Source organism: Kitasatospora sp. NBC_01300 (assembly GCF_041435235.1).
GTDB lineage: Bacteria > Actinomycetota > Actinomycetes > Streptomycetales > Streptomycetaceae > Kitasatospora.
The window spans coordinates 3702622-3758692 of record NZ_CP108408.1 but is presented as its reverse complement, the minus strand read 5'-3'; the positions used below and the strand labels follow the sequence as shown (position 1 = coordinate 3758692).

Here is a 56071-nt window from a genome sequence, read left to right as displayed (position 1 = left end):
ACCGGCGGCGGCCTGGCGGCCAACCTGGCCCGGGTCGTCCCGGAGGGCCTGCACGCCCGCCTGGACCGCGGCACCTGGACCCCGCTGCCGGTCTTCCAGACCGTCGCCCAGGTCGGCAAGGTGGCCACCCTGGAGATCGAGAAGACGCTCAACATGGGCGTCGGCATGGTCGCGGTCGTCCCGCCGTCCTCGCTGGAGGCCGTGCTGGCGATCCTGGAGGACCGCGGCGTCGAGGCCTGGCTGCTCGGCGACATCGTCGAGCGCACCGGCGAGCACGAGGCCGGCGCGGCGCTCTACAACGCCTACGAGGGCTTCACCGCGGGCTGAGCCCGGCTGGACGACGAGAGGGCCCCTCCGGCGCACCGGAGGGGCCCTTCCGCGTCCTGCCGCCGGGGGCGGCGACCAACCCGGTACGTCGTCCGGTACGCGGGAACGCCGAAGACCGGCCTGGCGCGCTGGGCGCCTGGGCCGGTCGGCGAAACTACTGGCTACGAGCGGCGAGAGGCCTGCGACGGCCCGGTGCCCGGCTCGGTGTCGTCCTCGTCGTCGAGGTCGGCATAGCGGGCGGCGTACTCGGCATACGGGTCGTCGTCCTCCTCCTCCTCGATCGGCTCCGGGTCGATCGGAGCGGTGGACGGCGATGCGCCCAGCTCGTTGGACAGACGGTTAGCGTCAAACCCGCCGCTGTTGTACTTCAGCTCGCGGGCGACCTTCGTCTGCTTGGCCTTGGCCCGGCCGCGCCCCATGGGTCGACCCCCTCAACGATGGGGCTCACGGCCCCGAGTCTGACACGTGTTCATGATCAGGACCGGCCTGCCCGAATGGGAGGACCGTCCCTTGGAGCATTAACGGTACCTGTTTCCGCCGCTGGACGGTACGTCGTCGGTGTGACGTGGCGCGCACCGACCGCACCCGAGACCAGGTCTTCCCAGGTCAGGGGAGGTTTTGCGGCGGTTTGCGCGCTGTCCGGAGGTGTCTCAGGTCCGTCGTTCCAGGACCGATTATCCCCCCAAGGGGGACCTTGGATCACCCGATCGGGCGCAGAAGTGAGAATCCGGTTCCACATCGTGATGCGCGGGGGACGGCTGGGCCCCTCCCGCCCGGGGGGGCGGGTCACGGGGGTGCGGCCGCCCCCCGCGCATCCGAGGTTCCGGGGGCGCCGGATCAGGCGCGGCGGGCGCCCGGCAGCAGGACCGTGCGCAGCGCGCTGATCTCGCGCATCCGCTTCTCGGCCAGGCGGTCGGCGGCGACCGCCGGCGGGACGCCGTCGGAGGCGGCCCGGGTGAAGATCTCCAGGGTGGTGTCGAAGATCCTGGTGGCCTTGTTCTTGGCCCGGTCGAAGTTGAAGCCCTCGATCTCGTCGGCGACCTGGATCACGCCGCCGGAGTTCACCAGGTAGTCCGGCGCGTAGAGGATGCCGCGGTCCGCGAGGTCCTTCTCGACGCCCGGGTGGGCCAGCTGGTTGTTGGCCGCGCCGCAGACGATCGTGGTGCCGGACTCGCCGAGCGCGGCCACCGTGTCGTCGGTCAGCGCGCCGCCCAGGGCGCAGGGGGCGTAGACGTCCAGCCGGGCCTGCAGCAGGGCGGCGGTGTCGGCGACGACCTCCACCTCCGGGTGGGCCGCGCGGACGCGGTTCAGGGCGGTCTCGGAGACGTCGGTGATGACGACGGTGGCGCCGTCCGCGACGAGGTGGCCGACCAGGTAGTGGCCGACCTTGCCGACGCCCGCGACGCCGACCCGCTTGCCGCGCAGGGTCGGCTGGCCCCAGCGGGCCTGGGCGGTGGCGCGCATGCCCTGGAAGACGCCGAAGGCGGTCAGGATGGACGAGTCGCCGGCGCCGCCGTGCTCGGGCGAGCGGCCCGTCACGAACTGCGTCTCGCGCGCGATGACGTCCATGTCCTGCACGTAGGTGCCCACGTCGCAGGCGGTGATGTAGCGGCCGCGCAGGGACTCCACGAAGCGGCCGTAGGCGCGGAGCATCGCCTCGTTCTTGTCCTTGTCGGGGTCGCCGATGATGACGGCCTTGCCGCCGCCGAGGTCGAGCCCGGCCAGCGCGTTCTTGTAGGACATGCCGCGGGACAGGTTGAGCGCGTCCTCCAGGGCCGCCTCCTCGGAGGCGTACGGGAAGAAGCGGGTGCCGCCGAGGGCCGGGCCCAGCGCGGTGGAGTGGATGGCGATGATCGCCTTGAGCCCGGAGCTGCGGTCGTGGCAGAGGACGACCTGCTCGTGGCCGTCGCCGGGGGCGCCGTCCTGCTCGGTGCGGAAGATCCTGCTGAGCACTCCGGGTGCGGGGTGCGTGGCGGATGTCTGTACGTCGGTCACTGTGGTGACTCCAGTATCGAAGGCCCGCCTGCTGTGGTGCGGGCGCCTAGGGCGAAGCGTAGTCGTGGGAGCGTCGCCGATCCGCCCTCTTGTCCGAGCTTGTCCCCGCGGTCCGAGGGATGAGACGCCGGGGGTGCGCGGTGCGGGCGCGAACGGGTTCGGGGGCGCGCCCTCCCGGGGCCGGTCGGCGCGTGCGACCATGCAGGACGTGACCGTCGTGCGCACCTCGGTACTGCCGCCCTACGCCGCCCACCTGCGGGTCTACGAGCCGCTGGCCGCCTACCCGGAGTCCGAGCGGGCGCGCTGGCAGGCCTACGCGGCGCAGCGCGGTCCGGACGCCGTCGAGGCGGCGCAGCCGGTGGCCGAGGCCGTCCTGGAGGAGCAGCGGGAGGCGCTGGCGGAGCTGGCCGCCCGGACGCCCAGGGCGCTGCCCGAGCGGGAGAGCGGGCGGGCCTACCTGCGGGTGGTGGACGGCGTGCTGTACGTCTGCCCGTGGGCGACCAGGCTGCGCAGCTGGCAGGCGCTGGAGGAGCTGCGGGCGGCCGCGCCGGTGGCGCTGCTGGACACCGCGGTGCCGCCGGTGGCCCGGGCGGCGGCGGAGGCGGACCGGGAGCGCTGGCGGGCCGGCCATCCGGACGCCCGGCCGTGGATCCTGACCAGCCGGTGGGAGGTGCCGGTGCGCTGGTTCCTGCCGTTCGGGGACGAGGACCGCTGCTTCGTGCCGGCGCAGGAGCGGGGCAAGCCGGGGCGGGCGGCGGCGCTGTTCTACCTGGTGCCGATGGCGCAGGCGCGCCGCCGGGTGGCCCGGGCCTTCCGGGCGCTGCGTGAAGAGGTGCCGGACGGGGAACTGGTCCGGGGGGCGGAGCAGATCGGGCGGTGGCTGGAGGAATTCCATCCGCGCTCGCTGGTGGAGCTGGACTACGGGGGGCTGGTGCATTTGCTGGGGCCGGAGAGGCTGTTGGCGGACCGTTCGGCGGGCGAGCTGGAGGAGGGGCTCCGCGCGCTGCGGGCGGGGGACACCGAGGAGGCGCTGCGCGCGTACGGGGAACTGACGGCGCGCTGGCGGAGGGTGCTGGCGCTGCGGTACGCGAACTGACGTCCGACCAGCCGTGTATGACTGTAAGAGTCCTATGGCCCGAGCTGGATGACCAAGGTCCTGGTTCGGGTCAATAGCTGTCGAACGTGACACTACTCACCGTTGACGCGAACTTACCCCTATGTGCAAAAATGGGACAACCAGCCCAACTTCACGCGGGCATGCCCACTTTTGGGTGGTTCTGGAGTCGATGCGTGCTTTGCGGGGAAACAGGGGGTCTGGTCCCCTCGTAACCAGGCGTCACGGCCGTGTGACTGCCCGTTATGGGGTGGTCCATCGCCATCCGTCGCTCTTGAACCCGTGAGGGGTCAATTTTGGCGGTTTGGTCGATAGGGCTGGACGGATGGTGTAGTTGTAGACACCAGGACAAGCCGTTCGTCCTATAACCGACTCGGCCCGTCTATGCCATTTCGGGCATCGCGGGCCAAGGTGCAGAATTTGAAGGATAGAACCGCCCTGGTTCGGTTCTCCCGAGGAGGCCGCTCATGACCGCTCGTACCCCTGATGCTGAGCCCCTGCTGACGCCGGCAGAGGTCGCCACCATGTTCCGCGTGGACCCGAAGACGGTCACTCGTTGGGCCAAGGCGGGCAAGCTGACGTCCATTCGCACGCTCGGCGGTCACCGCCGTTACCGCGAGGCGGAGGTGCGCGCTCTGCTGGCCGGGATTCCCGCTCAGCGCACTGAGGCCTGATAGGCCAAAGGCTCTTTAAAGGGGCCGCTTACCGGACTCCGCCGGGTCCGGTAAGCGGCCCCTTTGCCATGCCCGCCCGCGGTGCCCGGGTACTCGGCACAACGTACGGAATGCTGAACTCCGGATAACGATTTGATGCGCATGATGCGGGGGGGATTTACAGTTAATGGCTGTACAATTTTACATATTAAATTAGTGAGGTCTTGATGGGGGTGGTACGGGGGTGCTCTCGGGAAAAGATAAGTGACGACCGTCACACCGTCTGTCACTTGTGGTCCGGACCTGGTCCGGGATAAACACCGGACGCCCAAAAGCGAGAGGCCCGGAACCTGACGGTTCCGGGCCTCTCGCACTGCGGCGATCCCGACGGGACTTGAACCCGCGACCTCCACCTTGACAGGGTGGCGAGCTAACCAACTGCTCCACGGGACCAGAGTTTTCTGATCTCGTTCACTCGCTTGCCGCGCTGCGAACAAGACAGACTGTAGCCCATGGTGGGCCCCCAGGTCGAACTGGCACCTGAGGGCCCCCGAGGAGGACGCCGCCCAGCTCAGAGCGTGGCCCTGGCGGCCTCCATCGCCTTGGTGATCCGCTTCTCCGACACCGGGCTCGGCGTGCCCAGCGACTGGGCGAAGAAGCTGACCCGCAACTCCTCGATCATCCAGCGGATCGCCAGCACCTCCGCGGACGGCTGCCGGCCGGCCGGCACCGCCGCCAGCAGCTCCCCGTACTCCCGCTGCACCTGCTGGACCTTCAGCAGCTGCTGGGCGTCCCGCTGCGGGTGGTTGGGCAGCGCCTCCAGCCGGCGGTCCACCGCCAGCAGGTAGCGCTTGAGGTCCGGCAGCCGCTGCCAGCCGGTGGCCGTGACGAAGCCCGGGTGCACCAGGGAGGCCAGGTGCAGCCGGACGTCGTTCACCGCGTTCAGCAGCACCGGGCTGCTCACCGACTTCAGCCGGGTCGAGGCCTTGTGGAAGGCGATCAGCGCGGTGGCCGTCTTCAGCGTGGTGTCCGCGGACAGGTCGTACAGGTCCGCCCGCACCTTGTCGTGCAGCGTGCCGAAGGCCGCCTCGTCCCAGGCCGGTCCGCCGGCCAGGGTCATCAGCCGGTCCGTCGCACAGGCCACCACGTCCTCGAAGAGGGCGTTCACCGAGCCGTGCGGGTTGTGCGAGAGCGCCAGCTTCGCCTGGTTGCCCAGCCGGCCCTGGATCGACTTGGCCGGGGAGGTGGTGGTCAGCATCAGCAGCCGGCGGGTGCCCTCCCACATCGACTGCGTCTGCGCCTGCGGGGTGTCGAACAGCTTCACGCCGACCGACGCCCCCTCGTCCACCAGGGCCGGGTAGGCGCGCAGCGAGTGGCCGCGCGAGCGCTGCTCGAAGGTGCGCTGGAGCACGGGCAGGCCGCCCGGCCAGGCGGTCAGCCCGCCCTGCTCGATGCCCTGGCCGGAGGCCGCCGAGGACAGCGTCTCCTTGAGCTTCGGCTTGAGCCGCAGCCGCAGCTCCTCCAGGTCCTTGGACTCGGCGAGCTTGCGGCGGCCGTCCACCACCCGGAAGGTCACCTTGAGGTGGTCCGGCACCCGCTCGTCGTCCCAGGCCTCCGGCGGCACGGTGATGGCCGTCAGGCGCTTGAGGGCGTGCTCCAGGGACGGCAGCAGCGGCTCCTGGCGGTCCTTCACCGCGCGCAGCGCCGCCTTCGCGAAGTCCGGCGCCGGCACGAAGTTGCGCCGGATCGCCTTCGGCAGCGACTTGATGTACGCGGTGACCAGCTCCGTCCGCAGGCCCGGGATCTGCCAGTCGAAGCCCTCCGCGGTGACCTGGTTGAGCACCGGCAGCGGGATGTGGACGGTCACGCCGTCCGCGTCGCTGCCCGGCTCGAACTGGTAGGTCAGCTGGAAGCGCAGCTTGCCCTGCTGCCAGTGGTCCGGGTAGTCGGCCTCCGTGACGCCGTCCGCGGAGTCGTTGATCAGCATCGACTTCTCGAAGTTGAGCAGGTCCGGCTGCTCGTGCCGGGCCTTCTTCCACCAGGAGTCGAAGTGCCGGGTGGAGACCACGTCCTCCGGCAGCCGGGCGTCGTAGAACTCGAACAGGGTCTGGTCGTCGACCATGATGTCCCGGCGCCGGGCCCGGTTCTCCAGCTCCTCGACCTCGCCGAGCAGCTTGCGGTTCTCGGCGAAGAACCGGTGGTGGGTCTCCCAGTCGCCCTCGACCAGCGCGTTGCGGATGAACAGCTCGCGGCACAGCTCCGGGTCGATCCGGCCGTAGTTGACCTTGCGCTGGGTGACGACCGGCATCCCGTAGAGCGTCACCCGCTCGTACGCCAGGACGGCTCCGGCCTTCTTCTCCCAGTGCGGCTCGCTGTACGTCCGCTTGATCAGGTGGCCGGCCAGCGGCTCCACCCACTCCGGCTCGATCTTGGCGTTGATCCGCGCCCACAGCCGGGACGTCTCCACCAGCTCGGCCGACATCACCCAGCGCGGCGGCTTCTTGAACAGGCCCGAGCCCGGGAACACCGCGAACCGGGCGCCGCGCGCGCCGCCGTACTCGCGCTTCTCCACGTCGAACAGGCCGATGTGGGAGAGCAGGCCGGCCAGCAGCGACTGGTGGATCCGGTCGGCGTCCGGCTCGGCGTCCTCGTGCGGCTCCTCGATGGTGACGCCCAACTGCTTGGCGACCGTGCGCAGCTGGGTGTAGATGTCCTGCCACTCCCGTATCCGCAGGTAGTTGAGGAACTCCGCCTTGCACATCCGGCGGAAGGCCGAGGAGGACAGCTCGCGCTGCTGCTCCCGGACGTAGCGCCACATCGCCAGGTAGGACAGGAAGTCGGAGGTCTCCGAGTTGAACCGGCGGTGCCGCTCGTCGGCGGCCTGGCGCTTCTCGGCGGGGCGCTCGCGCGGGTCCTGGATGGACAGCGCGGCGGCGATCACCATCACGTCGCGCACGCAGCCGTTCTTGTCGGCCTCCAGCACCATCCGGGCCATCCGCGGGTCCACCGGGAGCTGGGCCAGCTGGCGGCCGAGCGCGGTGAGGCGCTTGCGCGGGTCCTTCTCGTCCGGGTCCAGCGCGCCCAGCTCGTGCAGCAGGTGCACGCCGTCCTTGATGTTGCGGGAGTCCGGCGGGTCCAGGAACGGGAAGGCGGCGATGTCGCCGAGGCCCGCCGCCGTCATCTGCAGGATCACCGAGGCCAGGTTGGTGCGCAGGATCTCGGCGTCGGTGAACTCGGGGCGGGAGAGGAAGTCCTCCTCCGAGTACAGCCGGATGCAGATGCCGTCGGAGGTGCGGCCGCAGCGGCCCTTGCGCTGGTTGGCGCTGGCCTGGCTGATCGCCTCGATCGGCAGCCGCTGCACCTTGGTGCGGTGGCTGTAGCGGGAGATCCGGGCGGTGCCCGGGTCGATCACGTACTTGATGCCGGGGACGGTGAGGCTGGTCTCGGCGACGTTGGTGGCGAGGACGATCCGGCGGCTGCCGGAGCGCTGGAACACCCGGTGCTGCTCGGCCGAGCTCAGCCGGGCGTACAGCGGCAGGATCTCGGTGGACTTGAGTTTCAGCTTGTCCAGGGCGTCGGCGGTGTCGCGGATCTCGCGCTCGCCGGAGAGGAAGACCAGGATGTCGCCCGGGCCCTCGGCCTGGAGTTCCTGGGCCGCTTCGCAGATCGCCTGGATCTGGTCCCGGTCGCGGTCGGCGTCCGTCGCGTCGTCGTCCTCGTCCAGGTCGTCGACGACCGGGCGGTACCGGACCTCCACCGGGTAGGTGCGGCCGGAGACCTCGATGATCGGGGCGTCGTCGAAGTGCCGGGCGAAGCGCTGCGGGTCGATGGTCGCGGAGGTGATCACGACCTTGAGGTCCGGGCGGCGCGGGAGCAGCTGCTTGACGTAGCCGAGGATGAAGTCGATGTTGAGGCTGCGTTCGTGCGCCTCGTCGATGATCAGGGTGTCGTACTGGAGCAGTTCGCGGTCGGTCTGGATCTCCGCGAGCAGGATGCCGTCCGTCATCAGCTTGACCAGGGTGTCCTGGCCGACCTGGTCGGTGAACCGGACCTTCCAGCCGACCGCCTCGCCCAGCGGGCTGCGCAACTCCTCCGCGACCCGCTCGGCGACCGTACGGGCGGCGATCCGGCGCGGCTGGGTGTGGCCGACCAGACCGCGCACGCCGCGGCCCAGCTCCAGACAGATCTTCGGGATCTGGGTGGTCTTGCCGGAGCCGGTCTCACCCGCGACGATCACCACCTGGTGGTCCCGGATGGCCGCCAGGATCTCGTCCTTCTTCTGGCTGACCGGCAGCTCGGCGGGATAGCTGATCGGCGGGACGGCACCTCTGCGCTGCTCGACCAGCAGCTCGGCGCGGTCGATGTCGGCGGCGATCTGGGCGGCGACCTTCTGCCGGGCCTCGGGCTTGCGGACCCGACGGGCCCCCTCCAGTCGGCGCCCGATCCGCACCTGGTCGCGCAGGGTCAGCTCGGGCAGGCGGGCGGCCAGCTCACCGATACCGGGACCCTCGGCGGGTGCGGGGGCGGACTGGACTGCGGGAGAACTCACTGCGGGCATCCCTCTAGGTTCGCAAGGAGGCACGGCGGCGCGCACCTCGGTTTTCGAGCCTCTCCAGTGTCACAGCCCCCGGCGGCCGAGCGCGAACGGCGGGCCCGGGTGCCGGTGACGTCGGGCCGGGCGGCTCCGGGCCGGGCCGGGCAACGGTTCGCGGCGGTTTCGGGCTCTGGGGGTTGAGGAGGTGCTCATGGGAGCCCAGAAGACCGCGAGGGACGAGGAGTTCCGCGCGTTCACCGGCAGCGCGTGGACGCGGCTGCTCAGGACGGCGTACCTGCTCGCGGGGGACCGGCACACCGCCGAGGACCTGGTCCAGCAGGCCCTGGAGCGGGCGTACGTCGCCTGGGGCCGGGTCCGGGCGGCCGACGACCCGCACGCCTACGTGCGCCGGATCCTGATCAACGAGCACGCCCGCCGGTTCCGCCGCCGAGCGGCCGAGGAACTGGTCACCGCCGTCCCCGACCGGGCCGCACCCGAGGGCCCCGACGGCTACGCGCGGCTGGACGAACGGGCTGCGCTGCTCACGGCCCTCGGCACGCTGCCGCCCCGGCAGCGGCAGGCCGTCGTGCTGCGGTACTGGGAGGACCTCACCGAGACCCAGACCGCCGCGGCGATGGGCTGCTCGGTCGGGACGGTGAAGAGCCAGGCGGCCAGGGGCCTGGCCAAGCTGCGGGAGGCCTCCTCACTCAACGGGCTGGCGAGCATCGGAGGCGGAAGATGAGCAACGAGGACACCGGCGGCGGCGTGGGCGGCGTGGGCGGCATGGGTGGCGTGGGCGGCGAGGACATGGCCGGGGTGGGGTCTGAGGCCTCGGCGGCGCGCGTCCTGGGCGAGCTGGCCGGAAGCGTCGAGATCGGGGCCGTCCCGTACGACCGGCTGGTCGCCGGGGGACGGCGCCGGCTGCGGCGCCGGCGGCTGCTGACCAGCGCGGCGGTGGCGGCGCTGGTCGCGGCGGCCGTCGTCGGGGGGACGGCACTCGGCGGGCTCGGGCGGGGGCGGGGGCCGGGCGACGCGGCCGACGCGGGGGTGGTGGTGGCGGACGCCCGGACCGTCACCACCGCCGAGGCCGCCGCGGGCACCGCAGGCACCGCGGGCACCGCCGCGACACCGACCGCTCCCGAGCGGGATCCGTTCACCCCGGTCCGGGTCGTGGTCGGCCAGGGCACCACGAACGGCAGGCAGTGGCAGGCGTGGGCCGCGTTCTGGCCGGCGGCCGCCACCAAGGAGGACGCCCTCCGGCAGGCCCGGCTGATCTGGGCGGACCGGCACGCGGCCATCCCGCAACTGCCGGAGACCACCAGGGCGGACATCGACCGGAGCTGGCGCCCGGACGTGGACCTGGTGAACCTCTACGCCACCGTGGACGGGCAGCGCCAGGTCGACGACGCGATGCACGACACCCCCGCCCCGGGGGCGCCGGACGGGGCGATCATCGACCGGGCCACCTCCGGAGGGGGGACGATGCTCGGGCTCAAGGGCGGGGAGCTGGGCGCCTCACCGGTGGTGATCGCCGGGGTCCGGCCCCAGGTCGCGAAGGTCGTGGTCACCTGGGACACCGGCGGCGTCAGCGCGTCGGTGCCGGTCGCCCTCGGGGACTCCCCGACGCACTGGTACGCGATCGCCAAGAAGCCGGGCGCCCAGGCCCGCACCTTCACGTACTACGCGGCGGACGGCTCGGTGCTGGGCACCGACGCCAGCTGGTTCCGCTCCTACTGAACCCGCCCGGCCCTGCGCCGGCCCCGGCGCCGCCCGCGCGGCCGGCCCACCTCCCCCTCGGGCCACCCCGCCCGAGGGGGAGCCGCCCGGGATCAGCAGGGCAGCAGGTCGCCGGTGACCAGCTCGAACCCGAAGGGCTCCGGAACGGCGGAAGCCCCGCAGCGATCACGCTGCGGGGCTTCCGATCTGTGGCCAGGGCCGGGGTCGAACCGGCGACCTTCCGCTTTTCAGGCGGACGCTCGTACCAACTGAGCTACCTGGCCGTACTGCACCGTCTCTTGCGAGACGAGCGATCCCGACGGGACTTGAACCCGCGACCTCCACCTTGACAGGGTGGCGAGCTAACCAACTGCTCCACGGGACCTTGTAGTGGTTTCCCACCAAGGTCTTGCGGCACTGCTTTTTACTACGGTACTGCGTGCCCCCAACGGGATTCGAACCCGTGCTACCGCCTTGAAAGGGCGGCGTCCTGGGCCACTAGACGATGAGGGCTTGCGGCCTGTCCCGCTGTTTCCAGCGTTCGGGGACGTCGAGAAGCATATGGGATGTAGGGCGGATCGCCAAAACGGGTTTCGGCCGGGTGGGTGGGGGCCGCCCGGGGGCCGCTTGGAGCGGGGGTCAGGACCAGCCGAGCTCGTCGAGTTCGTGGTCGTCGAAGCCGAAGTGGTGGGCGACCTCGTGGATGACCGTGGTGCGGACTTCGGCGACGACCTGGTCGTGGGTCTCGCAGTGCCGGAGGGTGGGGCCGCGGTAGATGAGGATCCGGTCGGGCAGGACGCCCGCGTACCACTCGCCGCGCTCGGTGAGCGGGGTGCCCTCGTAGAGGCCGAGGAGTTCCGGGTCGGCGGGGTCGGGCTCGTCCTCGACGAAGACGGCGACGTTGTCCATCATGGCCGCGAGCTGCGGGGGAATCTGGTCGAGGGCGTCGCTGACCAGCGTCTCGAACTCTTCCCGGGTCATCTCCACCGGTTCATTGTCGGGTCTGGAGTGACGCTGTGCCAGACGGCGGGAGCCGGTGTTTGATGGGGTTATGGCGACCTCGGACGGCACGGTGGACGGCCCGGCGCGGACCCGGCCGGTGGGCGAAGGGACGGCCGCCCGGAGAAGGCCGCCGGTGTGGCGCGGACAGGGGCCGGCCGTGGCCGTGATCGCGGTGGGCGGGGCGATCGGGTCGCTGGCCCGGTACGGCGCCGGGCTGGCCTGGACGAACGGGCCGACGGCGTTCCCGTGGACGACGCTGCTGATCAACGTGGTCGGGTGCGCGGTGATCGGGGTGTTCCTGGTGGTGATCACCGAGGGGCGTCCGGCGCACCCGCTGCTGCGGCCGTTCTTCGGCACCGGGGTGCTGGGCGGCTTCACCACCTTCTCGACGTACGCGGTGGACATCCGGCGGCTGGTGGAGGAGGGGCGGCTCGGGCTCGGGCTGGCGTACCTGGGGCTGACGCTGCTGGGCGCGCTCGGCGCGGTGTGGGCGGCGGCCGCACTGACGCGCCGTCTGATCGCCCGTGGGGGCGGGGGCGTGCGGTGAGCAGGTTGAGCGGGCCGGCGCTGCGGCTGACCGTGCTGGTGGGGGAGAACGACCGCTGGCACCACCGGCCGCTGTACAGCGAGATCGTGCACCGGGCGCGGGCGGCGGGGCTGGCCGGGGCGAGCGTGTTCCGGGGGATCGAGGGGTTCGGGGCGTCGTCGCTGGTGCACACGGCGCGGCTGCTGTCGCTGAGCGAGGACCTGCCGGTGGCGGTGGTGATCGTGGACGAGGAGGAGCGGGTGCGGGCGTTCCTGCCGCAGTTGGACGGGCTGGTGGCGGAGGGTCTGGTGCTGCTGGACCGCTGCGAAGTGGTCAGGTACGTGGGGCGGGAAGGGGCTTCGGGGTGAACTGGCTGCTGGTGATGGCGGGCGCGGTGGTCGGCGCGCCGCTGCGGTACCTGACGGACCGGGCGGTGCAGGCCCGGCACGACTCGGTGTTCCCCTGGGGGACGTTCGCGGTGAACGTGGTCGGCTGCCTGGTGCTCGGCCTGGTGACCGGGGCGGTGGCGGCGGGGGCCGCGTCCCCGCACGTCCAGGCGCTGCTGGGGACGGGGCTGTGCGGGGCGCTGACCACGTACTCGACCTTCTCGTACGAGACGCTGCGGCTGGTCGAGACCGGGGCGGGGCGGTACGCGCTGGCGAACGTGGCGGGCAGCGTGGTGGCGGGGCTGGCCGCGGTGTACGCGGGGGCGGGGCTGGCCTCGGCGTTCTGGGGCTGAGCGGGCCGCCTGCCCGTCCGTCCGTCCGCCTGCCCGTCCGTCTGCTCGTCTGCCGGTTCGGCGGGCCGTGGCGGATGCGGCCCGGGCGCTTCCTGGCGCGCTGCCCGTGTCCCGTCGGGGCGGGCGCGCGTTGGGCACCGAAAAGCGGCCGCGCGAGCAGTGGGCGGCCCGGGTGGGGCGGTGGAGAGGGAGCTCGGTGGCTTCGGTGCGGGCGGTTCGGGCGGTGGTGCGTACGGCTTCGGTGCTGGCGGTGGCCGGGCTGGGGTTGACGGGGTGCATGTCGGTCGGTCCCGAGGCGGAGGTGAAGCACGGGGTGGCGCCGGTCGGGCAGGTCGGTCCGGCGGGCAAGCCGGGGGCGACGAGCGGGCCGTCGGCCTCGCCGAGCGGCGCGCATCCGGGGATCGCGTCCGGGCGCCCGGAGCGTGCGGGGGGCTTGCTGGGCGAGAACGCGCCGGCCGGGGTGACGGCTACGGTGGCGGGCGAGGTGGCATCCGGCGCGAACGGCGCGGCAGCCGGCGTGGTCCCGGTGCCGGGGGCGCCCGCCGTGGACGCCGCGCCGGCCGGCACCGGCGCGAACGGTTCGGCGGGGGGCGTGAGCGTCAGCCCCGCGCCCCGGCCGGGCGGCGGTGCGTCGGCCGGCACCGGTGGTGCGGCGGGCACCGGGGGCGCGGGCGGGGCGAGCGGGGCGGGCGGCACCGGTGAGGGCCGCTCCGGCGGCACGGCGGGCACGCCGACGGCCACGCCGAGCAGCCACCCCTCGACGTCCCCCGAGCCCGAGCACAGCTCACCCGCCGCGACCGTCCCACCGACCCCGGAGCCCTCGGCCGGCAACTCCGGTTCCTCGGCCCCGAGCCCGCATGCGGGTGGGCATTAGCGGGCTGGCCAGGGCATTTGCCTCTGATCCCGAGGTTCGTCTATGGTGGTAGATCGTTCGTTTGATTCATTTGACTGGCGCCCTATTCCCATCTGGCGCCCTTGGCGCGTTCCGGCGATCCGTGGCTGACCGCATAGAGGCGGTTGTGAAACAGAACCCCCGGACTTTGGCGCGTGCCACTTCCGGAAGGTTTTACATGTCTCTCGTTGACGACGCCCGCTTCGCCATGCCCGCGAGCGAGGCCGCCGCCGATGTCACCGACACCGCCGACACCCTCACCGACGCCGTCGAGGCCGTCGAGCCCACCGACGCCGACGTCGAGCTGAACGCCGACGCCGCCGAGGCCGAGGTCGAGGAGGCCGAGGAGGCCGCCGAGCCCACCATCACCTTCGGCGACCTGGGCCTGCACGACGACGTCGTGCGCGCCCTCGCCAAGCGCGGTGTCACCACCCCGTTCCCGATCCAGGCCGCGACCATCCCGGACGCCCTGGCCGGCAAGGACGTGCTGGGCCGTGGCCGTACCGGCTCCGGCAAGACCCTCAGCTTCGGCCTGCCGCTGCTGACCCGCCTCGCCGACGGCGAGCGCACCAAGCCCAAGCACCCGCGCGGCCTGATCCTCGTCCCGACCCGCGAGCTGGCCATGCAGGTGGCCGACGCCCTGGAGCCGTTCGGCTCGGTGCTCGGCCTCAAGCTCAAGGTCGTCTGCGGCGGCACCTCGATGTCGAACCAGATCTACGCGCTGGAGCGCGGCGTCGACATCCTGGTCGCCACCCCCGGCCGTCTGCGCGACCTGCTGAACCGCGGCAGCGCCAAGCTGGCCGACGTCCGGACCGTCGTGCTCGACGAGGCCGACCAGATGGCCGACATGGGCTTCCTGCCCGAGGTCACCGAGATCCTCGACCAGGTGCCGGCCGGTGGCCAGCGCCTGCTGTTCTCCGCCACCCTGGAGAACGAGATCGACACCCTGGTCAAGCGCTACCTGAAGAACCCGGTCACCCACGAGGTCGACCCGTCGGCCGGCGCGGTCACCACCATGACCCACCACATCCTCGTGGTGAAGCCCAAGGACAAGGCGCCGATCACCAACGCGATCGCCGCCCGCAAGGGCCGCACGATCATCTTCGTCCGCACCCAGATGGGCGCCGACCGCGTCGCCGAGCAGCTCATCGAGGCCGGCGTGAAGGCCGACGCGCTGCACGGCGGGATGACCCAGGGCGCCCGTACCCGCGTCCTCGGCGACTTCAAGGACGGCTACGTCAACGTCGTCGTCGCCACCGACGTCGCCGCCCGCGGCATCCACGTCGACGGCATCGACCTGGTCCTCAACGTGGACCCGGCCGGCGACCACAAGGACTACCTGCACCGCTCCGGCCGCACCGCCCGGGCCGGGCGCTCCGGCGCCGTCGTCACCCTGGTGCTGCCGCACCAGCGCCGTGGCGTCTTCCGTCTGATGGAGGACGCGGGCGTCGACGCCTCGCGCCACATCCTCGACCACGCCTTCGACGCCGAGGTCGCCAAGATCACCGGCGCCCGTTCGCTGATCGAGGTCCAGGCCGAGAGCGCGGCCGGCATCGCCGGTGCCGCCGAGCGCGAGCTCGCCGACATGACCCGCCAGCTGGAGCGTGCGCAGCGCCGCACCACCGAGCTGCGCGAGGAGGCCGACCGCCTGGCCGCGCGTGCCGCGCGCGAGCGGGCCGAGCTGGGCATCGAGGACGAGGCCCCGGCCGCCGAGGCGGGCGACGAGGCCGCTGCGGAGACCCCGGCCGCCGAGGTGCCGGCTCAGGCCGCCGCGCCGCAGGCCGAGGAGCGCACGCCGTCGTACCGCGAGGCGCGCACCGAGCGTCCGGCCTTCGGCCGCGACCGTGACCGCGACGACCGTGGTGGCCGCTCCGGTGGCTTCAACCGTGACCGTGACGACCGTGGTGGCCGTTCCTTCGGTGACCGCGACGACCGTGGCGGCCGCTCCGGTGGCTTCAACCGTGACCGCGACGACCGTGGCGGCCGCTCCGGCGGTTTCAACCGTGACCGTGACGACCGTGGTGGCCGTTCCTTCGGTGACCGCGACGACCGTGGCGGCCGCTCCGGTGGCTTCAACCGTGACCGCGACGACCGTGGCGGCCGTTCCTTCGGTGACCGCGACGACCGCGGCGCCCGCTCGGGCGGTTTCAACCGTGACCGCGACGACCGTGGCGGCCGTTCCTTCGGCGACCGTCCGGCCCGTACCGGTGGTGGCTTCGACCGCGACCGTTCCGGTGGCTTCAACCGTGACCGCGACGACCGCGGCGGCCGCTCCTTCGGCGACCGTCCGGCCCGCACCTTCGGTGACCGCCCGTCCTTCGGCCGGGACCGCGACGAGCGCGGCGGCAGCAACAACCGTCCGTTCGCGCGTCGTGACGACCACCGCTCCGGCGGCCGTCCGCAGGCCTCCGGTGGTGGCTTCGGCCGCGACCGTGACGACCGTGGCGGCGCCCGCTCGGGTGGCTTCGACCGCGACCGCTCCGGTGGCTTCAACCGCGACGACCGCAAGCCGCGCTGGAAGAACTGACGCCGTACGGCCGGTGGTTGACCACCGGTAGCTGAACACCTGAACACACACGACGGGCCCGCTCCACGCGCTGGAGCGGGCCCGTCGCGTTCCCCCGATGACCCCGATGACCCCGATGCCCCCGGGCACCTCCCCCGGTACCCCTCGGGCCCCCGAGGTGTTGTTCTGCGGCTGAGAATAACCTGTGGCGCGGTACGGCGGAAGTCCCGTAGCGTCCCGGACATGAGCAGCAGACTGCACGACGTGGCCCGGGTGAACGAGGAGATCGCCGAGCGGGGGAGCTACCGGGCGGCCGGTGGCGAACTCGTCACGGTGGGGGAGCAGTTGGCGGCCGCCAGGGCCGGCACGGTGTCGTACGCGCCGCCGGAGCTGGACGCGCTGCTGCGGGGCGGGGGCCCGGGGCCCGGGCCGGGTCGGCCCGGTGGGCCCGTCGGGGCGGTGGAGGTGACGGCCGAAGGCAGCATCGAGGCCGCCCGGCGCCTGGTCGAGGGCGGGGCGGGCCCGGTCGGGGTGCTCAACTTCGCCTCCGCGCGCAACCCCGGTGGCGGCTACCTGCGCGGCGCCCGCGCCCAGGAGGAGGACCTGTGCCGCAGCGCGCTGCTCTACACCTGCCTGCTGGAGGCGCCCGACTACTACGAGGCGCACCGCGCCTCCACCGACCTCCGGTACAGCCACCGGGTGATCGTCTCGCCCGGCGTACCGGTGATCCGCGGCCGGGGCGGGGACCTGCTGGCGCGGCCGTACCCGGTCACCTTCCTGACCTCGCCCGCGCCCAACGCGGGCCAGCTGGAACGGCGCTCGGCCGCCGTGGACGTCCGGGGTGTGCTCGCCGAGCGGGCCGTCCGGGTGCTCGCGGCGGCGGCCCGGCACGAGGTCCGCACGCTGGTGCTCGGGGCCTGGGGCTGCGGGGTGTTCCGCAACGACCCGGCCCAGGTCGCCGAGGCCTTCGAGGGCGCGCTCTCCCGGTACGGGGCGGCCTTCGAACGGGTGGTGTTCGCGGTCTGGGACCGCTCACCGGTCTCGGCGAACCGGGCCGCGTTCGAGGCGCGGTTCGGCGGGGCGGCGCAGCCCGGCACGGCGGTGCGCTGAGGCCGCCGCCGGGTGGCGCCTGCCGGGTGTCGCCGTCGAGGCCGGTGAGCGGGCCGGCGCGCGGCTCGCGCCGGGTGCTGCTGCTACCGCTTGCGGGCGGCCAGCGCCGTCGCGGCCGTCGAGGCCGCCGCGACCACACCGGTGACGGCGAAGACCGACGGCCAGGCGCCGATCTTCTTCGCCAGCGGATGCGAGCCGCCGAACGCCGCCACGTACAGACCGGTCAGCGCCGCCGCGGTGGCCGTGCCCGAGCTGCGGTGCCACTGCGCGGCCGCCCCGGCACCGGCCACCGCCAGTACGGCGCCGCCCAGTTCGCGCCGGCCGCTCCAGCGGGCGACGCCGTAACCGCCCACCAGGCCGCTCGCCGCGGTCAGCGCGGCGGGCGCGGCGGCCGAGAGCACGTTGGGGACCTTCGCCATCGTCGACTCCACTCGTAGAGGTTGTCCTGACTTCCTGTTCCGGCTTCCGACCATAGCCCGCCCGCCCCGCGCGCCGGTCCGGGCCTCCGGACTCCAGCAGGCCGCAGTCCCCTCCGCCGCCCTCTCCGCCGCCCTCTCCGCCGTTCTCGGCTCCGGGGCCTGTCAGCCCCCGGTGGCAGACTGCGAGCGTGACTGACACCGCGATCACCGACGGCCGCTACCGGATCCGCAACGTCGGCAGCGGCCTGCTGCTCGAAGTCGCCGACGGCAGCCGGCGCAGCGGCGCCCGCGTCCGCCAGGGCGCGGACGACGGCTCCGAGGCCCAGCTCTGGCAGCTCACCGCCGTCCACCCGGGCGGCGCCCTCTGCCACCTGGAGAACGCCGCCAGCGGCAAGCGCCTCGACGTCACCGGCGCCTCCACCGACGACGGCGTCCCCATCCAGCAGTGGTCCGCCAACGCCTTCGGTGCCCAGGAGTGGCTCCTCGAAGCCCACGTGGACGCCCCCGGCACCTACACCATCACCAGCTTCATCAGCGGCAAGCCCCTCACCGCCGCCGCGCCCCCCGACGCCACCGTCCACCAGTGGGAGGACACCGACTCGCCCGCCCAGTGGTGGCGCTTCGAACGCCAGGAGCAACACCAGGAGTAGGGCGTCTCCGGGCCGGTCAGGCCGACAGGTTGGCGCGCAGGGCGGTCAGTTCCCCGTCGGTGACGCCGTGGGCCCGGAGGTAGGCGGGGACGGAGGAGTGCTGGGTGTGGATCCAGCCCAGGGCGGAGGCGAGGAGTTCGGCGGTGACGGGGCGGGAGACGCGTTCGGTGCCGGTCTCGTCGACGTAGGGGGTGGGGCCCCGGTCGAGGCCGAGGCCGACGTTGGAGAGCAGGAAGTCGGCGGTGACGTCGGCCTCCGAGGCGCCGAGCAGGAGCTGCAGGACGGCGATGGTCAGGCCGGTGCGGTCCTTGCCGACGGCGCAGTGCACGAGGGCGGGCAGCGTGCCGGGGGCGGCGAGGCGGCGCACGACGGCGGCGAGGGACGGGCCGGCGGTCCGGGCCATGAAGGGGTAGAGCGCCGCCTGGTCCTCGGGCCAGGGCTGGTCGACGTCCTCGCGGTTGGCGGGCAGGGTCGGCAGGTTGAGGGCCTCGTGGTCGAGGCCGTGCCGCAGGTCGGGCCAGACCTCCAGCTCGACCGCACTGCGCAGGTCGAGGACGGTGCGCAGGCCGAGGGCCTTGAGGCGCCGGGCGCCCTCGTCGGTGAGGGTGTGGAAGGAGCCGGAGCGGTAGAGCACGCCCCGCCGCAGGGCGCCGATCCCGCCCGCGTCACGGAAGTTGCGCACACCGGGGATGTCGATGAAGGCATCGGTCATGGCCCCACGGTACGGGCGCGGGGCGGGCCGGCGGAAGGAAACCGGAGGGAACCTTTCAGCGCCCGCCGGAGACGTCCAGGAAGGCGTTGGTGGTGTACGAGGCGGCGGGGGAGAGCAGGAAGAGGATCGCCTCGGCGACCTCCTCCGCCCGTCCGCCGCGCCGCATCGGCAGTCCGGGGGCGACCCGGTCGACCCGGCCGGGCTCGCCGCCGAGGGCGTGGATGCCGGTGTGGATCAGGCCGGGGCGGACGGCGTTGACCCGGATCCCCTCGGCGGCGACCTCCAGGGCGAGGCCGCGGGTCATCGAGTCGACGGCGCCCTTGGCGGCCGCGTAGTCGACGTACTCGTTGGGCGAGCCGAGCCGCGAGGCGGCCGAGGAGACGTTGACGATGGCACCGCCGCGGCCGCCGTGCCGGGTGGACATCCGGCGCACGGCCTGGGCCGCGCACAGGAACGGGCCGGTGATGTTGGCGGCCCAGATCCGGTTCAGCCGGTCCTCGTCGATGTCCTCCAGCCGGCACTGCTTCTCCAGCGTGCCGGCGTTGTTCACCAGGCCGGTGAGCAGGCCGAGTTCGGCGTCCACGGTGGTGAACAGCCGCTCCACCTCGGCGGTGCGGGTGACGTCGGCCCGGACGGCGAGCGCGGTGCCGCCCTCGGCCCGGACGGCGTCCACCACGGCGGCGGCCGAGGCCTCGTCCGTGCGGTAGTTGACGCAGACCCGGTAGCCGCGCCGGGCGGCGAGCAGGGCGGTGGCGGCGCCGATGCCGCGGCCGGCGCCGGTGACGATCAGGACGCCGTCGTCGGAGGTGGTGGTCGACATGCTCGGTACGGTACCCGGCGGACCGGCCGGGCGGGCCCCGGAGCGGAAATCGTTCGCCCGGCGCGGCCCGGACCGGCGAGGATGCGGTACCGGCGCCGCAGCCCTGCCGACTGCCGGGTCGAGAAACGTCGAGAAACGTCGAGAAACGTCGAGTGGCGTCGAGAAAGTCGAGAGAGGAGATCGGCGATGTCCAACGCACCCGTACCCGCACCCGCCGTCCCCGGCACCGTCCTGCTCGTCGGCGTGGTCGGCTCCACCGCGTACGGCTTCGCCCACGCCGGCTCCGACGTCGACCGGCTGGGCCTGTACGCCGCCCCCACCGAGGAGCTGCACGGTCTGCACCGCCCGGCCGAGTCGTACGTCACCACCGGGCCCGACGTCACCCTGCACGAGGCCGCCAAGTGGTGCCGCCTGGCGCTGTCCTGCAACCCGACCGCCTCCGAGCTCGTCTGGCTGCCGGACGACCTGTACGAGATCCGCACCCCGCTCGGTGCCGAACTGGTCGAGATCCGCTCGAGTTTCCTCAGTGAGCCGGGCGTCCGGAAGGCCTATCTCGGTTACGCGGAGCAGCAGTTCCGCAAACTGCTGACCCGCGACACCACCGACCCGGCCACCCGCCGCCGGGCCGCCAAGCACGCCCGGCACCTGGTCCGGCTGGTCGAACAGGCCGTCCGGCTGCACGAGACCGGCCAGAACCAGGTCCGCCTCGCCGACCCCGGACACGTCCGCGACCTCGGCGAACGCATCGCCGACCGCCCCGCCGTCGCCGAATCCCTGCTCGCCGACGCCGCCGACCGCCTCGCCCGCCCCGGCGTCCTCCCCGCCGCACCCGACCCTCGCCCCGCCGAATCCTGGCTCCGCCGCGTCCGGGCCGCCCACTACGCTCCGCCTCCCGCCCCCGGCGCGCCCGCGCAATCCACTGGCGGAGCCCTGCGCCCCACCGGGTAGGATCACGGTGGCCCTCCCCGACCGGGACGGGGGCCGCGGGCCACTAGCTCAATTGGCAGAGCTGCGGACTTTTAATCCGTAGGTTCAGGGTTCGAGCCCCTGGTGGCCCACCGACGAAAGAGCCAGGCCAGACATCAACTGACCTGGCTCTTTCTGTATTTGACGCTTCCTCGCGGTCTGTGTGGGCGCCTTGCTAGGCCTTCATTTTGTCCCCTTTGTCCACGAGCGGGGATGGAGCGGGGATAGAGCCCCCGAAGTGCCCCCTCCGGGCCCCTTCCCACCCACGTCCGTGGGGGTCCAGTAGCCTCCAAGCTCGGACCGAATCCTCACCCTTCGTGTGCGCCCCCGATGCCGGCGCCCCGGCCTTCCCGCCGGATCACTGCCCTGAGCAATGGCCGGGCCGTACCGCCAGCCAGGCCGTGGTGGCCGCTGCCGCCACGGCGATCGCTCGGTGGAGCGCCTGGTCGAGTTCGTGCCAGGCCGTCCCGGGCCCGTACAGCGAGGTCGTGACCGCGCCGTTCTCGTCCAGCCGGACGGCCGCGCACCCTTCGATGTAGCTGCTCTTGCCGAAGCGCCGGGCGAGAGCGGCCAGGACCGGCCCGCGATCGATCAAGGCGTGGGTGAGGCCGTTGACCGCGGTTCCGACCAGCAAGGGGCCGGCCGTCAGTCGGTAGCCGCATGCTCGGGTGACGGCGATCGTTCCGGCCGCCTGTACGGCGCTGTAGGCCAGGACGTGCCGGGCAGCACAACGCCGCCCATGGGCGGAGGCGCGCAGAGTGCGTTCCCCGGGGAGGGTCGGGTTCTCAGGGGTCACCGGCGTGCCGTCCCGGTGCACGGGGTGGCTGCCGTGGAGGCGCTTGCCGTAGGCATCTCGGCTGGCCTGCGCCCACTGGTCGGCGAGTGGATGAAGCTCGCCGTAGACGGCGAGAAGCGTGCCGAGGAGCGCGAGGCGCCGGATGGTGGTGTCGCTGTTCATGGTGTCCTTTCGGGTCGGTCCTGGCGATCAGTCAGGTCCGTGGTTCGGTGTTGCGCGGAAGCAGCTCGGGCTGCTCGCCGACGGCGAGCAGCCCGAGTGGAAATTCGTGAACGGTAATATGAGCGTGGCTAGTTGTGGAATGCTTTTGGGATGGCACCGTTGTCCGAGTCGCAGTACGCAGCCCGGCTCGTGGAGTACGAGATCGATCCCGAGGTGTTGTCGGGTCACCCCTTTGAGGAGCAGGCCCGCGCGGTGCTGTTGGAGAAGCTCCGCGCCGATGGAGTGGACCGCGAGTCCGATGAAGTAGTCGATCTGGTGCGGTTGGTGGAGTGGCTGGCGTTGTGGAGGCTAGGGCCCGCCGCTGAACGGCCCCGGATTCCGGGCAGGGGGCAGCTCTACGTGTTGTCGTTCGCCGGCGCGACGAGTTCCTTCGTGAAGGTCGGGCGAACCGCCGACTTCTCGGTTCGGCTGCGCCAGCACCGTGCCAAGGCGGAGCGTGACGGGAAAGTCCTGCTCGACGCCTGGACGTCGGAGCCAGTTGCCGACGCGCACCCCTGGGAGCAAGGGGTGCTCAGAGAGCTTCGACGCCGGCACTCGGGCGAGAGCAAGGGTGAGTGCTTCTATGGCCTCGACTACGGCGAAGCGCGCAGCGTCGCGGATCAGCAGCGGATTCGGCTCACACCTCGCTCGGTGGGGCTCCCGACTGGGGAACGCCTGTACGGTCGTGTTCAGAGCGTGTCGTAGCTCGGGCGCCCGCGGTCAACTTCGGTCATCGCCCCGGGCATCCCGTCCACAGTCCCTACGATCGCCGAATGACGATCTGGAACGGCGACCCGACGGACCTGCTGCACTTCGAGCTCCCCCAGGACGTTGACCTCATCGTCTGTTGCCCTGGCCCGGTTGACTACCAGCACTTCACCATCTGGGCCCCGCGCGACGACGGTTACGACCGGCCAGTGACGATCCCCCGGAACAACCGGCTCACCCCGGGCGCCGACAACCTCCTCGCCGCCCCCGGCCTGAGCTACTGGAAGCCGCGGTGCCTGTTCTCCTTCGCCCGCTGCGCGGGCCCGCAGGACGGCCCCGGCCCGGCATGGACACACCGAGGCACCGAGCCGATCCGCACCACCGCCGGACGCAACCTCTTCGTGGAGACCCCCACCCACGGCCCGATCATCGAGTTCCCCGCGCCCGACCCCGGCACCTGGATGTGCGGCCTGTGGACCGCCCAGACGACAGAGCCGGACGGCGCAGAGGTCGACCTCTACGACGTCCGGCTCTGGCCGGCGTGACCGGGCTAGTCGGCGATGTCCACGAAGAACGGGTCCTTGTCGAGGATTCGCTCATTCGCGTACCAGGCCGACAGTGTCCCGCCGGCGCTGAGGTTGTCCGTCTTGTTCACCGGCATGATCGAGTAGTTGTTGTCATCCTTGGCCGCGCCTTCCCACGTCGACGCGAAGGGGTACTCGTCACACTGGAGGTCGTCCGCGAGCTGCCCGAAGTACTGCGTGCACATCGCCCCCACGACCGACCGGTTCCGGTTGTACCGGTCCTGCTGCGCTGCCCCGGCGCCTGGGGCGAGGCGGGTCAGCGGGATCGCTGAGTGGATGCTGCCCGGGATCACCTTGTCGCCGTCGGTTTTCTGCGGCCGTGTCCATACCCAGTTCTCCTGGGCCCACAGGATGTGCCGGGCCACGGTGCCGGCGCTGCCCGAGATCGCATACCGGTCCATCACGTTGACGTGGTCCGTGAACACGGAGCCCGCGTTCCTGTTCAGGTACGGCGCCTGATCCAGTCGGACATTCACGTTGGTGATCGCTCCCCACGTCGGGATGTCCGAGTGTGCCTGCACCTGGAGATTGCAGCGCGAGGTCTTCTCCACGTCCGTCAGCACGTCCGCGTTGTCGTAGGCCGTGACACTCATCGTCTGGCCGTCCTGCCACTGCTGGCTGGAGGTCGGGCTGATCCCGTTCTCCTGGATCAGGCACGCCGGATTGCCGCTCCCGGTGCTGGTCCACCCGACGACAAGGGCCGACGGCGCCGTGACGCCCTCGAACGAGAAGTTGTCGAACCCGACCTGTGCGGTCACCGTACGGCTGCCCGACCGCTTCGCCTGCCCGGCCACCGTGCACCGGTACTTCGTCAACCCGGCCACCGCACCGTCGACGATCGTGTAGAACCCGCACGTCGCGACGAAGCATGAGCCGAATCGGGTCGTGGTGGCGTTGGCCGGGCCGGTCGGGAACAGGGAGCGACAGTCGGCCAGAGTCGGCGCGTCGATCGCGGCCGCCAAGGCCGCAGAGGGCGGGGCCGTCGGAGAAACGGCAGCCGTGCTCGGCTGCGCCGCGGCTGCCACCGCGCTGGCGGCCTCCTCCCGCGTGCCCACGTGGGTACCGATCGGCATCGGATGGGCGGCGTCCGCCATCTGGATGGTGTAGGTGTCCCTGACCGGTGTGGCCTGGACGGCCTGTGTGCTGGTCATGAGCAGCGCGGCCGAGGCGATCACGCTGGTGAGGAGTCGAAGCGTTCCGGATCTGGACAGGAGAATGCGCATACGGGCGCCTCCGAGAGCGGTTGCGGAACATCCGACGAAGCGTCGGGGACAACCGACGTTATCGAACGTTCCAGCGAATTGTTGGCGTTCGCAGAAGCTAGCCCAGAGCGGCCCTTGTGTCCGGGTGACCAGGTTGAGGCTGTCGCCCAGGCTTGGCAGTAGTACGGCGGGTCCAGCCTGCGGCGGCCCTGATAGGGCGCGCGGACGGTTCCGGCCATGTGGAGCGGCACCGCCGCCGTGTGGTTGGCGCGGTGGGGGCGCAGCAGGCAACCGGGGGCCGGAGCAGAACACTCCGGCCCCACGGGTCTGCCCCAGGGCCGCTATGCCGCGACGATCCCGCCCGGGGCATCGTCATCGTCGGCCTCGGAGTAGTTAGCGGTGTGGAGCTGCGTGGCCTGCTCCAGGGCTTGTGCGAACGCGCCCTTCACGGCCGCCTCGTCTGTGCCACGGGCTACGACCTCGACGGGTCCGCGCAGGCCGTGTCGGAGCTCCACGGTGGTGACGGCGGCTTGGTCGGTGAAGAGGTCGTGTTCGAACTCGAAGCACGGTTGGCCGGTGAGCGGCAGCTCGTAGATGTGCTTACCGGAACGACGGTCGAGGCTCGCCACGGTGGAGTACACGTGCTCGTGGCGGGGCTGCCTTTCCCACAGCCGGCCTCGGCCGGACCAGCGGGTGCGCTTGCTCGGTATCGCGACGGGCAGGTCGTTCACCCTGGCGTAGCCGTGCGCCAGGAGGTCGTTCCACAGGTCCACGATGGCCTGGGCGTCCTCGGCGTTGGTCATGGCGACCTCGATGCCGTCGAGGACCAGCAGGTGCACGAGTGGGGCGCTGGTGGTCTTGCGGGACTTCATCGGGACGAGCGCGGCGGCTTTCTCGGCGTTCTCGCGGTCGAGGGAGGGCAGGACGGAGGTGTAGGTGTCGGCGGTCAGCACGTACGTGGCGTGGCCGAGTACCTCCTGCACGACCTTGAGGTCGGCGCCCGCGCCGAGGAGTAGCGTGGCCGCGAGGTGGCGTAGGTCGTGCAGGCGTACGGGCGGCAGGCCCAGCTTGGTGCACAGTCGTTCGAACCGGTCGGTGAGGTAGTCCGGGTGGATCTCGGAGCCGTCCTCGCGGACGAACACCTTGTCGGTCGTCGGCCATGGCCGTCCGGCTTCGGCCGCGTCGCTGCAGGCCTCGGCCATCCGGTCGCGGTGGTCTCGCACCTCTTGGAGGGTGTGGCTGTCGAGGGCGAGCGTGCGTTCGCTGTCGGCCTTCGGCTTCTTCTCGAGGGGCTTGCCGTCGACGGTCACCACCTGCCAGTCGACGGTGATGACCGCCGTCTCGAGGTTGGCCTTCGGCCAGGCGAAGCCGGCGCCCTCGCCACGGCGCAGCCCTCGGAAGATCGCCAGGTGCCAGAACGCCCGCAGCCAGTCGTTCTCGATGCCGTCGAGGAACTGGCCGGCCTGCTCCGGGGTCCACACCATCACCTTCGACGGCTTCTCGCCGGTGCGCTTCCACGCCTCCACGCGTTCCGGCGTCCACAGTAGGGCCTTCGGCCGTTTGCCGGAGGGCAGGTCGATCAAGCTCGCCCAGTTACGGCTGACCTGGCCCTTCTTGACCGCTGCCGTGAGGGCGGAGCGCAGGGTGGCGCGGATGCGCTGCATGGTCGCCGGGGAGACGATGCGCATCTGGGCGTGCGGCTTGCGCGTGGGTATCTCCGGAGCCGGGACGGGTGGAGGCGGGGCGTTCCTCTTCGGCCGCCCGGGCTTGCGACCGTAGAGCTTCTTCCACTCGGCATGCTCGGTGCGGGCCTTGGCGATCAGCGCCAGCTCGTAGGCGATGACGACGTTGCGGGCCTGGATCGCGTCGAACATGTCGGTGATCGGCTCGGCGGTCAGATCCTCCAGCTTGATGTGGCCGAGCGCGGGGATCAGGTAGATCCGCAGGTGGCTCTCGTAGGAGCTGGCGGTGGTCGGCTCCAGGGTCTTGCGCTGCCCCAGCCACTTCGTCAGGTACTGGGCGACGGTGGTGCGGTGGTCGATCACCTCGCCGCGGTCGATTTTGGCGATGGCCTTCTTCAGGTCGGCCAGGGCGGCGTCCTTGTCCGCGTAGCCGCCCTTGCGGTCCCGGTTGGGTTTGCCGTCGGGGCCGGGCTTCAGCCTGAGGTAGTACCACCAGGTGCCGTGGGCCTTCTTGCCTTTCAGTTTCGGGCAGCGGGAGCCGAGTTCGCGCATCTTGGGCTTGCCCCCGGCGTCCAGCACTGGCTGCCTGTTCTCGTCCAGGACGGGCTCACGGCAGGTGCAGCGGCGGTACACCGAGCCGGGACTGTCGTTCTTCTCGCGCTCGCTCATCTCTCTCAATCGGCCTTCAGGCCCCGCTGGTTGGGGCGGCGGTCAGGGCACGCCCACAGTCACCAAGTCCGTGCCGGTCAGGGCACAGATCGGTGTGGCCGTGGGGAGTTGGCCGTGACCATACGGCCCGTGACACGGTTGGGTCGCGCCGAGCCTGGACGGGGCCAGCCGCAGGCCTGTCGCCCTGGACGGGCGTGGACAAGGGCGGACGAAGGAACGCCGGCGCGCGGTCGCACGCGACGTGCCCGCGAGGGGCGAAAGCTTGCGGCAAGGGCGCCATTCATGGCCTGCATTTGGTCTGACCTGCACGAATATGGTCCTCGGTGTACTGGCGCAGCCGGGTGTGGCACCCACTGGGACGGCCCGCACCGGTCGTGGACGGCGGGACGGTAGACCTCGGTTCAGGTCAAGGTGCGGCCATGACGACAAGCTCCGCTCCCGCCCTTCCCGATCCGCAGGTCCAGCCGACGATGACCGTGCCCGAGGCCGGCCGACTTCTCGGCCTTGAGCGTGCCGCCAGCTACAACGCGGCCCGGCGCGGCGACATCCCGACGATCACGGTCGGCCGCCGCCTCCTCGTGCCGACCGCGAAAATGCGTGTCCTCCTGGGCCTCGACGCCCAGGTCGCGGACACGGCTGCCTGAGCGTCGCCGTCCCGCCCCTCAACCGCCGTGCCGGCCTGCGGACCCGGCACCCCACCTTGGTAGGAGATCACCGGCATGCCCTGGTTCGCCGTCGGCGACAGTACGGACGACCACCCCAAGATCCTCGCCGCGGGCAACGCGGCCACCGGGTTGTGGGTGCGCTGCGGCGCCTACGCGAGCGCCCACCTGACCGACGGGGTGATCCCCGGAGCGGTCGCGGCGAAGAACGGCACCACCACCCAGATCGCCAAGCTGCTCGCCTCCGGACTGTGGCACGAGGCCGGGCACGCGTGCGCACACTGCCCTCAGCCCCGGCGCGGTGACTACGTGATGCACGGCTACCTGGACGCCAACCCCAGCCGGGGCCAGGTCCAGGAGCGGCGCCGGCGCGCGGCCGAGAAGAAGCGCCAGCAGCGCAACCCGCCGCCCAGCGGCGACGATTCCGCCGACGATCCGGGACCAAACTGTGGCCCGTCAGGCGAGGACTACGCAGGTCAGCCACCCGCGTCCCCGAGGGACGTCCGGCATCCTCGTACGCGCCCGGCCCCTCCCCGCCCCTCCCGCAGGGAGGGGGCTGGTGTGGGTGGGGAAGGTGCGGGTGGGTGGGGGCCGGCACGCCGGCACCCCTTGCCCGATGGCTTCTGGCCGGACGCTGCGGCGCTCGCGTGGGCGGCGGGCGACGGCCACCTGGACCGCCTCGGCGGCCCGACCGGATTGGCGGCTGTGACGGCGGCGTTCACGGACTGGCACCAGGGCCGCGCCACTCTCGGCGCCGACTGGCAGGCGATGTGGCGCAAGTGGGTGCGCGAGCAGAGGCAGCAGCCCGGACTCGGGGCGTCCGGCCGCCCTGCCGGGCGCGGCCGCCGCAGCGCGGCACGGCGAGGAGCGGCCTACGCGGCGCAGGTGAGCGTGGCGGACCGGCTGGCCTCGATCGAGAACGAGATCGCCCGCGACCAGGAACCCGGGCCTGCCGACAGGCCGTTGACGCTGCTCCCCGAACCGCCCGGTGGCGGAGGCCGGCCCGCAGGCGCGGCACCGATGCCGGGACAGCGGCCGCTGATGGCCGCGCTTCCCGGAGGCCGTGCGGCCGCTCCCGGCCCGCTGGAAGTTCTGGAGGCGATCGCCGACCACGGCCAGGCCCGCGCCGTCGCCCTGTTCGGCTGGCGGAAGGTGGCGGCACTACTCGTCGGCTCCGACCCGCAGGCCGGAGAGGCATGAGCGTGCTGCCGCAGCGAGGCCTCGCCCGGTGCCGCCGGTGCGGTACGGCGGTGCACTGGACGATCACTGCCGCTGGCGCGCGGCTGGCCGTGGACGTGAACCCCTGCACGCTTGGCAACACCGCGGTCTACCGGGACGGCACCGGCACCATCCGCTCGCGCCGGCCTACCGCAGAGCTGCCGCTGCTGTCGTACGAGCGGCTGCACCTGCCGCATGCGGCCACGTGCATCGCGCGGAACCTGGAGTACAACCCTTCGCTTCCTCGCGAGTCTTGATGGTGGGGGGCTGAACAAGCCAGTAGCGGCAGGCAAGTTGAGATCAGAGCGATGGAGGAACAGGCGCGTGGCGCAGGAGTACGAGACGGTGCTGGCAGCGCTGCGCCGATGGGGGAACGTCCGGCCGACCGAGGGCGGCTGGCTGGCGCGGTGCCCGGCTCACGACGACCGGCAGGGCTCCCTGCTGGTGCTCGCCGCCGGGGACGGCCGTGTGGAACTGGACTGCCTTGCCGACGGATGCGAGACGCAGGACATCTCGGCGGCGCTGCGGCTGGGCCCGGAGTACGTGGTGGTCGCACCGCCGGCGTTCGAGGACGGCCCCGGCTGGATCTGGCCCGGGTACGTGCCGTCGGCGGGCGTGAGCCTGATCGACGGGGAGGACGGCGTGAGCACCATGGCGGTGGCCTTGGACGTCGCGGTGCGGGCGGCGACGGCGGCGGTCCTGCCGGACGGGCAACAGCCCCAGGCGGCGCGCACCGTGCTGGTGCTCGCATCGCCGCAGACCGCCGGGCAGGTGGCGGAGCTGTTGGAGGCCTGCGGGCCGGGCGGCGAACGGGTCGAGGTGGCTGCCGTCCTGGGCGGGCGCGGTGGGCAGCGAGGGCTGCGCCTGCCCGCCGACGCCGACCAGGTGGAGCGGTTCCTGTGTGAGCGGCGCCCCGAGCTGGTGGTGCTGGACCTCATGACGATCTGCCCGTACCGGGTACCCGTCGAGAGGGCGTTGCGGATGCTGGCGGAACTGGCGCAGCGCGTCGACACGGCGGTCCTGGCGGTGCGGGACGCCTCGAAGCGTGCGGGTTGGTCGTCCTCGCGCCGGGCGCAGGAGGCTTCGCGGTCCTCGCTCACGACCGCGGTGCACATGGCTGTTCACGGAGCGGACGGGGCGATGGCGCTGGTGCCGGTGTTCAGCAGCGGCTGGACGGTCATGGGCGGCCTGCAGTTCCACCAGGCGGGCCGGACCCGGCCGGTGGTGTGGAGTAGCCGCTTCGCGCGCGGCCGCGATGAGGCGATGACCGGCGCGGACCTGCCACGGCGGCGTCCGGCGAGCACCAGTGCCTACAGGCTCCTGGGCAGCATGCTGGCGGCCGGCCCGGCGCCGGCCCGGGACGTGCTGGCGGCGGCGGCCGCCGTCGGGCTCGCCCCGCGAACGGTGCAGCGGGCTCGCCGCCAGCTCGGGGTGGTCGCGACGAAGACGGGAGGCGGCTGGGTGCTGTCCCTGCCGGGCCGGGGCTCCTCGGGCGGAGGAGCCCCGGTCTCAGGTCAGTGAGTTGGCTGAGGGGTGCGGGGAGCGGTCGGGGTCGGGGAGGGGGAGGGGGCCAGCGTCGGGAGCAGGGTGGTGGCGGTCGGGGACGGGGCGGGGGCCGTGACCGTCGGGACGGTCACGATCTGCGTGGCCGTGATCGTCACGGTGACGGTCGGGGCGGGCTCGGTGATCGTCACGGCCGGGGCGGTGACGGTGATCGTGGCGGGCGTCTCGGGCAGGGTGACGGTCGCCGGGCTGGGGGCATCGGCGGGGGCGGGGCAGGTGGCTGCCGGGGAGAGGGCGGCCTGCGGGGCCGTGGTGGGGGCCGACGGGGCGGTGGCGGGCATCGGCTGCGCCGGGGCGGGGCTGATGGTCACGGCTGCCGGGTTGGCCGGGGCAGCGGCGGGGCGGGTGCTGATGACCATGCCGGTGGTGAAAGCGGTGGTGAGGGCGAAGGCGACTGCCGCGTGCCGGGCGGTGATTCGGGTGGTCAGGGCCATGGTTGGTCTCCTTGAGGCTGGGGCCGGGGGTTCGCGATCCCCGGCTGGCGGTACCAGCCTCGCAGAGAAGTTGACTCAGGTCTATAAAAAAGATCGAGGTAAATATCTCGCGGACCCCTCGGCGCGACACCTGACCGCAGGCCCGGCACCGTGGCCTGCCGATCGACACGACGAGGAGGAGACCGTGACCACGCCACTGCCCGCGGTTCCTGCGACCCGTCCCGGCAGGCTCGGCCGTCGCCTGTACGCCGACCTCGCCGCCTCGACCCCCGCCGTCCGCCGGCGCTTCTACGGAACCCTCGACGCCGCCGACTGGGCGCAGGTCCTCGCAGCGGCCAACGCGGAGGCCGGCACCCCCTACGCCCTGTGGGCCGACGACCCGGTCGGATTCGTTGAAGACGTCCTCGGCGAGTCCCAGTGGAGCCGCCAGCGGGACATCCTCGAAGCCCTCGTCGACCACCGTCGGGTCGCCGTCCCCTCGTGCTTCGGCTCCGGCAAGACCCACATCGCCGCCCGGGCCGCCGTCTGGTCCTCTGTCGTCCACCCCCCGGGCACCGCCTTGACCGTCACCACCGCCACCCGCGCCCGCCAGGTGCAGCGCCAGATGTGGCCCCACATCCGCCAGATCGTTGCCCGCACGGGACTGCCAGGCGAAGTCGGTGTCACTCAGTGGAAGATGCCCGACCACCACGGCACGGACGTCGTGGTCGCCTACGGCTTCTCCGCCCCCGACCACGACGAGTCCGCCGTCCAGGGCATCCACGCACCCCGCCTGATGTTCATCGTGGACGAGGCCGGTGGTATCGGCCGGATCATCGGCGCTGCCATGCGCGGCGCCCTCACCGGCGAACACACCCGCGCCCTGCTGATCGGCAACCCCTCGACCGACGACGAGGGCTCCTGGTTCGAGCAGACGTGCGCCGACCCTGGCGTGCATGTCCTGCCGATCAGCGTCTACGACACACCACTGCTGTCCGGCGAGCGGACCCGGCGCTGCCGCGCCTGCCCGCCCCAGGGCCCCGCCCACCTGCTCGCCACCCACCTCGTGGACCCCCAATGGGTTGAAGACACCATCCGCGATCACGGGGACGACAGCCCGTTCGTCGCGGCGAAGGTGCACGCCCGCTTCCCCCGGGGCGGCCAGGCCCGAGCCATCCCCTCCTCCTGGGTAGAGCGTGCCAGCGACACCCCGGAGCCGGACGGCCCGGACTTCACGCCCCTCAACGCCCTCGGCCTCGACGGCGAGACCAGCCTCCACCGGGTCAAGCGTGGCGCGTGGGTGCGACTCGGGGTGGACGTGGCGGCTGGCGGCGGCGACGAGTTCGCGATCGCCCGATCCGTCGGCGACCTCGTAGAGCTGCGCCACGCCGCCGCCGGCCAGGAGAACGCCGACCCGGTGGTCGTCGCCGGGGTCGTCCTGCGTGAGATCGAGGCCGCCCAACGGCTCGCCGACGCGATCGGCAGCACCACGTCGGTGCGCGTCAAGATCGACGGTGTCGGCGTCGGTTGGGGCGTGGCCGGCCTGCTGGAGGCCTGGCGGCGCGAAGGCCTCCACCGCGGGGAGATCGTCACGGTGATCGCCAGCGAGGGCACCGGCCGCGACGACGAGGCCGCGACGCTGCGCCCCTCCAGCAAGCGGGACGAGATGTGGCTGGCGATGAGGGCGCTGCTGTCTCCCCACGGCCAGGGATCGATACGGCTGCGCATCGACCGCCGTACCCAGGCCCAGTTGTCCGCGCCCAAGATGTCGACCGACTCCAGCGGGCGCACCGTCATCGAATCCAAGCGCTCGATGCAGCGGCGCGGGGTTCGCTCGCCGGACCGTGCCGAGGCCGTCCTGCTGGCGCCCTACGAGCCGCAGACCGGCCGCCGCCGCGTCCGCATGATCGTCTGATGGAAAGTCAGAAAATTCCTTGCGTGCGTGAATGCGCAAGGCAATATGCGCGCCATGCATATCTCAAGTATTCATGTTGACAGGGGAGATGAGCGAGGGTTTGGATGGCGTATCTACTGGGGCGAATCAGTCATGCCAAGCAGGGGGGTCCTGATTCCTTGGCATGAGCGCGATCCGTGTCGCCATGCTGAGGGGGAAGAATGCCAGCGCTGGAGCATCTCACCGGGATGCGCGAATTCGGGCTCAGGGAATTCCCAGGTACCGCCCCGAGCGCCCTGGCCCGCGTGATCAAGTCCGTCTCGCCCTTCCACCCTGGCGACCGCGTCTGGCCTGGCAGCCTGACCGAAACCCTCGCCGTGGCGAACCTGGACGAGTGGGCTGACACGTCCTTCGACCAGCTCGCCGCCCGTGCCGCCCGCGCAGGCATCGCGGCCCTCGCCGTCGTCTCTGCCGCCGGCTCCATCCCACCCGAGCTGGCGCACTCCATGGAGCGCCTGCGCGTCCCGCTCCTCACCCTGCCCAGCCGCACATCCTGGACCGACATCGCCGAGGCCGTGACGCGCGCGCGGCTGCACGATCTGCGTCGGGCGATCATCTGGCGCGACCAGCTGCTCGGACACCTCCGGCCCTCCCCGGACGCCCTCCACCTGGCCAGGATCGTGCGCTGGCTCGCCACGGAGCACGCAGCCCGCGTCGCACTCGTCGGCTCTGACGGAGCACTGGTCGCCACCGCGCCGCAGCACGCCGCCCACAAGCTCACCACCGTCGCCGACAAAGTCGAGGAGGTCGCGGCCGGCGCTCTTGAGTCGGCCGTTCTCGAGAGCGGCGGCGACGAGATCCGCCTCGTCGCCGTCGGGACCACCAAGCCCCGAGCCGTCCTCGCCGTCAGCCGGGAATCGCCCTTCGACCGCACGCTCACCCAGGTGATCAGCCGTACCGCCGACCTGCTCGCGCTCCACCTCAGCGTGGCCGATGCCGAGTCGGCCATCCACGGCCAGCAGGCCACCGTGTCCGCGCTGCACGTCGCCGTCCTCCAGCTCCTGATGGGCGGCGAGATCTTCAAAGCCCGGCGTACCGCGGCCAGCCTCTACCCCGGCCTCCTCGATCAGGACCATGCGCGCGTCTACCTCCTGGAGGGCCGCGCGCAGGAGCGCGACCGCCTTCGCGAGGAGTGCTGGCGAGCGGCCGCCGGTGCCGCGCTCGTCGTCAGGTGCCCGGTCTACGACTCGCACCTGATCCTCGTCGTCCCGCAGCCCAGCGCCAGCGGCGATACCTGGGACGGCGTGGGCGAGAAGCTGCGCGTCCTGGTCGCCCGCCACCCCGATTGCTACCTCGGCGGCAGCCCGGTCCGTCATATCGCCGAGACCGCCCAGTCCTACCGGGCTGCCCTGCGGGCGCTCGCCAACGCCCGGCTCGGCCGCGGCAGGGCAGCGCTCTACACCGAGCAGGCGAACCTGCCGGAACTGCTCAACGGGCTCTACCCGGGCTGGGCCACCGCCGTACTGCGCCCCCTCCTCGGGCAGCGCGCGACGGCGGACAGGGACGTGCTCATCCAGGCTCTCACCCTCACCCTGCAGTCCTCCGTGCGGGCGGCAGCCGAACTCACCGGCGCCCACCGCAACACCATCACGAACAGGGTGCGCGCCGCGGCCGGCATCCTCGGTGTCGATCTCGACAGCATCCGCGACCGTGCTGTGACCGCACTCGCGCTGGAGGCCGTGCTCATGGACGAGAGCTGCGGTGAAGCGTCGCATGTCGGACCCGCCGACCTCCAGACCTACCTGGCCAGCCCGGAGGTCGGGGTCTGGGTACGGACGTTCCTGTACCCGCTCTCGGAAGAACTGCGATGCACCCTCAAGGAGTGGGTGCTCTCCAACGGGGACACCTCGCGCGCGGCACAGGCTCTCGGCGTCCACGCGCAGACCGTCCGCAAGCGCCTGCGCACGGCCACGAGCCTGCTCCAGCGGGACCTGCTCGCCGCCGACGCACACGACGTCGTTCTGGCGATCGCCGTACAGTTCGGCATCCGGCTGCCGCTGCCCGTCCACTAGGGCCCGAGGGCGCCCGCGCCGCCGAGCGAGCCCGCCCGAGACGGACACGGCACAGACAGTCATCGAGTCAGCGCTCACTGTGTCTGATGTGCAACGGTGATACCTGGCTTGTGCATTGAGCAGATTTCCAACAGAGCGCACACCACCTACGGTCGATCAAGGGGGAATCCCCCAATCTGTAACTCGCAAAATGGAGGGGACACTTGCGAACTCTTGCCGTACTGGGGGCGAACTCCCGAGCAAATCAGACCGCCGGCAGACTTGCTGCCGCGAACTACTCCGTCCGCGCCTGGGGGGCCACGGACACCGACACCGCCTGCCGTCGACCCACCACCCACCCGACGCCCCGAGAAGCCGCTACCGGGGCCCACGCGCTCCTCACCTTGATCCAGGACATCGACGAACTCCGCGAGGTGCTGACCCACCCGGCCGCCGGTGCACTCGACGCCCTGGAGCCCGGAGCCTGGTGGCTCAACCTCGCTCCGGCAACCGACAACGTCAGCCGTGAACTTGAAGACCTCGCCCGCAGGCACGCCATCGCCTACCAGCACACCCCGCTCCTCGGCGCGGACGGACACCTGGTCGTCATCGGTCCCGAAGCCGGCGACCGCTGCGCCCGCGCCGCCTGCGACTCCATCCTGGAAGCCATCGGAGCGGTGATTCACACCGGCGCCGAGACCGCCCCCCTGGCCGTCCTCGGCATGCAGGGCTGGGACATCGAGGCCTCCATGCTGGAAGACGCCAGATCAGCGGACCAGCACTGACCACAGTGCCCCTTCGGGTATCGCCCGAAGGCCACGCGCGCGGCCACCACGCCGCACCGGACGAACGAGACGGGACCACCAGCGCCACGGGCCCGTGCAGAACAGGACGACGAACAACCGCTGCTGCCACCGGCACCCACCCACAGGGCGCCCGCTGGCGAGGGGAGCGCAGCCTTGACCACCGACAGCACAACGACCGACGACGCCAACGCCGCCATTCACGAGTGGGTGATCGCCGCGTACGTCCCTGTGGACACGCAGGGCGCCGCCTACGCGCGCCGACGCGGCATCTACCGCGTCCCGGCCACGACGAAGATCCAGAGCGCAGACGTGATCTGCACCCTCTGCCGCAGGCCCTACGACGAGGTCTGCGATCAGCCCTGCGCCGCCTCCGACCCGATGCTCCACGGAGGGCCCATCGGTACCCGCAAGCGCCGTCCCTCGCCCGAGAACCGCCACCAAGTCGCCGCGGCCGAGAACTTCCGCAAGCCGGACCCTGGGGACGCGGGCAACCGGAAGCGGGAGCAGCCGCCGGGACGCTAGGCATCGAAGTGCCTAGCCTGCCTGCCGTGACCATACCCAGCAGGCACCAGCCCCATCTGACCGACGACGTCGCGCACCTGACCGTACGCCGGGTGCGTGACGTCGTCGCCGTCGTCCTGCTCGCACTCGGCACCATCGGCCTCAACGCGGCCGCCTACGCCACCGACCCGCGCCTCGGCCTCGGCTGCACCAGCCTCCTCGCACTCTCGGTCGCCGCCGTCCTCGGTCACCACAACGAGCAGTAGGAGAACGGATGCCCCGCCGCTGGTTCCCCACCCTGCGCCGCCCCGCACCGGCCACCAAGTCCGCACCGGACTACGCCTTCAACTGGGCGCCCGCCGGCGTGCACCGGGCCCGCCCGTGGTCCGTGGAACGGGCCGTGCGTGACGGCATGGAACGCGCGGTGTGGATCTACAAGGCGGTCGACACCATCTCCAACCACGCCGCGGACCGGCCCCTGCGGGTCCGCCGGCGAAGCGGCACCTCCGACGAGCCCCTGCCACCCCATGACGTCCATCCGCTTTACCGGGCGATGAACGTCAGGGCCAACCCGGCAGAAGGCGCATGGGTGTTCAAGAAACGGGTCAGCATGCAACTGCTGCTCTCCAAGCGCGGGGTGTTCCTCGAGCCGACGTTCTCGCGCGGAGGCGACCTGCTGCGCATCGACCTGCTGCCACCCGGCCGGACCCGACCCGTGCCCTCCACCGGCAGGGACCTGATCTCCCACTTCGAGACCGTCACGATCACCGGCGAGCTGCGCCGCCTCGACGTCGATCAGGTGAGGTGGATCCGCAACCCCCACCCGCTCGACCCGTACAGCGGCATCACCCCGCTGGAGGCCGCCGGCCTCAGCGCCGACCTCGACTTCTTCACCCGCCACTACAACCTGTCGTTCGTCAACAACGACGCCAGGCCCGGAGGCGTCATCGGCATCGACGGCGACATGGAGGACGACGAACTACGCCTGCTGCGATCCAAATTCGGCACCGGCCCGTCCGCCGCCGGCGCCTGGACGGTGCTGAGCGGCGGCAACGTCACCGTCACCGACACCTCCGTCACACCCCGGGACATGGCCTACGAGACTGTCGCCGCCATCTCCAAGGTCGAACTGCTCGCAGCGTTCGGCGTCCCCGAGTCCCAACTCGGGAACGCCTCCGGTCGCACCTTCGACAACGCCCGCGCGGAGAAGACCACGTTCTGGGAGATCACCATGCCGCCGCACCTGCGGCTGATCGCCGCGGCCTTCCAGGACGACGCCGACGACGACAACGAGGTCTACTTCGACACCTCCGACGTGGACGTGCTGCGCGAACCCCGCACCAAGCGCCTGTCCGAAGCCCGCGAAGAAGTCGCCGCCGGCGTCCGCTCAGTCCGCTCCTACGCTGAACTCGCCGGGTACGCCGACGAGATCGACGACACCCCTGCCACCCGAGCCCTGTGGCTGGCCTCCGGCCGCACGGCCCTGCCCGCCCGCGCCGCCGACGCCCCGGACCTGAACACCACGACACCGCCCCCAGCACCACCTGCGGCCAAGACCCTCACGCCAGCCGCCGACCTCGTCCTGGACGAGACCGCGGCCGACTCTCTCCGAGGCCGGCTGGACGACGCTCTCCAGGCACTCGCCACCCGCTGGACCGAGCGGACTATCGCCCGGCTCAACTCCCCCCGGTACCGCAAGGGCACCCGGCACTGGGACCACCGTGGCGACACCACCGCCCGCACCGGCGCCAAGGACCTGCCCGTCGACCAGGTGATCGACGTCGCCACCTGGCAGCAGGAGGCCGCCCAGGCCCTCCAGCCCCTCATCGAGCAGGCCGCCACCACGGCGGCGACCGAGCTGCACACCGCCCTCGGCGCGACCAACACCTCCACCGTCGCCGTCTGGCCCGCGCTCGCCCCGCTGCTCACCACATGGCTCGCCGGGCAAGCGCGGGCCCTCGCCGACGACGCGGCCAGCGCCGACCGGGAGGGCAAGAGCCTGGCGGGCATCGCCGAGGCCACCCGCGACTGGGGCCGCGCCCTCGCGAACTGGGCGAGCATCACGGCTGGCCACCTCGCCACCGCCACTATCGAGAGCGCCCGAGACCAGGCCGCCGCCAGCTCCCGCACTGGTCTCGTCCGCCGCTGGGTCGCCCACGACGACGGCCGGACCCGGCCCGACCACGACGAGGCCGACGGCCAGACCCAGCCCTACGACCAGCCCTTCACCATCGGCGACGACCCGCTGCGCCACCCCGGCGACACCACCGCGCCACCCGGACAGTCCGCCAACTGCCGCTGCCGCCTTGCCTGGCGGCTCGAGCGCTGATCGCATCACCTGGCAGACGGACCGCGACCACCCCGCCGTACCCCCGTGTGAGGATGAAGCATGACCACCGGAACGCCCAGCGACCGCCAGCAGCTCAACGAGGACTGGCTGCGCAGCCGGCGCTGGGACATCCGTTACCCGAACGGCGAGCCCGTCACCACACTCGACGGGCTCGCCCAGGTGCTCCGCGTCTCCAGGCAGGAGGCTGCACGCCGGATCTTGACCCAGCCCTTCGGTAAGGCCGCGCCAGCCGGCCTACGGCAAGAGGCGGAGTCGTTGCCCGCTGAAGATGTGCAGTAGCCCGCTTCTCTGCCCGCTACTTCACCCAGACGACGGCCAGGTAGGCCGCGCCGAGAGCGAGTGTGGCGCCAGCGGCGGCAGCGCCGCGCTCCACTGCTTCGGGCACGGAACGGGTGCGCCAGTAGCGGAGCAGGCCGCTGCTGAGAGCAACGACGAGGCTCGCCAGAGCGATGGTCACGAACACGAGGGCCCGCATGGCCGCCCTTCCTGGAGAATTGGGAGAGTGTGAAGCGCGCCAGCGTTCAGCGCATGTTCAATCCGCCGGATTGAACACAACTGTACACCTGAGAGTCGAGGAGTGAGCCCCGTGGGCGACCAGAGCGGTCGGCAGCAGTTGAGCGATACCCTCGGCCGCCTGCTCGATCAGTCAGGATTGACTAAGAAAGAGCTGGCCATCCGGGGAAACCTGTCCCGGACGACCGTCTCGGCGGCGTTCAGCCCGGAGAGCCCACCCCCGTCTGATCGGACCATCGAGACGATCGCGGACACGTTGGATGCGGACCCGGCCCCGCTGTACAACCTCCTGGCGATCGCTCGGAACGAGGAGGCGCAGCAGCCGCGGCTCGAGAAGGCCGTGGCTCATAGGAGGCTGGTCCAACCGACGTGGGAGGTTGCCCGGCCGTCGGCGGACCCGCGTCTACGCGAACTCAGCTTCGACCCGCTCCGACCCGAGAACCTAGTGCGCAGCGTCGTTGACAGGTTCCGTTCGGCTATGCCCTACGACATCGAAGACGCCTCATTCTGGGCACGTGACGCAGGCATCTACGGCATCTACTACATCGGAGCTCACCGTCTCTACATGCCCATCGCCGGAAGCGGGTTTCCGCTGTACGTGGGCGGCGTTCAGAGTTCGCCGACGTCATCGAGGGCACAGCTACCTCGCCCGACCGTGAGCCATCGACTTGAGGAACACCGCCGTACTCTCTTCCAGAGCCGCGACCTTGACCCGGCGGACTTCATGGTCCAAGTGCTCTTCATCGATGACCTCTTCATCCCTCCAGTAGTCGACGCTCTGACAACGGAGTTCAAGCCGTTGTGGAACACCACACTCGATGGCTTCGCTCTCCGTAACCCGGGACGCCTCCGGCGAATCCCTCGGCCGAAGTGGCACGAGTTGCACGCCGGCCCCGATTCCTGGGCCGCCGGGCTGGAACCGAAGCGAAGTCCCACTGAGCTTGAGGAAGAGGTTCGCCAGCACTTTGCCGCTTGGCTCCGTTGAGTGGGCGTTCGGCGATGACCGCGCCGAGACGCTAGGCGGCTCTCCTGCGATGGTGCTGGTTCGACCTGAGGACGATCACCAGGAGTCCGAGTGCCCCGCCTCGCAGTTCGTGAAGTGCGCCTGCGGCTGCGCTGGAAGAACTATCCGTTCCGCGAGGACCTGCACCCTCGGGACGGCCGAGGCCGGTTCGCGCACGGCCCCGGCACGGGGCTGGACTCGCTGCTGGAGCGGATTCGGGCGGCCGCAGGTCGGCCGTCCCGGGCACCGCGTTCCGAACCTCACTTCGATGAGGAGCAGCACGGCTTGGTCTTCCGTGACGGGCAGAGCGAACGCGTCGCCAAGGCGTACAAGGCCAACGTGGTGGACGGGATTACCCGCGACCTGCGGGACATGCCGGACGAGACGCTGCTGTTGGAACACGACCGGGTCTGGCTCGACCGTGTGCGCTCGGGGGAGGTGCACGCGTACGAGGACCCGGCGACCGGGATCGCCAACTCCGTCTGGCCCAGCGAGTCCCCGGCGGACGCGTCCTGGACGCACGTCGACGCGGACCGGGCACGCGACCTCTTGCGGCACGACGCCGTCAACCAGATGGTCGCCACCTGGGCGATGACGTCCAACGACGAAGACTCCCGGGCCCTCTCCGTCCAAGAGACCGCGCGAGACGCCTTCGGGCTGCACCCGGCCGCGGACTGGCCCAGCACCGACCAGCTCGTGCGGGAGACCGCCGACCATCGAGCCGCCTTCGGAACCGGGTACGCGGCGATGCTGGCGGCGATGTGGGACCGCACCCAGAACCACCTGGCCGAGGCGGACCTCGGCTCCCTGACCGTGTGGCGGGGTGTGGCCACCCCCGACGGTCGGCCACCCGCAGGATGGGCGGCCGATGGCAGCACCCTCTCCGACCCGCTCCTGCGCCCGCTCTCCGCGTTCGCCCTCGACCCCGACACCGCCCACGACTTCGCCGTCGCCGAGGGGCCCGGCATCGTCATGAGCGCGATCGTGCCCGCGGGCAGGGTGATCGCCACACCAGTCACAGGCCTCGGCTGCCTGGACGAGTCGGAGGTCGTGATCCTGGCCGGCCCCGGGACCTGGCACTGGCGGACCGCCGAGTAACCCGCGCTGCTCGGCGCGACACCGCCCCGGGCCCGGTGGCACGCTGCCGCGACCCGATCCCGGCAGAAGGCGGCGCGGTGCACGTCCAGCTCCCCACCGTCACCCTGCGGCTGCGCCGTAAGAACAGGCTCTGGGACGAGGCTCGGCACGCGCGTGACGGCCGCGGCCGGTTCGCCCACCACCCTGGAGCCGGTCGAGTCGGTCTGCCCGGCACACTCGCGGACGACCACTCGGTCAGCCAGGCGGACCTGCTCGGCAGCCGCCACCGGTCCCCCGGCAAGGTCAAGGCCGCCATGTGCGACTCGCTTGCCAAGAAGATGGACGCCACGGACGAGATGCTGCTGTCCGAGGAGCAGCGCGGACGCCTCGCCCGGGTCCGAGACGGGCACCTCGCCGCGTACCGGCCGGAGTCCGGGGCCAACGGCTACGCCGACTACGTCGAGCAAGCCGACCTCGACAGCGGCGCCCGCCGCGAGCCCTGGGGCTACGTGAGGATGAGCGCCGAGGAATACCGGGACTTCGCGCGCGCCGAGGCCGTCTCCCACCACGTCGCCGGGTGGGCGGCGACCTCCAACGACCACAGTGCGGACGCCCTCGCCCTCCAGGAGACCGCCCGCCAGGCCTTCACCCTCGCCGACACCATGGCCTGGGACCATGGCGACGCCAACCTCGAGACTGAAACCACCCACGCTCTTGCCGAAGACGGCCCCGTGCTGCACGCCTTCCTCACCGCCATGTGGGAGACCACCCAGGCGCACTTCGCCGACCTCGGCGTCACCCACATCACCGTCCACCGCGGCTTCACCGGCGTCTACGACGACACCCACGTCAGCGGGATCGACGGTCAGGGCACGGGCATCGACCTGCCTCTGCGCCCGCTGTCGTCCTTCACCACCGAAGAGCACGTCGCCGCCGACTTCGCCACGCGCGGCGGCGAGGTCGACGTCGGCTACACGATCAGCGGCGACGTGCCGGTCACCCGCATCCTCGCTGTGCCCGGGACCGGCATCGGCTGCCTGGACGAGTCCGAGGTCGTCATCCTCGCCGGCCCCGGAGACTGGCACGTCCAGCAGGTCTACGCCGAGACCGACGACGACAACTGGTACGACGGGTAGAACGAGACCCAAGCACGCCGTCCGCCTACCGTGACCGCCACCAACCCAGCGAACGGGAGCGACACGGTGGCACCGACCCCCAGCAGCACGCTGGACCACAAGCAGGCGAGCCTCGGCGTCCTGGAGACCGACGACGACCAGGGCACCTTCACCACGCTCGTGTCGATCACCGGGCTGCGCGACCACGACGGCGACGTGATCGAGCCCGGCGCCTACGCCCGCACCCTCACCGAGATCACGCCGAAAGGCGTGTGGTCGCACGACTGGAACGTGTGGACCGCCCGCACCGAGCACACCGAGGAACTGCTGCCCGGAGACCCGCGCCTGCCCGCCGCCCTGCCGACCGGCCAGCCCTGGCCCGCCGAGGCCGGCGCGCTCCTCGTCAAGGGCCGCTGCAACCTGGCCACCCAGGCCGGGAAAGACATGTACGCCAACCTGCTGTTCTTCGGCGACCAGGTGCAGTGGTCGATCGGCTACCAGGTCCGAACGGCGAAACGCTCCAAGGGGGTTCGCCGCATCACCGACCTGGACCTGTACGAGTACAGCCCGGTGCTGTTCGGCGCGAACCCCTACACCTCGACCCTCGACCTCAAGCAGCACCCCGGCAAGGCCCGCGGGGTCCTGGCCGACACCCAGGTGGAACTGGCGCCGCTGGCCGGCACGCTGGAGGAGCGGATCGACGCCATCGCCTCCGCCGTGGAGCAGCGCCTGCGTCCCACCGAGGACAACCACCTCGAGTACGGCACGGTGCAGATCATCGGCACCTACCCGGACCGGGTCATCGCCACGGTGTGGAGCTACACCGAGGGCGGCTTCAACTCGACCAGCTGGGAGATCCCGTACACGCTCTCCGGCGACGGCGTCCCGACCGTCGCCCAGCCCAGCCCCGTCCGCCTGGTCCTCGACGTCGAGGGCACCGGTCCCGACGCGGCGCTGGCCGCCCTCGCACCCGACGTGGAACGGGTCGCCTCCCAGATGAAGACCCTGGCGGACATCCAGAGCAAGGCGGGGCGCGTCCTGTCAGGAGAGAACGCCGACCGCCTGGCCTCCGCCGTGCAGCACCTCGTCGCCGTGCTCACCGCCGCCGGCATCGACTGGCAGCCGCCCGAGCCTCCGGCTGACGAGAGCAAGACCCTGGCCATGGCGGTCCTCAAGCCGAACGAGATCAGCGCGGCGCTGGCGCTGTTCGCCGATGCGCGGACCATCAGCTGAGCGCCACCCTGGCGGTTCGCTGACTCGACGGTACGCACCGCCGGGGATTCGTGGACTGGCCGTTGCACCCGCAGGTGCCGCGGATGCTTCACTGGGCAGCAGAGGTCACCGCTTCACCGCGACGGCGGCGTAGGCGCTCACCTGGGCGTCGGTGATCCCCTGCTCGGCGACGCCCTCTGGCCGCCACCTGTGGGTCGGGCAGAGACCGGGGTCGAGGAGGTCCCAGCCATCGAAGAAGTGCTCGATCTGCTCACGGGTGCGCATGCGGACCGTGGTGCCGGCGGCGGCGTAGACCTGGGTGATGCGTTCGGCCTCGGCCGGGCCGAAGTCGGGGGTGCCGTGGCTGATCGCCAAGGCGCTGTCCGGGGCCAGAGCGTCCTTGAGCTGTCCGACGATCCGGTAGGCGTCCTGGTCGTCGGGGACGAAGTGGAGCAGGGCGTTGAGGCTGAGGGCGACCGGCGCGGTGACATCGATGGTCTTCGCCAGTTCCTTCGAGGTGAGGATCGCGGCGGGGTCGGTGACGTCGGCCTGGAGGTAGGAGGTCAGGCCCTCTGGGCTGCTCAGTAACAGGGCTTGTGCGTGAGCGAAGACGATCGGATCGTTGTCGGCGTAGAGCACCCGGGCCTGCGGATTGATCCCCTGCGCGACCTCGTGCAGGTTCGGCGAGGTGGGAATCCCGGTGCCGACATCGAGGAACTGCGCGATGCCCTGGCTGGCGAGAAGGCGCGTGGAGCGTTGCACGAAGTCCCGGTTGGCCCGCGCGGCGACCCGGGCGGCCGGGAAGACGGCGATCGCCTGGCCGGCGGCCTCGCGGTCGGCGGCGAAGTTCGTGGTCCCGCCGAGGTAGTAGTCGTACATGCGGGCGGAGTGGGCCCGGTGGAGCTGGAGATCGATCTCGTCGTCCTCGTCGTCGCGCGTCACCACCGTGCCCCCCAGCCCTATTGTTCTGCCGCGCTACCGTGCCGCGCGCCACGGCGCGCCACCGGCGGATGCTCTTGCGGTTCCTGCCCAGGACCGTTGCATGTCAACCTCGACGCCGCCCGGACGGGTGAGCCGGCCTGCACTGAACCACGATGACCAACCTAAGACACGACGACCTGACAATCGATCAGGTAATGCAGTAGTCATACTATTACCGTCAGTCATTTTCTTTGCGCCTCCTTTGCACCCAGGAGCCCCAACTGCGCTTGCATGTGCCTCAGGGGAACTCGTGTCCCCCCGAAGCACACCAGCACCGGCCGCGCGCCGGTACGGGGAGGGGAACCGTCATGCTGATCAACCGGGACGAGCCGCCCAGCACCGGCGGCCGCAGGGGAGGCCGGACCTTGACCGACACCAACGGCACGACACCGGGCGGAGCGCGCCTGACGCTCACCTTCGACGCGTTCTGCGCCACGCACGAACGCGCCTGGCTCGGCTTCGTCCGCACCCAGGTCGGCTACCGTGACGGCGGCCCCGAGCTGGTGGTGGCGGCGACCAAGCAGCACCTGCGCCGCAACTGGTCGATCGCCCTGCGCCAGGAGATTCCCGCCGCATACGCCTGGAGGCTCCTCAAGGAGCACCTCGCCGCCTGGCGCGCCGCGCAGAGCGAGCCGGTCGCCGTGCAGGCAGCGGCGCTGGACGCGGTCATCGACCACTTCCGCCGCCAGGCCCGCATCAGCCTGGAAACGCTGCCCGAGCGCATCGGCCTGATGACCGCGATCCTCGAACTGCCCGAGCGGCAGCACGACAGCGTGGTACTCAGGTACTGCCTCGACCTGGACGAACAGGAGGTCGCCGACTTCCTCGGCACCCCCCTCTCCACCCTGCGTTCCAACCTCCGTCACGCCCGCCGCCGCCTCGCCAACGCCATCGGCAGGCCCGAACTCGCCGAACGGCCAAAGGAGGAGCAGTGAGCCGACCCGCCGCCGACCAGCATCCCAGCCTCCTCGCCTGGCACGCCGACCCGCACCTCGACCTCGGTCCGGGCATGAGCACCGCCGAGGCGAGGATCTACACCTGCACCAGCGCCGCGCCGCCTGCCGCAGCCGCCCACATCACGGCGGCTCCGGCCCCCTTCCCGTCGGACCACGAGCAGGCCTTCCACGAACTGGACCTCGCCGTCGCCCTGGTCCTCAACGCGCCCCAGGCTGGCCGCTCCCTTGACCGGCTCGTGAACTCCGACCAAGTCCACCCCGAAGGCGCACTCGTCTTCGGCAGCCTGCTGTTCGTCACCAACCGGGTGGACGCTGCCCAGTTCTGGTGGCAGTTCGCTGCTGGCTCTGGCAACGCAACCGCCGCGTACCTGCTGCACCTGCACCACCTCACCCTCGGCGAGACTCGCGACGCAGCCCACTGGCGTGGCCAAGCTGAGAGCTTCCCGACCAAGCCGCCCGTCCCAAGCGCCTTCCGCGCACTCGCCCCGCTGCTGCCCGACGGGGTGCGGCGCGACATACTCGCCCGCTGCCACGAAGGCCTCCACCCACGACTCCCCGCAGCCCTCGAAGCCGTCATCAACCGCCTGACGGTCCTGTGCGACGACGAGGACTTCGGCGAGGTTCCGCAGCCCTCTCCGACACTCGCCGGACAACTCGCCCGCTGAGTCCACTGGCGCCGGCCATGCCTGAATCGAGTTTGTGATCACCGACCGGTGCCGTACAGTCGGCCTTACCGACGCGGGGTGGAGCAGCTCGGTAGCTCGCTGGGCTCATAACCCAGAGGTCGCAGGTTCAAATCCTGTCCCCGCTACCACGAACGCCGAAGGGGCGGATGCGCATCGCGCATCCGCCCCTTCGACATTCTTCCTCCCATGGCCTCTACCAGGGCCGTATTCGGCTGGCCAGGGCCCCGACCGCCTTGTTGATCTGTGGGTTCCAGCTTCGCCCGGCCGCCGCGCCGGAGATCGTCGCGTGCGAGATGCCGAGCCGTTCGGCCAAGTCCGTTGTGGAGTAGTTGCCTCGCCCGAGTTCGTTCTTCCGATGGGCGTTCCGGGTAAGTGCGCCCAGGGCGGTGGATGCCCAGGTCGCCAACACCCGGTAGCCCTCGCGCACCCAGAATTGCGTCTCGACGGCGCGGATTCCTGGTGGCAGGTCCGCGGTTTGCGCGGCCGACCACACGGCCGGTGCGATCAGATGGCGGGCGACATGCTCCTCGGCGTCCTGCACGCCCACGTGGGTCTCGACTTCGGGCGGCAGTCCGGTGTGTGCCAGCGCGGTGACCCAGCCTTCCCGCACGCGAGCGAGACAGCCCCAGGGGCCGCGGGCCCGGGCCCGCGGCCATAGACACCATGCCGCGTACCGTGCCATCCAGTCCTCGGCCTGTGCGACGGTCTCCGCCGGCCCGTACCAGGCCACCGTCGAGACGGAGCCGACCCGAAACGCCCAGCCTTCGGACGACCGAAGGAGCTGCATCGCGGTCCCGTCGATGGCCAGTTGGCGGCCTACCTCGGCGCTCTCGGCCCTGGAGGAGGGCAGTAAGGCTCCTTTTAGCGTTGGGAGTTGAGGCTTTGGGAATGGGTACACGCTGAACTCCAGAGGCCCGGCGATCCGGCCGGGCTGTGTCGGCCGATCCGGCACCATGCCGGACATCACCACCATCACCCGTCCCGCCGCAGCGTGGGCACAGCCAACTAGTCAGCAAGAAAATCGACTTGAGAACGCGGTCGAGTCGCATGCCGCACCGCCAACGTGAGGGGTGACGCTCGACGCGACACAAGCGATCAGCGGTCTCTACGGTGTGCCGATCGCCGTGGTGCCCCGGTGTTGACCGGGCGCACGGCATGGACCCCCTCCGTCCCGCGCTGGCGGGGTGGCCCGGCAACATCCCAAGGAGCGCCACACCGTGCCCACCATCGACAAGAGTCGACTCAAGGAGCTCAACGGCGCGCTGCGCGCCAAGGCCGCCGAACTGGACGGCATCAGCGCGGCCTTCACCGTCGAGGACGGCGGCGTCACTGTCTCGGCCGAGAAGGCCGCCGCGTTCCGCAAGGTTCTCGGCGAGGCGCAGGAGATCAAGCAGCTGATCACCGATCTGGAGGGCGCGGCGACCGTCCACGCCTTCCTCGCCGAGCCCACCTCTCAGCCCTTCGCCCCGCAGGACGCCGCTCTCACGGCCCACCTCGCCAGCCAGGTGAAGTCGCTCGGCCAGCAGTTCCTCGACAGCGACGAGTTCAAGGGCCTCAAGGCCGCCGGCTTCCGTGGCTCGTTCGACCAGATGGTGACCATCGACGGCAGCGCCCTGGACCAGCTCGGCCGCAAGGATGTGTTCAGCCGGAGCGCCGGCACCGCCGGTGTCCTCGGCTTCGGCGTCCCCGAGCACCTGGACATTGTGCCGCGCGCGGTGCGGCCGGGTCGCATCCGAGACCTGTTCCCCTCCCAGACCACCACCGCCAACATCTTGTACGGGGTGCGCGTCACCGGCTTCACCAACGCGGCGGCGATCGTGCCCGAGCGGGCCATGGAGGTGCCACCCGGCGGCACGGCCGCCGTCGAGGTGTACGCGCGAGCCCCGCAGTCGAGCCTGGCGTTCAAGACCGTCACCTACCCGGTCGCCGAGATCGGGCACACCCTGCCCGTGCACAAGAACACCCTCGCCGACGAGCCGCGGCTGCGCGACATCATCGACAGCGAACTCGTCGACGGCGTCAAGATGACCGAGGACAACGAGATCCTCTACGGCACCGGTGGAGACGAGAAGATCACCGGCATCGTCAACACCCAGGGCGTGCAGACCTACGCCCAGGCCGACCCCGACAAGCAGAGCGCCGCGATCCGCCGCGCCGCCACCCGCGCTTTCCTCGCCTACTTCCCGCCCAGCGGCATCGTGCTCCACCCCTTCGATTTCGAGGACCTGGAGCTGGAGACCGATAACCAGGGCGCGTACCGGGTTGCCGTCAACGTCGCCGTCGGCGCGCAGAAGATCGTCTGGCGACTCAGCGTCGTGGACTCCATGGCGATCACGCAGGGCAAGTTCCTCGTCGGGTCCTTCGGTCTGGGCGCGCGCTTGTACGACCGTGAGCAGGTAAGCGTCCAGGTGTCGACCGAGAACCGCGACAACTTCGAGAGGGGCGTGATCACGATGCGCGGCTCCGAACGGATCGGCCTGGAGGTGCCGCGCCCGGAGAGCTTCGTCTACGGCACCTTCAAGGCGACCCACTGATGGCCGCCCGCAAGCCGATCACGAGGACCGCCTCCGAGGCTGAACCACCGGCCGACCCGGTGGCCGAGCAAGCCGCCGACCTGCCGCCGGTCGAGCTGTCGGCCGCCGCACCCATCGAACCGCCACCCGAGCCCGGCGGGATGACCCCCGAGCCCGACCACCAGGACGCGGTCAGCCCGGGACTCACCGTTCACCAGCCCCTCGCTACCGATCACGTTGAGCTGGTTGACGAGGATGGCAACCCACTGCCGCGCGACCTGGAGCAACTGTTCGACCTCACCCACCCGGAGTGGACCGTGATCTACCCCCGGGTACGGATCTACCAGAACAGGACGTACGCCGGGACCAGGCGCGCGGTCACCCAACTGCTCTACGTGCCTGCGCAGTCGATCCCCCGGGCTGAGTTCGACCGATTCCGGCAGGCCCTCGGCTGGGAATAGCCCCGGTCGTCGTTAGGAGCCCGTCCCCGGTCCTGGGGGACGGGCTTCCGGCTCTCCAGCCGCCGAGTGCGACGCGCGGGCCTCCTCGGCCGGCGCCGTGTCGCGACGTGTTCTCGATCTTCCCCAACCACCCCTAATCTAGACTCCACTGAATACCCATCAGCCGGAGGACTGTGACGTGGGCGTGAAGCAAGGTGATTGGGTGGCCGCGGCTGCGGACCAGGTGATCGCCGAGAGCAAACGCCGTGACGGGGCCGCGCTGGTGTGTGCGTCCGGGATCAGCCCGTCCGGCCCTGTGCATCTCGGGAACCTGCGCGAGATCATGGTGCCGCACTTCGTGGCGGACGAACTGCGCCGCCGGGGACTGGAGTGTCGCCATGTGCTGTCCTGGGACGACTACGACCGGCTCCGGAAGGTGCCGGCCGGTGTCCCCTCGAACTTCGCCGAACACATCGGCCGCCCGCTGACCGCAGTGCCTGACCCGTGTGGAGAACACGAGAGCTGGGCGGAGCACTTCAAGGCTCCGCTCCGCGCGGCGCTGGCCAAGCTGGGTGTCGAGGTCGACGAGATCAGCCAGACGCAGATGTACACCTCTGGCGCCTACCGTGAGCAGATCGTCCACGCGATGCGCCACCGGCAGCAGATCGACGGGGTCCTCGGCCGGTACCGGACGAAGAAGGCCGCCGTCGACGCCGAGGTGGAGCAGGACGACGAGGACCTGGCCGCCGCCAGTGCCGGGAGCTACTACCCCTACCGGCCGTACTGCGAGGTCTGCGGACGGGACTCGACGACGGTCGTCAGCTTCGACGACGCCAGCACCCAGATGCAGTACCGGTGCGAGTGCGGTCATGAGGGCGGCTTCGCGCTGTCCGAGACGGACGGCGGGAAGCTGGTCTGGAAGGTCGACTGGCCGATGCGCTGGGCCTTCGAGGGCGTGACCTTCGAGGCCGGCGGCGTCGACCATTCTTCTCCGGGTTCGTCGTTCACCGTCGGGTCGCAGGTGGTGCGCGAGATCTTCGACGGGCTTCCGCCGTCGTACCTCGGATACAGCTTCGTCGGGATCAGTGGCATGGCGAAGATGAGCAGTTCGAAGGGCGGTGTGCCCACCCCGATCGACATCCTGGAGGTCGTGGAGCCTGCGGTGCTGCGGTGGCTCTACAACCGCCGTCAGCCGCGCCAGAGCTTCAGCATCGCGCTGGACGCGGAGATTCTGCGGCTCTACGACGAGTGGGATGCGCTTGGCCGGAAGGTAGAGGGGGCCACGGCCACGGAGCTGGAGGTGGCGGTGCGCGCCCGTTCGCTGGGTCCGGCGGCCGGGCCGCTGCCGTCCACCCCACGTCCTCTGCCGTTTCGAACGCTGGCCTCGGTGGCGGACGTGGCGGCTGGCGACCCGGAGCAGACCCTTCGCATCCTGCGGGACTTCACTGTCGGGGAGCCTTTGGCCAGCCTGGATGAGGCCCAACCCCGACTGGACCGCGCGCAGGCGTGGGTGAGCACCTACGTCCCGGCGGAAGAGCGGACCCAGGTGCGGGCGGAGCCGGACCGAGAGCGGCTGGAGCAGCTGTCTCCAGTGAAGCGGGAGGCGCTGAAGCTGCTGCTGGACGGTCTGGACGAGAACTGGTCGCTCGACGGGCTGACGGCGCTGGTGTACGGCGTGCCGAAGATCCAGGCGGGGCTGCCACTGGACGCCCCCGCGTCGCCGGAGCTGAAGGTGGCCCAGCGGGAGCTGTTCGTGCTGCTGTACGAGCTGCTGGTCGGCCGGGACACCGGCCCGAGGCTGCCGACTCTGTTGCTGGCGCTCGGGGCGGACCGGATTCGGTCGCTGCTGACCGTCGCGTAGGGCTGGTAGCCGGGCGGCGGTGCCGCCTGGCCGGGTCGCTGACGACGTCGATGGCCGGGCCGGAGCATGCTGCTCCGGCCCGGCCCTCAACGTTGTGTTAGGCCGTTGCGGGGAGTCCCGTGCGGGTGAGGATCTCGTCGGCGATCTCGGTGGCTGGGCGGTCCTCGGTGTTGATGTGGTCGGCGAAGGCGGGCTGGCGTAGGGCGTCGAGGCAGCGTTCGATCTGGTTGCCCTCCCAGCTGAGCGGTCCCCACTTGTCGGGACCTTCGCCGCGCTCGCGCAGGCGGTCGCGGATGGCGGCGGCCGGGGCGAGGAGGGTGAAGTGCCGGACGTCGTGGCCGGCGTCGCGCAAGGGTTGGACGATCCGGTCGAAGACGGTGTGGCGGGCGATAGTCATGGGGACCAGGATCGGGCGTCCGTAGGCGCGGGCGGCCTGGTCGAGCATGCAGTGGGTGAGCGAGGGCCAGACGGGTTCCAGCTCGAACTCCTCTGCGCGCAGGGGCTCGGGGAGCTGGGCCCAGAGCATGTGGCCGATGTCCTCGGGGTTGATGACCAGGGGCTGGGACAGGCGTTCGGCGAGCAGGGCGGTGGTGGTGCTCTTGCCGACGCCGAACGGGCCGTTGACGAAGACGATCACGGGGCCGTGAAGCCTTTCTGATTGATGATCAGAAGAGTTCGACGTAGCGGTTCGGGTGGGCTCCGGCGTCGTAGCGCAGAACAAGCACGGTGTAGCGCTGGTGGGCACGAAGGACGTTCGTGGCGTGCTTGATCTCGCGCAGGCGATCGGTCATGGCGGTGCGGACGGCGGGGTCGGTGTTGCCGCTCTGGGCGCAGGCTCGGTCGACGGTGGACTGGCAATAGTGCTCGATGGCGTCGTCGGGCTCGGGGGTGAGGGTGTGGTCGGCCTGGTGGAGGACGTCGAGGCCGGCGAAGAGGGCGAGGGCCTGGTGGCGGGTTTCCATGGGGCTGGTGATGCCGAAGACGTCGCGACGGACGGCGGCGGCGTGGTCGGGCAGGGGCTCGGGGGCCCAGAGCGGTGCGGCGAGGACGTGTCCGCCGTTGTCGAGGAAGCCGAGAAGCCGGTTCGCCATGGCGGGCGGGTCGGGGAAGAAGCCGAGGGCCGCGCCGACGGCGATGTGGCTGTAGGTGTGGTCGGGCCGGTAGGTGGTGCCATCGGCCTGGTGGTAGGTGAGGCGGAGGGTGGGGTCGAGGAGGCGGTGGTTGTAGCGGGCGAGGTTGGCCGAGTCGTGGCTGAGGTCGAAGCCGGTGGCGGCACAGCCGGTGAGGCGGGCGAGTTCGCGCGAGCTGAAGCCGGTGGTGCAGGCGACGTCGAGGAGGCGGTGCTGCGGGCCGAGGCGGGAGTGCAGGGCCCAGGTGTTGAGCGTGGCGTGGGCGCCGGGCATCACGTTGGTCTGGTTGACCATGGCGACGAAGTCGGGGTAGCTGGCGGCCCGGACGGCTTCGGCGGACCTGGGCACCGTGGGCAGGGGCCAGGTGGGCATGGTGGTCATGGAGTCCTCTCTGCGGCGCGCAGCGCGGGGGTTCGGCGTTGGGCCGGTACGGGGGTGGGACGGAGGCCGGCCAGGCGGGTAACGCTCATGCCGAAACCGACGCATGGGGGAAGTCCGCTGTCGTACAGGTCGATGACCTGCTGGTAGGTGCGGTGGGCCGGGTGGCGGTCAGCCGCGAACTGGGCGACGAAGGCGTCGGCCAGTCGGTGGGGGTCGCGTTCGTTGGCGGCGATCTCGGCGAGTTCGAGGCCGTCGGCGTAGAGCCAGATGCGCTGGGCTTGGCGGCCGGTGCCGACGATCAGGGGTGAGGCCAGGCCGGGGATGTCGGTGATCGCGGTCAGGCCGCGCAGTTGCTGGCGGACGCTGTGGCGCCACAGGCGCCGGACGAGGCGGTCGGGGTCGTCGGTGTGCTCGGCGGTGTACGGGGTGCGCTCGGCGGCCAGGGCCCGGACGGCGGTGGCGTCGGTCGAGTCGATGCCGGTGATCTCGCGGAAGGCGTCGTCGAAGCTCTGGTGGGTCAGCGGGGCGGTGAGGCCGGTGGTGGCGGTGACGAGGTCGGCCAGGTAGGTGGTGGCCTGGTCGAGGGTGAGGTCGGCGGCGTACGCCTCCAGCATCACGAACTCGACGGTAGAACGGCCGCGTTGGCCCTCGTTGCGGAAACTCGGGCCGATCTCGTAGCAGCGGGCGGTGCCAGCCGCGATGGCGGCGAGCAGGTCGAGTTCGGTGGTGACGCGCAGGTACTGGCGGCGTCCGGCGGCGTACGCCCAGGTGGTGAACGGCCGTGCGGCGCCGCCGAAGTAGCCGTCGGTGAGGACGGGGCTGATCGTCTCGCGGAAGCCGCCCGCGGCGAGGTGCGCGCGCAGCGGGCCGAGGAGCGGGGTGAGGAGGGCACTGCCAGGTAACGGCGGTGGGACTCCGGGTTCGTGGTACTCCAGGTGGCGGACGAACAGGGTCGGGCGGCCGGTGCGACTGGTGGAGCAGGTGCCCCGGGCGGTGACGAGGTCGCCGGCGTGCAGGTCGGTGGCGATGGTGGGGTCGAAGGCGAACTGGGCGTCGTGGCGGTCCCAGGCGACGTCGGCGAAGGCGATGTGGCTGTGAGTGCGGACCGCGGTGATGCGCCCGGACAGGGTGAGGACTTGGTCGGGGGCCGGCCAGAGGTCCCAGTCGGCGAGTGGGAGCGGTTCGGGGTGGCGTTTGCGGGTGTGGGTGTGGCTTCGAGGGGCCGGGGCGAGCGGGTCGTCGGGGGCGGTGAGGGTCAGCAGCAGGGTGACCGGGTCGTCGGTGCGGGGGTCGAGGAGCCACGTGGTGCGGCGGATCAGGTCGCGGTGCAGGTGGCCGTCGATGTCGGGAAGCAGGTGCAGGAGGTGGAGGACCGCGGCGGCACGCAGGGCAGTCAGGCGGCAGGGGATGGTAGCGGTGAGCGCGTGGGTGGCGGCCGCCAGCCGGGCAGGATCGGCGGGACCGTGGGGCCAGGGCGGTCGTCCGGGTTCAGCGGCGGTCGCGAGGGCGTGGTACAGGATGTCGAGCTCGCGCGGGCCCCGGGCGGGCGAGCCGGCGTGGAGGGTGACGGCGGGGTGGGGGCCGTGGCCGAGAAGGCGGGCGATGCCTGCCAGGAGTTCATCGGCGCCGTCGGCGGGGTGGGTGGTGAACAGCACGGCGGCGGCGCCGAGCAGTTCGGTGGGCGCGTCCCACGTCGTGGGTTCGGTGGAGCCGTGCGTGGCGGCGATGGCGTCGGCCAGGGTGGCGAGGCCGGTGGTGGTCATGTCGTCTCCGGTTCGGTGGGGCCGGGGCGCCACCAGGCGACGGGCGGGTCACCAGGGTTGAGTGCGGCGACGAACTTGGCTGCCTCGGTGGTCCCTTGGGCAAGGTCGGAGTCGTAGGGGGTGCCGGCGGCGTGGTGGGCGTCGCGGATGCGCTCCCGGACGGCGGGCACGATGACTGTGCCCTTGGGGGTGGCGTGCCGGTCGAAGGAGTGGACGGGCTGGAAGAGGAGGAAGGTGGAGTCCGAGCCGTGGGTGGAGCGGGGGGAGGTGTCGGGGTAGCAGGGGGCGAAGACGACGAGGAACCAGCGGATGTCGGCCAGCCGCAGCCACCAACCATCGGCGCCCGCGTGCGCGAGTTCGGCGGCCGGGTCGGCGCCGGTCGCGGCCAGTAGGCCGATGACGGTTCTCCGGACGGTGGTGGCGACGGCTTCGAGGGTGGCTCCGAGACCGGGGTCGGTGAGCTGGAGGACCAGGCCGTCGAGTTCCTCGTCTTCGACGCGGCGCGCGAAGTCGGTCAGGACGGGCCCTGCCTCCAAGCCGGCCTCGTACGGTTCGGCCCCCGGGTGGGCGGGAGCGGCCTCGATGCGGGCCCGGGCGGCGAACGGGCATGCGGATCCGCGCCGGATGGGGGCGAAGGCGCCGTCAGCCACGGGCGGCCACCGCCCAGGCGTCGAGGTGGCTGCGCGAGGGCATCGGGCCATCCGCCCCCTGGTACTTGCCGCTGTACAGCTGGTCGATCTCGCCGAAGGTCTCCCACCAGCTGACCTGCGCCACCGGCATGCCGGGGTACAGGACAATGGGCAGTGTCGCGTACATCTGCAGGGTCGAGCGCCCGTAGAAGCCGAGGTCGATGAGGTCCGCGGTGCAGTGGACGAAGCATCCCAGGCGGGCGAACCCGGACTTGGCGTGCATGATGGGGACGAGCGCGTCGCTGCCGAACCGTTCGACGGTGTGGCCCAAGACGAAGTCGCCGCGTTCGAGGAGGTACCCGGTCGACGGGATCTCGCGGTACTCGACCTCGGGCTCACGCGTCGGGTCGAGGATGTCGTCCAGGTAGACGCCCACGCGGCTGCCCAGCGCCAGGTCGTAGCTGTTGGTGGTGCAGCGACGGGGGTTGAACGGGTCGATCTTGATGCGGCCTTGTTCGACCTCCCGAGCGACCTGGGGTCCGGTGAGGATCATGACGGTGCTCCGATCAGCGGCTGGGACTCGCAGGCGTGGTTGAAGCAGGCGTAGGTCGCCGAGGTCGGCCGGATGAGCCCGGTGTTGCACCAGAAGGAAACCTGGCCGGCGACCATGCCGGGGTAGATCCGGATCGGCAGAGCCGCAACGATCTCCAGCGTCCAGCGGTGGCAGGACGTTGTGTGGCCCAGATCGGCCGAGAGCTGGAGGAACAGCCCGCGCCGCCCGTTGCTGCTGCATCCGATCAGCCGCATCGCGAACAGGCTGCTGCCGATCTGCTCCTCGGTGTGCCCGAGGTACATCCGGTGCGGCTCCAGCACGTAGCCCTCGTCCGGCAGCTCCGTCTCCACAAACGTGCCGGTGCGGTCCTGGAAGACCTTCAGCCCGCGGCCCAGGTGGTAGTTGACGGAGTTGGGGTTGACTCCGGCCGGATCGTAGGGGGAGAAGACGATGTCACCTTGGGCGATGAACCGCCGGATGGCCCCACTGGTGAGGATCACCGTTTCGCCTCCCGCTCGACGTACACCGGCAGGAAGGTCGCGGAGCGGATCACCTGCGATGCCTTCCAGGTCACCCCGTCCTCCACGTGAAGCCGACAGCCGCGCCGCAGGACGGAGCGCATCACGGCGGCCGCCTCCATGCGGGCCAGTGCCGCTCCGAAGCAGGCGTGCGGGCCGTGGCCGAAGCCGACGTGCGGGTTCGGGCGGCGGCCAGGCCGGAACTCCTGCGGTTCCTCGAACACCTCGGGGTCGCGGTTCGCCGATGCTTGGAGTAGTACAAGCCGTCGGCCCGCCGGCACCGGCACTCCGAAGACCTCGCAGTCCTCGGCAGCCGTCCGGGCGGTGATCAGCGCCGGCCCATCCAGGCGCAGGACCTCCTCGACGAACCCGGCGATGGACTCCGCCGACCCGGCCGCCGCATCCGCCAGTTCCGGGTGGTCTGCAATCGCGATGAGCAGCGCGCCGATCAGCCCCGTCGTGGTCTCGTGGCCGCCGATCAGCAGGGCGATCAGGTTGGCCACCGCCTCCTCCAGCGTGAGGCGCTTCCCCTGCTCCTCCACCTCGACCAGGGCCGAGACGATGTCGTCGACCGCTCGGGCGCGGCGGTGCCCGATGAGGTCGGTGAAGTAGTCCCATAGGCCGGCCCAGGCGGCGGCGAGCCGCTGCCCCTGGCCGCCGGTGAGAGCGGGTTCGGTGAGCAGGATGACCTCGTCGGACCACCTTTTGACGAGGCCCTGGTCGCTGTCCGGGATGCCCAGCAGCGCGCAGATCGTGTGG

56 protein-coding genes, 6 tRNA genes and 1 pseudogene (2 of these 63 running past the window's edge) are annotated in these 56071 nt (G+C 71.4%); 38 read left to right on the top strand and 25 right to left on the bottom strand.

Annotation, left to right across the window (positions count from 1 at the left end; translation table 11 throughout):
• Positions 1 to 327, top strand: the final stretch of a protein-coding gene (gene purM, locus OG556_RS16735; protein WP_371517738.1) for a phosphoribosylformylglycinamidine cyclo-ligase. The gene continues 759 nt to the left of window position 1, outside the view; 327 of the gene's 1086 nt are visible here — the last part of the coding sequence; its start codon lies off the left edge, out of view; the stop codon is at positions 325 to 327.
• Positions 328 to 488: 161 nt separating this feature from the next.
• Here the strand turns inward: purM and OG556_RS16730 are convergent, their stop codons facing one another.
• Positions 489 to 746, bottom strand: a complete 258-nt coding sequence (locus tag OG556_RS16730) for a DUF3073 domain-containing protein (protein WP_063348338.1) — start codon at positions 744 to 746, stop codon at positions 489 to 491.
• Positions 747 to 1164: 418 nt separating this feature from the next.
• The gene (locus OG556_RS16725; RefSeq protein ID WP_371517737.1) at positions 1165 to 2322 is read right to left on the bottom strand and encodes a Glu/Leu/Phe/Val dehydrogenase dimerization domain-containing protein; all 1158 of its coding nucleotides are present in this window, start codon (positions 2320 to 2322) and stop codon (positions 1165 to 1167) included.
• A 199-nt stretch (positions 2323 to 2521) separates the two neighbouring features.
• Between OG556_RS16725 and OG556_RS16720 the strand changes: the two genes are divergently transcribed.
• On the top strand, positions 2522 to 3418 hold the full coding sequence (locus OG556_RS16720) for a hypothetical protein (RefSeq protein WP_371517736.1): 897 nt from the start codon (positions 2522 to 2524) through the stop codon (positions 3416 to 3418).
• A gap of 485 nt (positions 3419 to 3903) precedes the next feature.
• Entirely contained in the window at positions 3904 to 4110 is a 207-nt protein-coding gene (gene bldC / locus OG556_RS16715) for a developmental transcriptional regulator BldC (RefSeq protein ID WP_014137253.1), read from the top strand.
• A gap of 358 nt (positions 4111 to 4468) precedes the next feature.
• On the opposite strand, the gene OG556_RS16710 is transcribed toward bldC, so the two are convergent.
• Positions 4469 to 4542: transfer RNA gene (locus tag OG556_RS16710), tRNA-Asp, on the bottom strand.
• Positions 4543 to 4660: 118 nt separating this feature from the next.
• Positions 4661 to 8647, bottom strand: coding sequence for an ATP-dependent RNA helicase HrpA (hrpA, locus tag OG556_RS16705; RefSeq protein ID WP_371517735.1), 3987 nt, complete (start codon positions 8645 to 8647; stop codon positions 4661 to 4663).
• Between the two features lie 187 nt (positions 8648 to 8834).
• Here hrpA and OG556_RS16700 point away from each other — a divergent pair, with 187 nt between their 5' ends.
• Complete coding sequence (locus OG556_RS16700) at positions 8835 to 9365, top strand: SigE family RNA polymerase sigma factor (RefSeq protein ID WP_350880600.1); 531 nt, start codon at positions 8835 to 8837, stop codon at positions 9363 to 9365.
• Positions 9362 to 10360: a hypothetical protein gene (locus OG556_RS16695; protein WP_371517734.1), complete on the top strand. Its 999-nt coding sequence runs from the start codon at positions 9362 to 9364 to the stop codon at positions 10358 to 10360. Before OG556_RS16700 ends, OG556_RS16695 begins: the two co-directional genes overlap by 4 nt.
• 189 nt (positions 10361 to 10549) lie before the next feature.
• Here the strand turns inward: OG556_RS16695 and OG556_RS16690 are convergent.
• The 4 genes from OG556_RS16690 to OG556_RS16675 form a co-directional block, all read right to left on the bottom strand.
• Positions 10550 to 10623 (bottom strand) — tRNA-Phe (locus tag OG556_RS16690).
• 27 nt (positions 10624 to 10650) lie between these two features.
• Positions 10651 to 10724, bottom strand: a tRNA-Asp gene (locus OG556_RS16685).
• Positions 10725 to 10779: 55 nt separating this feature from the next.
• Positions 10780 to 10852: transfer RNA gene (locus tag OG556_RS16680), tRNA-Glu, on the bottom strand.
• A gap of 126 nt (positions 10853 to 10978) precedes the next feature.
• A complete protein-coding gene (locus OG556_RS16675; RefSeq protein WP_350880588.1) occupies positions 10979 to 11320 on the bottom strand; it encodes a metallopeptidase family protein in 342 nt (113 codons plus the stop codon).
• A gap of 70 nt (positions 11321 to 11390) precedes the next feature.
• Between OG556_RS16675 and crcB (OG556_RS16670) the strand changes: the two genes are divergently transcribed.
• The 6 genes from crcB (OG556_RS16670) to OG556_RS16645 all read left to right on the top strand — a co-directional run bounded on the left by crcB (OG556_RS16670) (position 11391) and on the right by OG556_RS16645 (position 17114).
• Positions 11391 to 11888, top strand: a complete 498-nt coding sequence (gene crcB / locus OG556_RS16670) for a fluoride efflux transporter CrcB (protein WP_371517733.1) — start codon at positions 11391 to 11393, stop codon at positions 11886 to 11888.
• The gene (locus tag OG556_RS16665; protein ID WP_063348329.1) at positions 11885 to 12235 is read left to right on the top strand and encodes a DUF190 domain-containing protein; all 351 of its coding nucleotides are present in this window, start codon (positions 11885 to 11887) and stop codon (positions 12233 to 12235) included. The genes crcB (OG556_RS16670) and OG556_RS16665 overlap by 4 nt, the downstream gene beginning before the upstream one ends.
• On the top strand, positions 12232 to 12606 hold the full coding sequence (gene crcB, locus OG556_RS16660) for a fluoride efflux transporter CrcB (RefSeq protein WP_371517732.1): 375 nt from the start codon (positions 12232 to 12234) through the stop codon (positions 12604 to 12606). The genes OG556_RS16665 and crcB (OG556_RS16660) overlap by 4 nt, the downstream gene beginning before the upstream one ends.
• Before the next feature lie 196 nt (positions 12607 to 12802).
• Positions 12803 to 13480, top strand: a complete 678-nt coding sequence (locus tag OG556_RS16655; RefSeq protein WP_371517731.1) for a hypothetical protein — start codon at positions 12803 to 12805, stop codon at positions 13478 to 13480.
• 196 nt (positions 13481 to 13676) lie between these two features.
• Complete coding sequence (locus OG556_RS16650; RefSeq protein WP_371517730.1) at positions 13677 to 16025, top strand: DEAD/DEAH box helicase; 2349 nt, start codon at positions 13677 to 13679, stop codon at positions 16023 to 16025.
• Positions 16026 to 16247: 222 nt separating this feature from the next.
• Entirely contained in the window at positions 16248 to 17114 is an 867-nt protein-coding gene (locus OG556_RS16645) for a TIGR02452 family protein (RefSeq protein WP_371517729.1), read from the top strand.
• Between the two features lie 83 nt (positions 17115 to 17197).
• On the opposite strand, the gene OG556_RS16640 is transcribed toward OG556_RS16645, so the two are convergent.
• Entirely contained in the window at positions 17198 to 17533 is a 336-nt protein-coding gene (locus OG556_RS16640) for a hypothetical protein (protein ID WP_371517728.1), read from the bottom strand.
• A gap of 185 nt (positions 17534 to 17718) precedes the next feature.
• Between OG556_RS16640 and OG556_RS16635 the strand changes: the two are divergent.
• A pseudogene (locus OG556_RS16635) lies at positions 17719 to 17970 on the top strand (RICIN domain-containing protein); the annotation flags it as partial.
• Positions 17971 to 18183, top strand: a complete 213-nt coding sequence (locus OG556_RS16630; protein ID WP_371522727.1) for an RICIN domain-containing protein — start codon at positions 17971 to 17973, stop codon at positions 18181 to 18183. It abuts the pseudogene before it with no gap.
• A 16-nt stretch (positions 18184 to 18199) separates the two neighbouring features.
• Here the strand turns inward: OG556_RS16630 and OG556_RS16625 are convergent, their stop codons facing one another.
• Together OG556_RS16625 and OG556_RS16620 are read right to left on the bottom strand one after the other, a co-directional pair.
• Positions 18200 to 18895: a tyrosine-protein phosphatase gene (locus OG556_RS16625; protein WP_371517727.1), complete on the bottom strand. Its 696-nt coding sequence runs from the start codon at positions 18893 to 18895 to the stop codon at positions 18200 to 18202.
• Positions 18896 to 18950: 55 nt separating this feature from the next.
• Entirely contained in the window at positions 18951 to 19715 is a 765-nt protein-coding gene (locus tag OG556_RS16620; RefSeq protein WP_371517726.1) for an SDR family oxidoreductase, read from the bottom strand.
• 186 nt (positions 19716 to 19901) lie between these two features.
• Between OG556_RS16620 and OG556_RS16615 the strand changes: the two genes are divergently transcribed.
• Together OG556_RS16615 and OG556_RS16610 are read left to right on the top strand one after the other, a co-directional pair.
• Positions 19902 to 20663, top strand: a complete 762-nt coding sequence (locus tag OG556_RS16615) for a DNA polymerase beta superfamily protein (protein ID WP_371517725.1) — start codon at positions 19902 to 19904, stop codon at positions 20661 to 20663.
• Positions 20664 to 20700: 37 nt separating this feature from the next.
• Positions 20701 to 20773: transfer RNA gene (locus OG556_RS16610), tRNA-Lys, on the top strand.
• 266 nt (positions 20774 to 21039) lie between these two features.
• Here OG556_RS16610 and OG556_RS16605 read toward each other — a convergent pair.
• A complete protein-coding gene (locus OG556_RS16605) occupies positions 21040 to 21639 on the bottom strand; it encodes a hypothetical protein (RefSeq protein ID WP_371517724.1) in 600 nt (199 codons plus the stop codon).
• 159 nt (positions 21640 to 21798) lie between these two features.
• Between OG556_RS16605 and OG556_RS16600 the strand changes: the two genes are divergently transcribed.
• Together OG556_RS16600 and OG556_RS16595 are read left to right on the top strand one after the other, a co-directional pair.
• Complete coding sequence (locus OG556_RS16600; RefSeq protein ID WP_371517723.1) at positions 21799 to 22383, top strand: GIY-YIG nuclease family protein; 585 nt, start codon at positions 21799 to 21801, stop codon at positions 22381 to 22383.
• Between the two features lie 68 nt (positions 22384 to 22451).
• A complete protein-coding gene (locus OG556_RS16595) occupies positions 22452 to 22931 on the top strand; it encodes a hypothetical protein (protein WP_371517722.1) in 480 nt (159 codons plus the stop codon).
• A gap of 5 nt (positions 22932 to 22936) precedes the next feature.
• On the opposite strand, the gene OG556_RS16590 is transcribed toward OG556_RS16595, so the two are convergent.
• Entirely contained in the window at positions 22937 to 24193 is a 1257-nt protein-coding gene (locus OG556_RS16590) for a NucA/NucB deoxyribonuclease domain-containing protein (protein WP_371517721.1), read from the bottom strand.
• Positions 24194 to 24513: 320 nt separating this feature from the next.
• A complete protein-coding gene (gene xerC, locus OG556_RS16585; RefSeq protein ID WP_371517720.1) occupies positions 24514 to 26523 on the bottom strand; it encodes a tyrosine recombinase XerC in 2010 nt (669 codons plus the stop codon).
• Between the two features lie 419 nt (positions 26524 to 26942).
• Here xerC and OG556_RS16580 point away from each other — a divergent pair, with 419 nt between their 5' ends.
• The 4 genes from OG556_RS16580 (at position 26943) to OG556_RS16565 (ending at position 29924) form a co-directional block, all read left to right on the top strand.
• A complete protein-coding gene (locus OG556_RS16580; protein WP_371517719.1) occupies positions 26943 to 27167 on the top strand; it encodes a helix-turn-helix domain-containing protein in 225 nt (74 codons plus the stop codon).
• A gap of 75 nt (positions 27168 to 27242) precedes the next feature.
• Positions 27243 to 28385: a hypothetical protein gene (locus OG556_RS16575; protein WP_371517718.1), complete on the top strand. Its 1143-nt coding sequence runs from the start codon at positions 27243 to 27245 to the stop codon at positions 28383 to 28385.
• Positions 28382 to 28660, top strand: a complete 279-nt coding sequence (locus tag OG556_RS16570) for a hypothetical protein (RefSeq protein ID WP_371517717.1) — start codon at positions 28382 to 28384, stop codon at positions 28658 to 28660. The genes OG556_RS16575 and OG556_RS16570 overlap by 4 nt, the downstream gene beginning before the upstream one ends.
• A 67-nt stretch (positions 28661 to 28727) precedes the next feature.
• A complete protein-coding gene (locus OG556_RS16565; RefSeq protein ID WP_371517716.1) occupies positions 28728 to 29924 on the top strand; it encodes a hypothetical protein in 1197 nt (398 codons plus the stop codon).
• On the opposite strand, the gene OG556_RS16560 is transcribed toward OG556_RS16565, so the two are convergent.
• Entirely contained in the window at positions 29918 to 30400 is a 483-nt protein-coding gene (locus OG556_RS16560; protein WP_371517715.1) for a hypothetical protein, read from the bottom strand. The two genes, OG556_RS16565 and OG556_RS16560, sit on opposite strands and share 7 nt — an antisense overlap.
• A 184-nt stretch (positions 30401 to 30584) precedes the next feature.
• Between OG556_RS16560 and OG556_RS16555 the strand changes: the two genes are divergently transcribed.
• From OG556_RS16555 to OG556_RS16525, 7 genes are all read left to right on the top strand, one after another.
• A complete protein-coding gene (locus OG556_RS16555; RefSeq protein ID WP_371517714.1) occupies positions 30585 to 32294 on the top strand; it encodes a DEAD/DEAH box helicase family protein in 1710 nt (569 codons plus the stop codon).
• Positions 32295 to 32494: 200 nt separating this feature from the next.
• Positions 32495 to 34345, top strand: a complete 1851-nt coding sequence (locus tag OG556_RS16550; protein ID WP_371517713.1) for a helix-turn-helix domain-containing protein — start codon at positions 32495 to 32497, stop codon at positions 34343 to 34345.
• Positions 34346 to 34548: 203 nt separating this feature from the next.
• On the top strand, positions 34549 to 35109 hold the full coding sequence (locus tag OG556_RS16545) for an NAD(P)-binding domain-containing protein (protein WP_371517712.1): 561 nt from the start codon (positions 34549 to 34551) through the stop codon (positions 35107 to 35109).
• A gap of 174 nt (positions 35110 to 35283) precedes the next feature.
• A complete protein-coding gene (locus OG556_RS16540; protein WP_371517711.1) occupies positions 35284 to 35652 on the top strand; it encodes a hypothetical protein in 369 nt (122 codons plus the stop codon).
• 26 nt (positions 35653 to 35678) lie between these two features.
• On the top strand, positions 35679 to 35897 hold the full coding sequence (locus OG556_RS16535) for a hypothetical protein (RefSeq protein WP_371517710.1): 219 nt from the start codon (positions 35679 to 35681) through the stop codon (positions 35895 to 35897).
• An 8-nt stretch (positions 35898 to 35905) separates the two neighbouring features.
• Positions 35906 to 37960: a phage portal protein gene (locus OG556_RS16530; protein WP_371517709.1), complete on the top strand. Its 2055-nt coding sequence runs from the start codon at positions 35906 to 35908 to the stop codon at positions 37958 to 37960.
• A 60-nt stretch (positions 37961 to 38020) separates the two neighbouring features.
• Positions 38021 to 38260: a hypothetical protein gene (locus tag OG556_RS16525; protein ID WP_371517708.1), complete on the top strand. Its 240-nt coding sequence runs from the start codon at positions 38021 to 38023 to the stop codon at positions 38258 to 38260.
• 16 nt (positions 38261 to 38276) lie between these two features.
• Here the strand turns inward: OG556_RS16525 and OG556_RS16520 are convergent, their stop codons facing one another.
• Complete coding sequence (locus OG556_RS16520; protein WP_371517707.1) at positions 38277 to 38456, bottom strand: hypothetical protein; 180 nt, start codon at positions 38454 to 38456, stop codon at positions 38277 to 38279.
• A 111-nt stretch (positions 38457 to 38567) separates the two neighbouring features.
• On the opposite strand from OG556_RS16520, the gene OG556_RS16515 reads away from it, so the two are divergent.
• The 4 genes from OG556_RS16515 (at position 38568) to OG556_RS16500 (ending at position 42922) form a co-directional block, all read left to right on the top strand.
• The gene (locus OG556_RS16515) at positions 38568 to 39479 is read left to right on the top strand and encodes an Eco29kI family restriction endonuclease (RefSeq protein ID WP_371517706.1); all 912 of its coding nucleotides are present in this window, start codon (positions 38568 to 38570) and stop codon (positions 39477 to 39479) included.
• A gap of 90 nt (positions 39480 to 39569) precedes the next feature.
• The gene (locus OG556_RS16510; RefSeq protein ID WP_371517705.1) at positions 39570 to 40595 is read left to right on the top strand and encodes a hypothetical protein; all 1026 of its coding nucleotides are present in this window, start codon (positions 39570 to 39572) and stop codon (positions 40593 to 40595) included.
• Between the two features lie 77 nt (positions 40596 to 40672).
• Positions 40673 to 41710 (top strand): hypothetical protein, encoded by a 1038-nt coding sequence (locus OG556_RS16505; protein WP_371517704.1) that lies wholly within the window; start codon positions 40673 to 40675, stop codon positions 41708 to 41710.
• 66 nt (positions 41711 to 41776) lie between these two features.
• Complete coding sequence (locus OG556_RS16500; protein ID WP_371517703.1) at positions 41777 to 42922, top strand: HK97 family phage prohead protease; 1146 nt, start codon at positions 41777 to 41779, stop codon at positions 42920 to 42922.
• A 105-nt stretch (positions 42923 to 43027) separates the two neighbouring features.
• On the opposite strand, the gene OG556_RS16495 is transcribed toward OG556_RS16500, so the two are convergent.
• A complete protein-coding gene (locus OG556_RS16495) occupies positions 43028 to 43843 on the bottom strand; it encodes an SAM-dependent methyltransferase (RefSeq protein WP_371517702.1) in 816 nt (271 codons plus the stop codon).
• A 347-nt stretch (positions 43844 to 44190) separates the two neighbouring features.
• Here OG556_RS16495 and OG556_RS16490 point away from each other — a divergent pair, with 347 nt between their 5' ends.
• From OG556_RS16490 to OG556_RS16480, 3 genes are all read left to right on the top strand, one after another.
• Complete coding sequence (locus OG556_RS16490; protein WP_371517701.1) at positions 44191 to 44817, top strand: RNA polymerase sigma factor; 627 nt, start codon at positions 44191 to 44193, stop codon at positions 44815 to 44817.
• Entirely contained in the window at positions 44814 to 45503 is a 690-nt protein-coding gene (locus OG556_RS16485) for a hypothetical protein (protein WP_371517700.1), read from the top strand. Before OG556_RS16490 ends, OG556_RS16485 begins: the two co-directional genes overlap by 4 nt.
• A 72-nt stretch (positions 45504 to 45575) precedes the next feature.
• Positions 45576 to 45652 (top strand) — tRNA-Met (locus OG556_RS16480).
• A 65-nt stretch (positions 45653 to 45717) separates the two neighbouring features.
• Here the strand turns inward: OG556_RS16480 and OG556_RS16475 are convergent.
• Positions 45718 to 46497 carry a hypothetical protein gene (locus tag OG556_RS16475; RefSeq protein ID WP_371517699.1) on the bottom strand — a complete coding sequence of 260 codons (780 nt, stop codon included), beginning with the start codon at positions 46495 to 46497 and terminating at the stop codon, positions 45718 to 45720.
• A 244-nt stretch (positions 46498 to 46741) separates the two neighbouring features.
• Here OG556_RS16475 and OG556_RS16470 point away from each other — a divergent pair, with 244 nt between their 5' ends.
• From OG556_RS16470 to lysS, 3 genes are all read left to right on the top strand, one after another.
• The gene (locus tag OG556_RS16470; RefSeq protein WP_371517698.1) at positions 46742 to 48058 is read left to right on the top strand and encodes a phage major capsid protein; all 1317 of its coding nucleotides are present in this window, start codon (positions 46742 to 46744) and stop codon (positions 48056 to 48058) included.
• Positions 48058 to 48498, top strand: coding sequence for a hypothetical protein (locus OG556_RS16465; RefSeq protein WP_371517697.1), 441 nt, complete (start codon positions 48058 to 48060; stop codon positions 48496 to 48498). Before OG556_RS16470 ends, OG556_RS16465 begins: the two co-directional genes overlap by 1 nt.
• A gap of 202 nt (positions 48499 to 48700) precedes the next feature.
• Positions 48701 to 50338, top strand: a complete 1638-nt coding sequence (gene lysS / locus OG556_RS16460; RefSeq protein ID WP_371517696.1) for a lysine--tRNA ligase — start codon at positions 48701 to 48703, stop codon at positions 50336 to 50338.
• Positions 50339 to 50435: 97 nt separating this feature from the next.
• On the opposite strand, the gene OG556_RS16455 is transcribed toward lysS, so the two are convergent.
• The 7 genes in view from OG556_RS16455 to OG556_RS16425 are tightly spaced (at most 28 nt apart) and all read right to left on the bottom strand, a layout consistent with a single transcriptional unit that may run on beyond the window.
• Complete coding sequence (locus OG556_RS16455) at positions 50436 to 50975, bottom strand: AAA family ATPase (RefSeq protein WP_371517695.1); 540 nt, start codon at positions 50973 to 50975, stop codon at positions 50436 to 50438.
• 28 nt (positions 50976 to 51003) lie between these two features.
• Entirely contained in the window at positions 51004 to 51849 is an 846-nt protein-coding gene (locus OG556_RS16450; protein WP_371517694.1) for a class I SAM-dependent methyltransferase, read from the bottom strand.
• Positions 51846 to 53612, bottom strand: a complete 1767-nt coding sequence (locus tag OG556_RS16445) for an amino acid--tRNA ligase-related protein (protein ID WP_371517693.1) — start codon at positions 53610 to 53612, stop codon at positions 51846 to 51848. The genes OG556_RS16450 and OG556_RS16445 overlap by 4 nt, the downstream gene beginning before the upstream one ends.
• On the bottom strand, positions 53609 to 54262 hold the full coding sequence (locus OG556_RS16440) for a hypothetical protein (protein ID WP_371517692.1): 654 nt from the start codon (positions 54260 to 54262) through the stop codon (positions 53609 to 53611). The genes OG556_RS16445 and OG556_RS16440 overlap by 4 nt, the downstream gene beginning before the upstream one ends.
• Positions 54255 to 54794: a dCTP deaminase gene (gene dcd / locus OG556_RS16435; RefSeq protein ID WP_331743521.1), complete on the bottom strand. Its 540-nt coding sequence runs from the start codon at positions 54792 to 54794 to the stop codon at positions 54255 to 54257. The genes OG556_RS16440 and dcd overlap by 8 nt, the downstream gene beginning before the upstream one ends.
• On the bottom strand, positions 54791 to 55294 hold the full coding sequence (locus OG556_RS16430) for a deoxycytidine deaminase (protein ID WP_331743524.1): 504 nt from the start codon (positions 55292 to 55294) through the stop codon (positions 54791 to 54793). The genes dcd and OG556_RS16430 overlap by 4 nt, the downstream gene beginning before the upstream one ends.
• Positions 55291 to 56071 carry the 3' portion of a cytochrome P450 gene (locus tag OG556_RS16425; RefSeq protein WP_371517691.1) on the bottom strand. Its footprint extends 449 nt past the window's final position, so the window shows 781 of its 1230 coding nt (coding positions 450-1230); its start codon lies off the right edge, out of view; the stop codon is at positions 55291 to 55293. Before OG556_RS16425 ends, OG556_RS16430 begins: the two co-directional genes overlap by 4 nt.

Coding starts and splice junctions, on each gene's coding strand:
- hrpA (WP_371517735.1), bottom strand. CDS start 8,647: ATGCCCGCAGTGAGTTCTCCCGCAGTCCAGTCCGCCCCCGCACCCGCC.
- OG556_RS16575 (WP_371517718.1), top strand. CDS start 27,243: ATGCCCTGGTTCGCCGTCGGCGACAGTACGGACGACCACCCCAAGATC.
- OG556_RS16530 (WP_371517709.1), top strand. CDS start 35,906: ATGCCCCGCCGCTGGTTCCCCACCCTGCGCCGCCCCGCACCGGCCACC.
- OG556_RS16695 (WP_371517734.1), top strand. CDS start 9,362: ATGAGCAACGAGGACACCGGCGGCGGCGTGGGCGGCGTGGGCGGCATG.
- OG556_RS16560 (WP_371517715.1), bottom strand. CDS start 30,400: ATGGCCCTGACCACCCGAATCACCGCCCGGCACGCGGCAGTCGCCTTC.
- OG556_RS16475 (WP_371517699.1), bottom strand. CDS start 46,497: ATGGTGGTGATGTCCGGCATGGTGCCGGATCGGCCGACACAGCCCGGC.
- OG556_RS16645 (WP_371517729.1), top strand. CDS start 16,248: ATGAGCAGCAGACTGCACGACGTGGCCCGGGTGAACGAGGAGATCGCC.
- OG556_RS16730 (WP_063348338.1), bottom strand. CDS start 746: ATGGGGCGCGGCCGGGCCAAGGCCAAGCAGACGAAGGTCGCCCGCGAG.
- OG556_RS16595 (WP_371517722.1), top strand. CDS start 22,452: ATGACGATCTGGAACGGCGACCCGACGGACCTGCTGCACTTCGAGCTC.
- OG556_RS16490 (WP_371517701.1), top strand. CDS start 44,191: ATGCTGATCAACCGGGACGAGCCGCCCAGCACCGGCGGCCGCAGGGGA.
- OG556_RS16450 (WP_371517694.1), bottom strand. CDS start 51,849: ATGACCACCATGCCCACCTGGCCCCTGCCCACGGTGCCCAGGTCCGCC.
- OG556_RS16605 (WP_371517724.1), bottom strand. CDS start 21,639: ATGAACAGCGACACCACCATCCGGCGCCTCGCGCTCCTCGGCACGCTT.
- OG556_RS16525 (WP_371517708.1), top strand. CDS start 38,021: ATGACCACCGGAACGCCCAGCGACCGCCAGCAGCTCAACGAGGACTGG.
- OG556_RS16580 (WP_371517719.1), top strand. CDS start 26,943: ATGACGACAAGCTCCGCTCCCGCCCTTCCCGATCCGCAGGTCCAGCCG.
- crcB (WP_371517733.1), top strand. CDS start 11,391: ATGGCGACCTCGGACGGCACGGTGGACGGCCCGGCGCGGACCCGGCCG.
- OG556_RS16640 (WP_371517728.1), bottom strand. CDS start 17,533: ATGGCGAAGGTCCCCAACGTGCTCTCGGCCGCCGCGCCCGCCGCGCTG.
- OG556_RS16700 (WP_350880600.1), top strand. CDS start 8,835: ATGGGAGCCCAGAAGACCGCGAGGGACGAGGAGTTCCGCGCGTTCACC.
- OG556_RS16570 (WP_371517717.1), top strand. CDS start 28,382: ATGAGCGTGCTGCCGCAGCGAGGCCTCGCCCGGTGCCGCCGGTGCGGT.
- bldC (WP_014137253.1), top strand. CDS start 3,904: ATGACCGCTCGTACCCCTGATGCTGAGCCCCTGCTGACGCCGGCAGAG.
- OG556_RS16445 (WP_371517693.1), bottom strand. CDS start 53,612: ATGACCACCACCGGCCTCGCCACCCTGGCCGACGCCATCGCCGCCACG.
- xerC (WP_371517720.1), bottom strand. CDS start 26,523: ATGAGCGAGCGCGAGAAGAACGACAGTCCCGGCTCGGTGTACCGCCGC.
- OG556_RS16720 (WP_371517736.1), top strand. CDS start 2,522: ATGCAGGACGTGACCGTCGTGCGCACCTCGGTACTGCCGCCCTACGCC.
- OG556_RS16650 (WP_371517730.1), top strand. CDS start 13,677: ATGTCTCTCGTTGACGACGCCCGCTTCGCCATGCCCGCGAGCGAGGCC.
- OG556_RS16625 (WP_371517727.1), bottom strand. CDS start 18,895: ATGACCGATGCCTTCATCGACATCCCCGGTGTGCGCAACTTCCGTGAC.
- OG556_RS16615 (WP_371517725.1), top strand. CDS start 19,902: ATGTCCAACGCACCCGTACCCGCACCCGCCGTCCCCGGCACCGTCCTG.
- OG556_RS16465 (WP_371517697.1), top strand. CDS start 48,058: ATGGCCGCCCGCAAGCCGATCACGAGGACCGCCTCCGAGGCTGAACCA.
- OG556_RS16590 (WP_371517721.1), bottom strand. CDS start 24,193: ATGCGCATTCTCCTGTCCAGATCCGGAACGCTTCGACTCCTCACCAGC.
- OG556_RS16620 (WP_371517726.1), bottom strand. CDS start 19,715: ATGTCGACCACCACCTCCGACGACGGCGTCCTGATCGTCACCGGCGCC.
- OG556_RS16550 (WP_371517713.1), top strand. CDS start 32,495: ATGCCAGCGCTGGAGCATCTCACCGGGATGCGCGAATTCGGGCTCAGG.
- OG556_RS16675 (WP_350880588.1), bottom strand. CDS start 11,320: ATGACCCGGGAAGAGTTCGAGACGCTGGTCAGCGACGCCCTCGACCAG.
- dcd (WP_331743521.1), bottom strand. CDS start 54,794: ATGATCCTCACCGGACCCCAGGTCGCTCGGGAGGTCGAACAAGGCCGC.
- OG556_RS16520 (WP_371517707.1), bottom strand. CDS start 38,456: ATGCGGGCCCTCGTGTTCGTGACCATCGCTCTGGCGAGCCTCGTCGTT.